Consider the following 57,671-nt stretch of genomic DNA (forward strand, 5'->3'; position numbering starts at 1 on the left):
GAGAACGTGTTCAGGTTGGAGAAGCAAAACCATTCAAAGATATTCATGTGGTTTTTTCTCTGGAAGGAAACATCAAAGAAGACAAAGCAGCAAAAGCGGCACAATTATCTTTTGATAAATATTGCTCGGTTTCTAAAACAGTAGAGCCAACTGCTACGATTCATTACAAAGTGGTTTTGAACGGAGTGGAATTGGCAAAAATCTAAGATGAAAATCAAAGGCAGATCTTATTTTAAAGAAAGTAATGCAGATTTGGAGATTTTTGAAAATTGGGTTGATCAATTAGAAAATCACAACGAAAGAGTTTACGAAAGGATTGAGGTAACGACTTCACTTGGAAAAACTCATATTTGGGGATTAAATACCAAAGAAGAAAATCTAGAAACACTGGTTGTTTTTCCAGGAGCACGTACAACTTCTTTTTTTTGGGACTTTGACAAAGGTTTGGATAATTTAAATCACAAGATGAAAATCTATTTGGTTGAAACCAATGGATTACCAAATTTAAGCGACGGATTAACACCAGATATTAAATCATTGGATTATGGATTATGGGCTGTCGAAGTTTTTGATAAACTGAAAATTGAAAAAGCATTTATTGCGGGGGCTTCATTTGGAGGTTTAATCTGCATGAAACTGGCAATTGTTAAGCCAGAGTTGGTTAAAGCTGCTTTTTTACTGAATGCTGGTTGTTTACAGCCTTTTTCGCTTTCGGTTAAAAATCTTTATTATAATCTTTTGCCAATAATAAGTCCGAGTATAAAGAATGTTTCAAAGTTTTTGGATAAAGCGATTTTTTGCAAGCCGAACCATACATTATCTGCGGTTTCTGAAAAACTGATTATCGATTATGAAGTTTTAGCCTTGACCAAATATAAAGATAATACGCAAAAGCCTTATTATATGGATGAGGAATTGGCAGATGTTGCGGTAGATACTTACTTGCTTCAGGGAGATAATGATATGTTATTTCCGCATCAAAAATCGATTGACAATGCAAAAAAACATATTAAAACTTTAAAAGAGATTGAAATATTTGAAAATGTAGGTCATGGTATAGAAACTTATGCCAAAGCAATGAATTACATTGGATTAAAAATAAAAAATTATAGCTAAGATATACCAAACAGTATATTTAATAAATTAGAAAACATGAGCGAACAAGAATTTGGTTTTGAAACCCAAGCCATACGTACCCATTTAGACAGAACACAATACCAAGAACATTCCACACCATTATATTTGTCTTCAAGTTTTGTTTTTGAAGACGCTGAGGACATGAGGGCTTCTTTTACGGAAGAAAAAGTGCGAAATATTTACAGCCGTTTTAGCAATCCAAATACAACTGAATTTGTTGATAAGGTTTGTGCAATGGAAGGTGCCGAGGCTGGTTATGCCTTTGCAACAGGGATGGCAGCGATTTATTCGTCCTTTGCTGCATTGTTAGATTCTGGTGATCATATTGTATCTGCGGGCAGTGTTTTTGGTTCTACACATGCGCTTTTTATGACTTATTTCCCAAAATGGAAAATCGAAACCAGTTATTTTGATATCAATAAACCAGAAACAGTTGAAAGTTTTATAAAACCAAATTCAAAAATTTTATATGTAGAAACGCCAACTAATCCTGGTGTTGATGTAATTGATTTGGAATTATTAGGTGGTATTGCCAAAAAGCATAACCTGATTTTGATTGTAGATAATTGTTTTGCTACGCCTTATATTCAGCAGCCTATTAAATATGGTGCTCATATAGTTGTGCATTCGGCTACAAAGTTGATGGATGGTCAAGGACGAGTTTTAGGAGGAGTTGCTGTTGGCGATGCCGATTTGATTCGCAAGATATATTTGTTTTCAAGAAATACAGGACCGGCAATGTCGCCGTTTAATGCTTGGGTTTTGTCAAAAAGTTTAGAAACTTTGGCTGTTCGTGTCGACAGACATTGCGAAAATGCATTGAAAGTGGCTGAGTTTTTAGAAAGTCATCCAAATGTAAATAGCGTGAAATATCCTTTCTTAAAATCGCATCCAAAATATGAAATAGCCAAAAAGCAGATGCTTTTGGGAGGTAATATTATTGCGTTCGAGATTAAAGGCGGAATTGATGCAGGCCGACAATTTTTGGATAAAATAAAATTATGTTCTTTGTCAGCAAACATTGGTGATGTAAAAACAATTGTGACGCATCCAGCTTCGACAACCCACAGTAAATTATCTGTTGATGAAAAATTAGCAGTTGGTATTACCGAAGGATTGGTACGTGTTTCCGTTGGTTTGGAAAACGTAAAAGACGTAATTGCCGATTTGGATCAGGCACTTTCTAAATAAAGCTTGTAATATATAATAAAACCCACGGTTAGAGCCGTGGGTTTTACTTTTTTAATGATTTGTTCCTTGTTATTTTATAAATAGAGAAATCCCTATATTGGCGCCTAGTACACCAGATTTGGTTTTGACCCCATCTTTTTTATAAGTGAATTTGGTATAGTCTATGCCTAAATCGAAACTAAATGATTTTGTGATAAAATAGGCCAGTCCGCCGCCTGCATTCCAAGTCAATCCATTACCGCTGTTTTTTTCATAATAATAAGCAGACCCATCTGATGTAGAACTTACGCTAGTACTTTCTAGTTTAAAATTAGCAAAACCAATTCCTGTATTTAAATATGGTCTAACTTTAGTTTTAGAAAAAAAATAAGTAACATTTGGCATTATACTAAATATATTTTGAATCTCTTTTGCATCATACATTACGCTGTAGTCATCATAATATTTATCAAAATGTGATTTTGTTTTCTTGTTGCTATAGTCTAATTCTAAACCTAACTCTAAATTGTCTATTATGAAATAGCCAACACTAGGAGAAATAGTAAAAGAGCTGGTTTTTGGACCATTCGTAGTTTGTCCTTCATAATTATATTTTACGGTTGTTGAATTGAATCCTAATCCACTTTTTCCGCTAATTACAAAAGTACCTTTCTCTGTTTGTGCAATTATTGCACTAAAATAAATTAAGGCAGCTATTAAAAATATTTTTTTCATTTTCTTGTAATTTATTATTTTAAAAATATCGAGATCCCAATATTGGCACCCAATATTCCAGATTTGGTTTTAATATCTTTTTCTTCATAAGTGAATTGACTGTAGCTTATTCCTAAATCAAAACAAATAGTTTGTGAGATAAAATAAGCAATTCCACCGCCACCTCCCCAAACTAATCCATTACCATCGCTTTCATTAGTCGAAATTACACCCGATGATTCCAAAGTTTTTGTTTCATTTTTAATAGTGGCATATCCCATTCCTGCCTCTATGAAGGGTCTAAATTTTTCTTTGGAAAAAAAATAGGTTGCGGTTGGTATAATTGCAAAAGTATTTTGCGTATTTTCGAAGTCAATTGCAGGATTATAACCAGTTGACAGCGGTGGAATATAACTGACTTCTTGTTTTATTTTTGTTGCTGTATAATCAAACTCCAAGCCTATAGATAGATTATCAATTATGAAATAGCCAGCGCTTGGTGAAATACTAAAAGAGGTTGTTTTTGGACCATCGGTTGTTTTTCCCTCATATTCATATTCTACAGTTGCTGAAGTAAAGCCCAATCCAGTTTTTCCACTAATCATAAAAGAGCCTTTCTCAGTTTGTGCTGTTATTGCACCAAAAGAAATTAATGCAATAAGTAAAGAAATTTTTTTCATTTGTTTTTTTTAGTGGGGCTAAAGTAATATTTTAATTGATTTATTTGTGAGATAAATAGGTGTTTTTTGTTAAATTTGAAGTGTAAAAAGTATTTTTGAATAATGTTTAAAAAAGGCAGTATGATTCTGAAAATCATTGTATTATTTTTATCATAAGTGATTTTTGTTATTATTTAGTTAATGTTAATCAAGAATATCAAATATTTTTTGGATATGAAACCAAGACTAGTAATTTTATCAGATTTATGGGGAAAGGAAAAATCCGACTGGGTTTCATTTTATATTGAATTATTACAGGACAAGTTCGAAATTCAATGTTATGATTGTTGCGAATTAGGTAAAATTGACACAAGCGATTATGCCGAAGAAAATCTCCACAACCAGTTTATCAATGGCGGAATAGAAAAGGCTGTCAAGAATCTTTTGAAAGGAGAAAAGAATCAGATTGATGTTCTTGCCTTTAGCATTGGCGGAACAATTGCATGGAAAGCCGCTTTGAAAGGACTGAATGTTAGAAATTTTTTTGCTGTTTCATCAACGCGTCTGCGTTATGAGAATGAAACTCCGACGGGAAGAATAAAACTTTATTATGGAGAAAATGACCGCAATAAGCCAAACTATGATTGGTTTCAAAAACATTCAATAAGTTTTGAAATTGTAAAAAAGAAGGAGCATAATTTTTATACCGATAAAGATTCTGCAATTGTAATCTGTAATGAAATTTTAAAATAATTTCATACAATTAACTTACAAAAGAATAAAGTTTGTAGCTTCGCAAATATATTTTAAGAGCGATTATTTTTGTTTAAAATAAAATCAAAAATCTATAATCGTTAATCTGCAATCTTAGATCATTTATGCTTTCAAAGAAAACAAAATACGGAATAAAAGCACTGACTTTTTTGGCGCGCCAAGAAGATAATAAGCCTGTTCAAATTGCTGAAATTGCAAAAAATGAGCATATTTCGATTAAATTTCTTGAAAGTATTCTATTGTTGCTTAGAAACTCTGGTTTTCTTGGAGCCAAAAAAGGAAAAGGCGGCGGTTATTATTTGATAAAGGATCCAAAAGACATCAGTATGGCCAAAGTGTACCGCATTCTTGAAGGACCGATAGCACTGCTTCCGTGTGCAAGTCATAATTTTTATGAAAAATGTGATGATTGTGATGATGAAACTACTTGTGCTGCACGACGCTTAATGACTCAGGTTAGGGACAATACACTTAAGGTTCTCGAAAGTAACACTCTGGCAGACATTGCATTCTAAATTATAAAATTTATTTAAAAATAATTTCCAATTTAAAAAAAAGTAGTACTTTTGCAAAGTAATCTAGTAAGCCGATAGGGTAATAGATTTAAAATTAAAAGAAGAATTAAAAATGAGTGCAGCGATAGTGAATACTTTATTAGAAAAAACAGCCGGTTTCTCGATTGAGGAAACGCTGGCTTTTTTGGCTGATGAGTACAAAGGGAAAGTGATTTTTTCGACTTCATTTGGACAAGAAGATCAGGTTATAACGGCTTTGATTGCCAAAAACGAATTGCCGATTAGTATCTTTACATTGGATACCGGCAGATTATTTCAGGAAACCTATGATGTTTTTCATAGAACGGTTAAAAAATACAAGGTTGCGATTCAAACTTATTTTCCAGAAGCAAGTGCTGTAGAAAATCTGCTGAATACAAAAGGACCAAACAGTTTTTACGAATCAGTTGAGAATAGAAAAGAATGTTGTTTTATTCGAAAAGTAGCTCCATTGACTAAGGCTTTGAAAGGAAATGAAATTTGGATTACTGGTTTGCGCGCCGAGCAATCAGAAAATAGAAATGATCTGAAAGCTTTTGAATACGATGCGCATTTCAATATCATAAAATTCAATCCGTTGTTGAAATGGACTTTGGAAGATGTTCAAAAATATATTGATGAGAATAATGTGCCACAAAACGCTTTGCATAAAAAAGGGTTTGTAAGTATTGGTTGTGCACCTTGTACGAGAGCCATTTCCGAAGGAGAAGATATCAGAGCAGGAAGATGGTCATGGGAGTCAAGTCATAAAGAATGCGGATTGCACCAGAAATAAAAGTTTAATCGTTTATAGGTTTAATCGTTTAGTCGGATAAACAAATAAACAAATTACCAAATAAACAAAAAAATGAGTTCAGTATTAAAAACAAATGCTTTAGAAAGCGAAGCAATTTACATATTCAGAGAAGTAATTTCTCAATTTGATAAACCCGTTTTGCTTTTTTCAGGCGGTAAAGATTCAATTACATTAGTGCGTTTGGCACAAAAAGCATTTTTTCCAGCAAAAATTCCTTTTCCATTATTACATGTGGATACAGGTCACAATTTTCCTGAAACAATTGAGTTCAGAGATAAATTGGTGGCTGAATTAGGATTGGAATTAATTGTTCGTAATGTTCAGGATGCTATCGACCAAGGTAAAGTAGTTGAAGAGTCTGGAAAATACTCTAGTAGAAACAGTTTGCAAACGACTACACTTTTAGATGCTATCGATGAATTTAAATTCGATGCTTGTATTGGTGGTGCGCGTCGTGATGAGGAAAAAGCAAGAGCTAAAGAACGTATTTTTTCTGTTCGTGATGATTTCGGTCAATGGGATGAAAAAAACCAACGTCCGGAATTATTCGATTTATTAAACGGAAAAATTGAAAATGGTCAAAACGTTCGTGTTTTCCCAATTTCAAACTGGACTGAATTGGATGTTTGGAGTTATATAGAACAAGAGCAAATCGAAATTCCTTCAATTTACTTTTCACACAAACGTAAAGTATTCTTGAGAGACGGTATGATTTGGTCACATTCTCCTTTTGTTTACCAAGAAGAAGATGAAGAAATCGAAGAAAGAATTGTTCGTTTTAGAACCGTTGGAGATATGAGCTGTACAGCTGCGGTTGATTCGTATGCTGCAACAATCGCCGAAGTGGTTGGTGAAATCAGACAATCTACAATTTCTGAAAGAGGTGCCAGAATCGATGATAAGCGTTCTGAGGCTGCAATGGAAAAAAGAAAACAACAAGGATACTTTTAGAAAACAATTATAAATTATGAATTATAAATTATGAATTGTTCTGAAACATTTAAAATTTAAAATTCAACATTTAAAATAAAAAATCAAATTTAAAAGTTTGTAAAGAGGATTGAGGAAACTTGAAACCTTAAACTTTTAAACTTTAAACAAAAAATTAAGAATGGAAGTTTTAAAAATAGCAACAGCAGGAAGTGTAGATGACGGGAAAAGTACTTTGATTGGAAGATTATTGTATGATACTCAATCTTTGACTACAGATAAATTAGAAGCAATAGAAAAAAGCAGTAAACAAAAAGGATACGATTATTTGGATTTTTCGTTAGCAACTGATGGTTTGGTTGCCGAGAGAGAACAAGGAATTACAATTGATGTTGCTCATATTTATTTTTCGACTGCAAAAAAAAGCTACATAATCGCCGATACTCCGGGTCACGTAGAATATACGCGTAACATGGTTACTGGAGCTTCAACTTCACAAGTGTCTATCATTTTGATTGATGCTCGTAAAGGAGTTATCGAGCAGACATACCGTCACTTTTTTATCAATAATTTATTGAGAGTAAAAGATGTGATTGTTGCGATTAATAAAATGGATTTAGTTGATTATTCAGAAGAAGTTTTCAATAAAATCAAAGCTGATTTCCAAGCATTAAATGCAAAAAGTGCCTACAAAGAACAAAACGTAAGTTATATTCCGTTGAGTGCTTTGACTGGAGATAATGTTGTTGAAACATTAGGAAAAATGCCTTGGTATACAGGACAAACTATCCTTCAGCATTTAGAAGGTTTAGAGCCAAAAGATATTTACGATAACGGACAAGCACGTTTTCCAGTTCAGACAGTAATTCGTCCAAAAACGGAAGAATATCATGATTTTAGAGGATATGCTGGAAAATTATATGGTAACAATATTAAAGTTGGAGATGCCGTAACGGTTCTTCCTTCTTTAACAGAATCTACAGTGACTAATATTCACTTCTTTGATCAGCAGTTTCATGAGGCGAGCGTTGGTTCTTCGGTTACTATTGAATTAGAAAATGATATCAATGTGACCAGAGGCGATATGATTGTAAAATCAGGAGAGCTTCCTAAAGTAGAAAAAGATATTACAACAACAGTTTGCTGGATGGACAGCAAAAAGTTAGTTGCAGGTGCTAAATATTTTGTACAACACAATACAAATAGAGTTTTGGCGAAAATTGACAGCGTGAAAAATGTAATCGCAACCGATTATTCTGGAACTGCACCGGCATCACAATTGTCAATTAATGAAATTGGAGAAGTTACTATTAAGTTAAGCAAAGCCATTTATTTTGATGCCTATAATGACAACAAATCAAATGGAGCTTTTATCTTAATTGATGCAACAACTAACACAACAGCAGGAGTAGGTTTTATTAAATAGTTGATTGTTGATGGTTTTTGTTGATAGTAAAGCAACCAACAACCAACAACTAACAACCAACAACTAAAAAGAAATGGAAAGTTTTAGAACAGAAATAGAAAACCCGATAGTTCAAAAAGAGATTATCGATTTAGAGAAAAAGATTTACTCGTTCCGTAACGGACAAATCGATGATGAGCGTTTTCGCAGTCTTCGTTTAGCGCGTGGAATTTATGGACAGCGTCAGGAAGGTGTTCAAATGATTCGTATCAAATTGCCTTACGGTAAAGTGAACAGCGAACAATTGAAAAGAATCACTGAGGTATCTGATAAATATTCTACAGGACGTCTGCATATCACTACACGTCAGGATATTCAGATTCACTACGTGAGTCTGGACAGAACTCCTGAACTTTGGTCTGAATTGGCCAAAGACGATATTACATTGCGTGAAGCTTGTGGAAACACAGTACGTAACATCACAGGAAGCGAATTGGCGGGTGTAGATGTAAACGAACCATTCGATGTTTCGCCTTATGCACACGGAATGTTTCAATATTTGTTGAGAAATCCTATTTGTCAGGAAATGGGACGTAAATTCAAAATTTCGTTCTCTTCATCTGATGAAGATACTGCTTTGAGTTATTTGCACGATTTAGGATTTATTCCAAAAATTAAAGACGGACAAAAAGGGTTTAAAGTAGTTTTTGGTGGAGGCTTAGGTTCACAGCCAGCTCACGCTGAATTGCTTTCAGAATTTATTCCGGTTAACCAAATCGTTCCAACTGCTGAAGGTATCATCCGTATTTTTGACAGATATGGTGAGCGTGCCAAAAGAATGAAAGCTCGTATGAAGTTTTTGATCAAAGAAATCGGGAAAGATGTTTTCCTTGATTTGGTTGAAAAAGAGAAAAAAGCAATCGCTTTCGAAACATACGAAATAGATACAAATGCTTTTGATGGTGCTATTCCAGAACCATTATTAGAAGTACCGCAAGTTACTATTGATGATACAGAAGCTTATGAAGCTTGGAAACAATCAAATGTGGTTGCTCAAAAACAAGCAGGTTATTTTGCAATTGGAATTAAAGTTCTTTTAGGAGATTTTTATACAGACAAAGCAAGATTATTAGCAGATTTGATTAAAAATTATGGTGCTAATGAACTGCGTTTTTCATTGCGTCAAAATATTGTGCTTCGTCACATAAAAGAGGAAAACTTGCCTTTCTTTTATCAGGAATTAGCCAAATTGGATATGGTAGCTTTAGGTTACAATACAATTGGTGATATTACGGCTTGTCCAGGGACAGATACTTGTAACTTAGGAATCGCAAGCAGTACCGGAATTGCTGATGAATTAGAAAAAGTTATCAAAGCAGAATACCCAAAATATAGCAACAACCAAGAAATTGAAATCAAAATCAGTGGTTGTATGAATGCCTGCGGACAGCATAATATGTCAGCTATTGGTTTCCAGGGAATGTCAATTAACTCAGGAAAATTGGTAGCACCAGCGTTACAGGTTTTATTAGGTGGAGGTCGTTTAGGAAATGGAGAAGGACGTTTTGCTGATAAAGTAATCAAAATCCCAAGCCGTAGAGGACCAGATGCTTTGCGTTATATCTTAAATGATTTTGATGCCAATGGTAACGGTTCGACTTTCTTGGATTATTATGATGCCAAAGGTGAGAAATATTTCTATGAGTTCTTGAAACCGTTATCAGATGTAACCAATTTGACCGAAGCTGATTTCGTAGATTGGGGTAACGCTGATAATTATGTAAAAGCGGTTGGAGTTGGAGAATGTGCTGGTGTTGTTATCGATCTTGTAGCTACTTTATTATTGGAAGCTAAAGATAAATTGACTTTCGCCCAAGAATCTTTCAATGAAGGAAAATGGTCTGATGCTATTTATCATACTTATGCAGGTTTTGTAAATGGTGCAAAAGCATTATTACTTTCTGAAAATGAAAAAACCAATAACCATGCAGGAATTGTAGATTTGTTTGATACTGTTTTTGTAGAAAGCAAAAAAATTGAATTGGCTACTACTTTCAGAGAATTGGTTTACCAAATTAATGCAGTTTCTCCTTCAGAAGCATTCGCAAAACAATACATTCAAGAAGGAATTAACTTTTTTGATATAATCGAAAAATACAGAGCCAAAGATTTAGCTGATGCTTAATACTATTCAACCCAAAGTAACTTTAGTAGGCGCAGGACCTGGGGATCCAGATCTACTTACGGTAAAAGCTGTAAAAGCACTTGCTAAAGCGAACGTGGTATTGTATGATGCTTTGGCCAATGAAGAAATATTGAATCACGCTCCTGAAGACGCCATCAAAATTTTTGTTGGAAAAAGAATAGGAAATCATGCCTATACGCAAGATCAAATCAATCAGTTGATTGTTGATAATGCGCTTACGTATGGTCACGTGGTAAGATTAAAAGGTGGCGATCCTTTTATTTTTGGAAGAGGAAGTGAAGAAATTGAATTTGCAGAAAGTTTTGGGATTCCAACAGTTGTAGTCCCTGGGATATCATCAGCCATTGCAGTTCCTGCTAATTTGGGAATTTCATTGACTAAAAGAGGAACTTCTGAAAGTTTTTGGGTAATTACAGGAACAACTTCTGATAGAAATTTGTCTAATGATGTTTCTCTTGCTTCAAAATCATCAGCAACAGTTGTGATTTTGATGGGTATGAGTAAGCTTTCACAAATAGTTAGTTTATTTCAAAAAGAATCCAAAGGAGAAACTCCCGTAGCGATTATTCAAAATGGAACCATGCCTAACGAAAAAATAGGAGTGGGAACCATCGACATAATTGAAGAAGTGGTTGCCGAAAATAAATTAAGCTCTCCAGCCATTATCGTTATTGGCGAAGTGGTGAAGGAAAGTAATAAATTAAAAGGTTTTTACGAAGAATTTCTATCAAAAGAAATCGTTTCGTAGGGTCGGGTCGTGACCCGACCTCAAGAATATATAGACAAGCATGGACAAAAACGAATTATATCCAATTTTTTTAAAACTGCATAACATCAATGTATTGATTGTTGGCGGTGGGAATGTAGGTCTGGAAAAATTATCGTTTATGTTAAAATCCAGCCCAAATGCCAATGTTGAGGTAGTGGCGACAAAGTTTCTGCCCGAATTGGAAGCATTGGTCGAAAAACATCCTTCGGTAAAATTAACTGAAGCGAAGTTCAAGAAAAAAATGCTAAAAAAACGGCATATGGTTATCGCCTGCACCGATGATTTGAAAATCAACAAAAAGGTATATGATTTGGCTCGAAAGCGTTATTTAATTTGCAATATCGCTGACACACCCGATTTATGCGATTATTATTTGGGCGGAATTGTAACCAAAGGGAACGTAAAAATTGCGATTTCGACCAACGGAAAATCACCAACGACAGCCAAAAGGCTTAGGGAGTTTTTCGAAGAAGTAATCCCTGAGGATGTCAATAAAATGGTCGAAAACCTAAACGAATATAGAAAAACGCTCAAAGGAAATTTCGAAGAAAAAGTACAACGAATGAACGAAATAACCGAAGCGTTGAAAAATAAGGAATGAATAGCGTCGGGTTTTAACCCGATGAAAAAAAATAAAGAGTAACAACAACATTGAAAAGTAAATTATTCGTTTCTTTGTATTATTAAGAATTATTATAAATAACAAAAATAATGGTTAAAACAGACATACTTATAATTGGAGCCGGACCAACAGGTCTATTTGCAGTTTTCGAAGCAGGATTATTAAAATTAAAATGTCATATTTTGGATGCCTTACCACAACCGGGAGGACAATTATCAGAACTATATCCAAAAAAACCAATTTATGATATTCCTGGGTTTCCAGAAGTATTGGCTGGAGATTTGGTTGATGGTTTAATGGAACAAATCAAGCAGTTCGAACCTGGATTTACTCTTGGTGAGCGTGCCGAAACTATCGAAAAACAAGAAGACGGAAGTTTTATCGTTACTTCCAATAAAGGGAAAAAATTCCATGCGCCTGTTATAGCTATTGCAGGAGGATTAGGAAGTTTTGAACCAAGAAAACCACTTATCGAGGACATCGAGTTCTACGAAGACAAAGGAGTGAAATACTTCATCAAAAATCCAGAAAAATTCAGAGACAAAAGAGTTGTAATTTCTGGAGGTGGAGATTCTGCTTTGGACTGGAGTATTTTCTTGGCCAATGTAGCATCAGAGGTAACTTTGATTCACAGAAGAAATGAATTCCGTGGTGCTTTGGATTCTGTTGAAAAAGTACAGGAACTTAAAAACGCTGGAAAAATTAAAATGATTACTCCAGGTGAAGTTGTTGGATTGAACGGAGCCGAGCATTTAGAGTCTGTTGACGTAGATATCGACGGAGCTCACCAAAACATCAAAACCGATTTCTTCATTCCACTTTTCGGATTGACGCCAAAATTAGGTCCAATCGCACACTGGGGATTAGAAATCGAAAAAAATGCTATCAAAGTAAACAATGCTTTAGATTATCAAACAAATATCCCTGGAATTTTCGCCATCGGCGACGTAAACACATACCCAGGAAAATTAAAATTGATTCTTTGCGGATTCCACGAAGCCACTTTAATGTGTCAATCGGCTTACCAAATTATCAATCCAGGTAAAAAATACGTAATGAAATATACCACCGTTTCCGGAGTTGATGGATTCGACGGTACTCGTAAAGAAGCTCCAAAAGCGGTTGTGAAAGCAATCGTATAAGTTGCTGAGTTACTAAGAAGCTATCCCGATAGCTATCGGGACTAAGATTTTAAAAAGCTCAAACTCGAAATAGTTTGAGCTTTTTTATTACGTTCAGAATTCACTTAGAGACTTAGTAACTTAGAATCTTAGCAACTTAAGAAAAAAAACTTGTAAGTCGCAACGCTATTTCATAACTTTGCGCCGTTCCTAATTTTATTGAACGTTATCACGAAAGGCGGAGGGAAAAGACCCAATGAAACCTTAGCAACCTCCCGTCCTTACGAGAAAGGTGCTACATTCTACCACGCATCGCGGGGATAGATAACACAAGATACATCCAGTATTTTTCAAACCTTTTCCAGATAACATTTTGATAATTTTTTAGAGCGAAAGATTAGGGCATTTTTTGCCAACATCGTTCCCGCTATCCGTTGCAATCTTGTATGCCGAACCCCGGCGCACAAGGATTTCCACTGCTATCGGGGCTAAAGAGTAAATAATTGTGATTTCTTGGGACTCAATTTCGATTCAGTCGTCCTGCAAGGTTTTTTGAACCTTGTAGGTATTTTGAGAAATACATACCTACAAGGTCAGGAAAAAGACCTTGCAGGAGAACAAATTGAGAAGTATAAAAACAATAATAAAAGCTTAGCGTCTCAGCGTCTTTGAGAGAAATAAAATATATGTCAAAAATTCAAGAAGAAATAAAAAAGAGAATTCTCGTGCTCGACGGAGCAATGGGAACAATGTTGCAACGATATAATTTCTCCGAAGAAGATTTTCGTGGCGAACGGTTCAAAGATTTCCCGCATCCGCTGAAAGGGAACAACGATTTGTTGTCCATCACACAGCCAAAGGCGATCAAAGAAGTACACGCCGCTTATTTTGAAGCAGGAGCCGATATTGTAGAAACCAATACTTTCTCGGGAACAACCATCGGTATGGCCGATTATTACCTAGAGGATTTAGTTTATGAACTGAACTACGAATCAGCAAAAATCGCCCGCGAAGTAGCCGATGAGTTCACGGCCAAAAATCCAAACCAGCCCCGTTTTGTTGCCGGTTCCATCGGGCCGACAAACCGTACAGCCAGTATGTCGCCGGACGTGAACGATCCAGGCTACAGAGCCGTAACTTTCGATGATTTACGCATTGCCTACAAACAGCAGGTAGAAGCCTTAATGGACGGAGGCTGTGATTTACTTTTGGTAGAAACTATTTTCGATACTTTAAATGCCAAAGCAGCACTTTTCGCAATCGAAGAAGTAAAAGAAGAACGCAATCTTGATATTCCAATCATGGTTTCGGGAACGATTACCGATGCATCAGGAAGAACACTTTCAGGTCAAACGGTAGAAGCTTTCTTAATTTCAGTTTCGCATATTCCGTTGTTGAGTGTAGGATTCAATTGTGCCCTTGGTGCCGATTTGTTAAAACCGTATTTACAGACATTGTCGCATAATACTTCATTCAACGTTTCAGCGCATCCAAATGCAGGATTGCCAAATGCCTTTGGAGAATATGACGAAACGCCAGAAGAAATGCAGGCACAAATTAAAAGTTATTTAGACGATAATTTAATAAACATCATAGGAGGCTGCTGCGGAACAACGCCGGATCACATTAGGTTGATTGCAGATATTGCTAAGGATTATAAGCCTAGGGTTTCGACGGCGGTGTTGTAGTTTTTATAGAGACGTAATTTAATTAGTTGATGGTTGTCTGATTTTATAAAAAAGAAATGAAAAAATTAAAAGCAGTAATAATTGTATTTGCCATTTTTAGTTTGTTCGGTTTTAAGGATAAAAAAGCGTCAGTTAAATTGCAAAAAAATGAAAAACATTTAATTCCAGCTGATTTTAGTTTTGTGATTAATAGTGGTAGAAACGATAGCTACAATTCCCAATATGGTAGTTTTTACAGGTTATATTCAGAAGAAGAAAAAACGGTAAAAGTAGAACTGACAAATGAGGAAAAAGAAAAGATATATTCATTAATAATGAAAATTAACTTTTTTAAAATGCCAATTAAGTTTGAACCCAAGAATGGAATAATTAGTATGAGTAGTCCAGGTTGTGTAAAGAGTATAGTTGTATATGCAGATGGGAAAAAGAAGTTTGTAAGTTATGATTTTGGTTTTACTAATGATTTAAATGATAAGAAAGCAAAACCCTTTTTGGACTTATATAAAATGATTTGGGATATTTTATATAAGAAGAAAGAGATAATAGAATTACAAAAATCAGATGTTCATTATAAATAAAATTTTGGCGTAAAAAATTGTCTTGAATTTTGGAATGCCCCCCCCGCTAGCGCGAGCGTCCCGCTCGTGCCCGCAAGCAAAGTCAGGGAAACTTGTTTGAAGAATAAAAAATAATTTGGAATGGGTACGAGCGTGACGCTCGCGTTAGCGAAGAAGGAAGATGAGATTGAAGAGTTCCGTAGGAACGGTCCATAATTTATAGGCAATTCATTTCATTAATGATGAAAATTAGAATTTCGGCCAGCATAAATTATGTTATGAAAATAAATACCCGCGTGAGGGATAGAAGTGGAAAGCCCGCAGATCAATGAAGCGATAGCGGAATTGATCGAGGACTTGTAACGGATAGCCCGACCCTTGTGGTCACGCCCAAAATAGAAACAGAAATACTTTCAGATTTTTAGAAATCTTGAAGAAAACATAGAATAAAAACTCAGAATCTAAGCATCTTAGAGACTCAGTAACTCAAAAAAGAAATGAAAGAAAAAAGAAGAAACCTTGTATTATCGGGATTGGAGCCATTAATCATTACGCCGGAAAGCGTATTTGTGAATGTTGGGGAACGTACCAATGTGACGGGTTCCAGAAAATTCTTGAGATTAATCAAGGAGGAAAAATATGAGGAAGCACTAGATATTGCGAGACAGCAGGTAGAAGGAGGGGCGCAGATTGTCGATATTAATATGGACGAGGGGATGCTTGACGGTGTGTATGCGATGACCAAATTCCTGAATCTGATTGCTGCCGAGCCCGATATTTCGCGTGTGCCACTTATGATTGATAGTTCGAAATGGGAAATTATTGAGGCTGGTTTGAAAGTTGTGCAGGGGAAATGTGTGGTAAACTCGATTTCGTTAAAAGAAGGTGAGGAAGCTTTTATTCATCATGCACAATTGATTAAACGCTACGGCGCAGCGGCCATTATTATGGCTTTTGATGAGGTTGGACAAGCTGATAATTACGACCGTAGAGTTGAAATCTGTCAGCGTTCGTATGATATTTTGGTAAATAAAGTTGGTTTTCCTCCACAGGATATCATCTTCGATTTGAATATATTTCCAGTTGCAACTGGTATGGAAGAACACCGTTTGAATGCTTTGGATTTCTTTAGAGGAACCAAATGGGTTCGCGAGCATTTGCCTCATGCACACATTAGTGGTGGGGTGAGTAACGTTTCGTTTTCGTTTAGAGGGAATGATGTAGTGAGAGAAGCGATGCACTCGGTTTTTCTGTATCACGCGATTCAAAACGGAATGACGATGGGTATTGTAAATCCGGAGATGCTGACGATTTATGATGATATTCCGAAAGATTTATTGGAGTATGTTGAAGATGTGATTTTGGACAGACGTGACGATGCTACTGAGCGTTTGTTAGATTTTGCCGAAAGTGTAAAAGGTGAAGGAAAAACCAATGAAAAAGCAGTGCAGGAGTGGCGTTCGGGAACTTTTCAGGAACGTATTACTCACGCTTTGGTAAAAGGAATTGATGAATTTATTGAGGTTGACGTTGAGGAAGCAAGATTGGCAGCCACAAAACCTATCGAAGTAATCGAAATCAACCTGATGACGGGAATGAACGTTGTTGGTGATTTGTTTGGTTCTGGAAAAATGTTTTTGCCGCAGGTGGTAAAATCGGCCCGTGTGATGAAAAAAGCCGTGGCTTATTTATTGCCTTTTATTGAAGCTTCAAAACAAGCCGGCGACAAATCAGGAAACGGAAAAATCCTGATGGCGACCGTAAAAGGTGACGTACACGACATTGGAAAAAATATTGTTTCGGTGGTATTGGCTTGTAATAATTATGAGATTGTAGATTTGGGTGTTATGGTGCCTCCGGAAAAAATTGTTGCAGCGGCTATCGAACACAACGTAGATATTATTGGATTGAGCGGATTGATCACGCCGTCTTTGGACGAAATGGTTTATCTCGCGAAAGAATTGGATAAAAGAGATATTACGATTCCGGTGATGATTGGAGGAGCAACGACTTCGCGCGCGCACACTGCCGTAAAAATTGCACCACAATATAAATCGACTGTAATTCACGTAAATGATGCTTCGAGAGCGGTTACAGTTGCTGGAAATTTATTGGATCATAACCGAAAAATATATGCAAGCGACATTCGTGCCGAATACGATGCGTTTAGAGAAACATTTTTGAACCGTTCGCGAGACAAGAATTTCTTGACGATTGAACAGGCGCGTAAAAATAAACTGCAGCTGGACTGGAGACATTTTGAGCCAGTAAAACCAAAGGTTATTGGCGAGCAGATTATCGAAGTAGATTTGGATGTACTGGTTCCTTATATTGACTGGACACCGTTTTTCAGGACTTGGGAATTGTTTGGGAAATACCCTGCGATTTTGACTGATGATGTTGTGGGCGAACAGGCGACTTCTGTTTTTAAAGATGCTCAGGCAATGCTGGAAGTTATTTTGAAAGAAAAGAAATTACAGGCAAAAGGGATCTACGGAATTTTCCCTGCGAACCAAATCAATGATGACGATATTGAGCTAACCGATGAAAACGGAAAGCCTTTACAGACTTTTTTGACTTTGCGTCAGCAGTCACAAAAAACAAAAGGTGCTCCAAATATTGCATTGGCCGATTTTATTGCTCCAAAAGACAGCGGAAAAGTAGATTATATGGGAGCATTCTGTGTAACTACAGGTTTTGGCGTTGACGAATGGGCAGCCGAATTCGAAAAAGATTTGGATGATTATAATTCGATTATGGTTAAAGCTTTGGCGGATCGTTTCGCTGAAGCATTCGCCGAATACCTGCACGAAAAAATCCGTAAAGAAATTTGGGGTTATGCATCGGATGAGGTTTTGAGCAAAGAAGCACTTATTGACGAGGATTATAAAGGAATCCGTCCTGCGCCAGGTTATCCAGCCTGCCCAGATCACTTGGAAAAACCAACCATCTGGAAACTGCTGAATGTAGAAAAAGAAATAGGTGTAACCTTAACCGAAAGTATGGCAATGTGGCCGGCTTCATCGGTTTCGGGATATTATTTTGGAAATCCTGACAGCAGGTATTTTGGCCTTGGAAAAATAAAAGAAGATCAAGTTATTGATTATGCCAAAAGAAGAAATGTCCCAACGGATTACGCAATGAAATGGCTGAATCCTAATATAGCAGATTAATTTAGTTGTTGGTTGATGGTTGTTTGTTGATAGACTAATATTAAAACTGTCAACAACCATCAATTAACAACCGACAACTAAAAAAAATGGAATATAATAAATTAGAGGTTTGGATAGAATCTAGAAAACTGGTTAATTCGTTATACGATTCATCTAAATTATTTCCAAAAGAAGAATTGTTTGGTTTGACTAATCAAATGCGGAGAGCGGCGATCTCAATTCCTTCAAATATTGCTGAAGGATGCGGTAGGCAGACTTCTAAAGACACATTGCATTTTTTGCATATTGCAAGAGGTTCTTTATATGAATTAGAAACTCAATATTATTTAGCTTTAGATCAAAAATATATAGCTGAAAATGAATTTAATAAAGCTTTTGAACAAATGCAGATTTGTAAAAAACTTTTAAATGGATTTATAAACTATTTTAAAAATAAAATTTAGTTAATGGATATTGTTGCCGGCTCAAAACCATCAACCATCAACCATCAACGATCAACTAATAAAGAATGAAAGTAACAGAACATATAGAAAATGCCAAGGGAGAAACACTATTCTCTTTCGAAATTATTCCGCCTCAAAAAGGTAAGAGCATTCAGGAATTGTACGACAATATCGATCCGCTGATGGAATTCAAACCGCCGTTTATTGATGTGACAACTTCGCGTGAGGAGTACATTTACATTGATAAAGGAAACGGTTTGTTGGACAAAAAACTGACTAGAATGCGTCCGGGAACTTTGGGGATTTGTGCTTCGATTAAGCATAAATACCAAGTGGATACCGTACCGCATTTGCTTTGCGGTGGTTTTACCAAAGAGGAAACTGAATATATGCTCGTAGATTGTCATTATCTTGGAATCCATAATGTAATGGCACTTCGTGGCGATGCAATGAAAGATGAACAGTCCTTTGTACCAAAAGCAGGAGGAAATAATTATGCTGTGGATTTAGTTGCTCAAATCAATCAGCTGAATTGCGGAAAATATCTGCACGATGTTATGGACGTTGATAACAAAGCTGATTTTTGCATTGGTGTTGCTGGCTATCCTGAAAAACATTTGGAATCACCTTCGTTGCAGACCGACTTGAAGCGTTTAAAAGAAAAAGTAGATGCAGGTGCCGATTATGTGGTGACTCAAATGTTTTTTGACAATTCTAAATATTTCGAATTTGTAAAAAAAGCAAGAGAAATGGGAATAACCGTTCCTATCATTCCAGGAATCAAGCCTATTGCGGTGCAAAAACATCTGCAGATTTTACCTCAGATTTTTAGAATAGATTTACCAGAAGATTTGATAAATGCTGTTGATAAATGTAAGAACAATGCCGAAATCCGTCAAGTAGGAATCGAATGGGCTATTCAGCAGTCTATCGAACTGAAAGCGGCCGGTGTTCCTTTTTTACATTATTATTCAATGGGGAAATCTGAAAATATCAGACAGATAGCGAGCCAGGTTTTTTAAATAAAGGATATTATTAATTTCAAATTATACTCGATTGGTTATTTTTAACCGATTGAGTATTTTTTTTATATCTTAAAATAAAAGAATACAGACACAACTTTCTATTAAGATTTAAAAAGGTGTCAAAAGAATTATCGAAATAATTAGCATAGAGTAAATTATAAATGTTTTGTAGTATATTTAGGAACTATTATTTTTTAAAAAGTCTTGAATGAAAACAATGCTGAAACTGTATATCTGTTTGTTTTTTTTAACTATCTGTAATAAAGGATCTGCACAGGAAAATGGCGTGAAAATTTTTCTATGGGAAAATGGAGCTCCAGGTTTTGAAAACCGTAAAAATGAGCCGGAACAAGCAAAAGACTGGTGGGTAAGAAACATTCATAATCCATCGATAACGGCTTATTTTCCAGAAAAACCGAATGGCATGGCAGTCCTGATTTGTCCAGGCGGAGGTCATGAAAATCTGGTTTTCAACTCCGAAGGGAAAGATGCTGCAACGTATTTTACTAGTATTGGGATAACAGCTTTTGTCCTTAAATATCGTTTAGCAAGAGAAGCTGGATCGCAATATAAATTAGAAACTCACGTCAAACAGGATGTGGAAAGAGCGATGCGTTTAATAAGAAACAAAGCGGGTGAATTTAAAATAGATCCAGCCCGAATAGGCGCAATGGGATTTTCTGCTGGAGGGGAAGTAGTAGCCATGGTCGCTTATGATTCTAAAAACATTTTAGAAAACGGTTCGGATGCAGTCGACAAACAGGATGCACAGCCCAATTTTCAAATATTGATATATCCCGGTCCATTATTTATTCCTAAAGAAATCAGGTCCGATGCGCCTCCTGCATTCTTGTGTGCGGCGAACGATGATCTCTGCTGTTCTTCACCAATTGTAGAGCTCCTGAATGCCTATCGTAAAGCAAATGTATCTGTAGAAATGCATCTGTATTCCAAAGGAGGACATGCTTTTAACATGGGAAAAAGAGCTAAAACCAATGCTTTGAAAACATGGCCACAACGATTAACAGACTGGTTTGAGGATAATAATTATTTTTTGAAGCTGTAAATAATTGGATATAGAAGTTCTGCTCTTCACTAAATCTTTGCTTAGAAAAAAAGAAAGGCAATCGCGAGAGCAATTGAACGATCATCGCCGGAAGCAGAGAATAGTTTTTTTAGCAGTTATTTGGAATTTAAGAACAGTTCAATGACTAATTTTGGAGCGTCACATTAAAATACTATATTTGATTTTATTATCATAGATTTTCCCCAATGAAACCTATTTACTATACTTTTTTAGCGGCAGCAATTACAATAACATCTTGTAAAAATAATGATGAGGAAAAGGATAAATCTATTCCAAAAGTAATTACGCCATTTACACAGCAAACTGCTGTAGCAGCACAGACTAATCAGCAGACTGCTCCGTCGCAACATAATTTATTTCACGAAAATAACGCTGTTGGAACTTCGTCAGTGGCAGCTGGTGTGAATCCGGCACACGGACAGCCAAATCACCGTTGTGATATTCCAGTGGGAGCTCCATTGAATTCTCCAGTTAACGGGACGGCAGCTCCGCAGACCAATCAGGTACAGGTGCAGCCACAAATGCAGACTATAACACAATCTGTCGCTGCAAAAACACCAAAAGGGATGAATCCTCCTCACGGACAGCCAAATCATCGCTGCGATATTCCGGTGGGAGCACCATTAAATTCAAAACCAGCTACAACAGCAACAACTGCTACGACATCTCCGCCATCTTCGGGTGAGATAAGTAAAAATATTACTGTACAGCAGCCTGTTCCTGCATTATTATCTACAAGTGCAACAAATACTGAAACTCCCGAGGGAATGAATCCGCCACACGGACAAGCAGGACACCGCTGTGATATTGCCGTTGGAGCACCTTTACCGAAAAGTTAATTTTCAGTATTAGGCCTGTTCGAGACTTTGGAATTACATAAATAATTTGATGGTCTTTAGTGAATTATATAACGAATATTTTAAAAAACAGCAGATTTGTAAGAGAGATTTAGTTAAAAAATATATACATTTACAAGTTATCTTTTTTTTGATAAAAGAAAGAGATATTTTAAAAGAAGCCAGTTTTATGGCTTCTTTTTTTGCTGTACACTATTATATTTAAACCAAAACCTCTTATATTGAAAACATTAACTGCAAAACAAATTTTATATTCATTGGTTTCTTTTTGGATATTTTCGAATTCTTATAGTCAAGAACCAAATAAATCAATCGAGAAAAAAATAGATAAAATTATAAAAGGCATGAGCATTGATCAAAAAATTGGTCAAGCTTGCTTAAAAGGAACTTCTAGCCGAAGCAAAGGATTGTCCGAAGAATTGAAAAATGAAGTTAGAAAAGGTTTAGTGGGATCGGTTTTAAATCTTACTGAGCCTAGTCTAGTGCTTGAATTGCAGAAAATTGCTGTTGAGGAAAGCCCGAATCATATTCCGTTATTATTTGGCAGGGATGTTATTCACGGATATAAAACAATTTTCCCGATACCTTTAGGATTAGCAGCTTCCTGGGACATGGAATTAGTTGAGAAAACGTCCAAAATTGCTGCAAATGAATCCTATTCAAGATGTATAAATTGGACTTTCGCTCCAATGGTAGATATTGCCAGAGATGCCCGTTGGGGAAGAATTGCAGAGTCACCAGGTGAAGATCCGTTATTGGCATCAAGATTAGGAGTGGCTTATGTAAAAGGATTTCAAGGAAGTGATCCTTCTGTTCCTGGTCAGATTTTAGCCTGCGTAAAACACTTTGCCGCTTATGGCGCCGCCGAAGGAGGAAGAGATTACAATACCGTAAGTATGTCTGAATCATTACTTCGAAATGTATATTTAAAACCTTTTGAAGCCGCTGCAAAAGCTGGTGCCGCTACTTTTATGAGTTCCTTTAATGATCTTAATGGAGTTCCCGCTTCTGGAAATACTTTTTTGCTAAAAAAAATTCTAAGAGAAGAATGGAAATACGATGGATTTGTAGTTAGTGACTGGAACTCTGCTACAGAAATGATTCCGCATGGCTTTGCAGCTGATGAAAAAGATGCTGCATTTAAATCAGCTTCTGCTGGGCTTGATATGGAAATGACCAGTTTATCATATGCTAATCATTTAAAAAACCTTATTGCAGAAAAGAAAATTTCTGAAAAGCAGTTAGACGACATGGTCCGCAATATTCTTCGAATAAAATTTAGAGCCGGAGTTTTTGAAAATCCATACTTTAAAGACCGTGAAAAATTTTCTTTATTAAATGCTGATGCCTTGCAGACTTCCAGAACGGCAGCCGGTAAAAGCTGTGTCTTATTAAAAAATGAAAATCAGATGCTGCCATTAAAATCTAATCAAAAGATAGCTGTAATCGGACCTTTGGCAGATGCATCACGAGAACAATTAGGGACTTGGATTTTTGACGGAAAGAAAGAAGATTCACAAACACCTTTGAAAGCACTGCAGAATAGTTTTGGTGAAAATAATGTGTATTACGCTGCCGGACTTTCGCACAGCAGATCGCTGTCAGAAGAAGGGTTTGCATCAGCAATAAAAGAAGCCGAAAAATCAGATGTAATTTTATTTTTTGCTGGAGAAGAAGCGATTCTTTCTGGCGAAGCACATTCAAGAGCCAATATTAATCTGCCTGGTTTACAGGAAAAACTAATAACAGAACTGCAAAAAACAGGAAAGCCGATTGTGTTAGTATTAATGTCTGGACGGCCAATAACTTTGGGAGCTGTTTTGCCAAAAGTAAATGCTTTGATTATGGCTTGGCATCCAGGAACTATGGCTGGGTCTGCAATTTCTGATATACTTCTGGGACTTGTAAATCCTTCAGGAAAACTGCCTGTAACCTGGCCAAAAGAAGTAGGGCAGATTCCAATTTATTACAATCATCCTAATACAGGACGACCGGCAGATCCAAAAACTTTTGTAGCCATTCAGGATATTCCTATTGAGGCTTGGCAAAGTTCGTTAGGAAATAATTCTCATTATCTTGATGCTGGTTATGAGCCACAGTTTCCTTTTGGATTTGGGTTAAGCTACACTGCTTTTTCTTATGATAATTTAAAGATTGAAAAAAAGACGCTTAAGAGTGATGAGAAATTAACGGTTTCGGCAGTTATTACCAATACGGGAACCCGCACAGGAACGGAAACGGTACAGCTGTATGTTCGCGATATTACAGGAAGTATTGTCAGACCGATTAGAGAACTTAAAGATTTTCAGCAGATCGAATTAAAACCGCAGGAATCTAAAACAGTACAATTCTCAATTCCTGTATCCGAATTAGCTTTTTATAATGATAAAATGGAGTTAAAAGTAGAAGCGGGTGATTTTAAATTTTGGATTGCTTCTCACGCTGAAAATGGGTTGGAAGGTGATTTTAAGGTGGAGTAAATGATTAGCTAAAAGACATATTTTTTGTAAGTTAAGTTGTGTGATTTTGTTATATTAGCGGATTGAATTTATAACTAAAAATTAAAATGAATCCGACTTTACAGCAAGATTTACGGGATATAGAGAATATACTTGAGCAGGTAAAACTGCACGGTATTGATTTTTTGAATTCTATTGATACTGTTCCAACTTCCACGCAAAATTCTATTGATACAACTGGCAATTTAAATGATTCTGGGATTGGATCATTAGCTGCGCTAGAGGTATTCAAGCAGCGTTTAGCACCGTTGATGGTTTCTCAGGCAGGGCCTCGATATTGGGGTTTTGTTACTGGAGGAGCAACACCTGCATCTATAGCGGGTGATTGGTTAACGACTATTTACGATCCAAATGCACAGGCGACGAAAGCTCAGGGAGGTATTTCGGCTTTGGTAGAATTCGAAACTATTAATTTTTTGCTGCAGTTATTGGATCTGCCAAAATCATTTTTGGGCGGATTTGTAACTGGCGCTACGATGTCAAATTTCACTTCTTTGGCGGTAGCGAGACAATGGTTTGGAAAACAATTAGGTCATGATTTTGCAAAAGAAGGAATCACAGCTCCGCTAAATATTCTAACTGCGACACCTCATTCTTCTTCGATAAAATGTCTGGCTATGCTGGGAATCGGAAGCCAGAATTTCACCAAAATAAAAACAATTGAAGGCAATCGTGAAGCAATTGATATTTCTGATTTAGAGCAGAATATAAAGAACTTAAACGGTCAGCCTTTTATTCTAATATCAAGTGCGGCAACAGTAAATACAGCCGATTTTGATGATTTTATTGCGATTTCAAAACTTAAAGAGAAATATAATTTTTGGTGGCATATTGATGCTGCTTTTGGCGGTTTTGCAGCCTGTTCTCCAAAGTACAAGCATTTAGTAAACGGCTGGGAATATGCAGACAGTATCACGATAGATTGCCACAAATGGCTGAATGTTCCGTATGAAAGTGCTTTTTATTTGATAAAAGAACAGCATAAAAACCTTCAGGTAGAAACGTTTCAAAACTCGAATGCTCCTTATTTGGGAGATCCGCTGGAAAATTTTAATTACCTGAATTTCCTGCCTGAGAATTCAAGACGCTTAAAAGCCTTACCGGTCTGGTTTTCGCTTTTAGCGTATGGGAAACAGGGGTTTCAGGATATTGTAGAAAACAGCATTGAGATGGCACTTCAGTTTGATGCTTTTGTATCACAAAGTGAGGAGTTCGAATTATTAGCGCCAACGCGTCTCAACAATGTATGCTTTACTTTGGCTGGAGACCATAATCAAGAAAAAGTAAATTTATTTTTGACACATCTTAATGATAAAAGCAAAGTGTTTATGACGCCTACTGTTTATCAGAATAGAAAAGGAATCCGCGCTTCGTTTGTGAATTGGCGAACGAATGAAAATGATGTTAAGATTGCAATTGAGTCCCTGCAAGAGACAATTTTGGAGTTAGGAATACAATAATCAGGCAGCATTTTTAAAAGTAAAATGTAATATAAATTTTGATTTTAAAAGAAGATGAAAAAAGTTTGGAGTTTTGTATTACTGTTTTTTTTGTTCAATTTGACATCTGCTCAAACAAATCCTAATGCATTAAATAATCTGGAAAAAGAGAATATAGCAGTAGTAGCCAAATATTATGAATGCCTTTTTAAAACCAGGGATTTTAAAACAATGGCATCGCTTATTGCTGACAAAGCTGTTTACAATCAGGCTGAAGGTTTAGCTTATGGCGGAACTTATATTGGTTTTGAAGAATGGATCAAAATGTTTACAAAAGCAGCATCCTATTATGATCTGGTCATCGAAAAAGAACCAGATTATTTTACTGATATTTCTAAGGAACAAGTTATTATTCGTTTTACAATCAAATGTACATCCAAAAAGACAGGGAAAATAATAAGCATGCCCATTTCGGAGCATTTCGAATTAAAAGCTGGAAAAATTACAGCAATAAGACCTTTTTACTTTGATACAAAGGCTTTTGCTGATTTTTTAAATTAAGCCTAAGAAAAATAGAATTTTAATATGATGAATTTTCCAAACATAATGGGTATTACATCAGGCGCGGCTTTTCTGCTGGGATTTTTGCTTATTGCTCATCCGCGGAAAATTAATGCTGCAGCAAATAAATATCTGGGATTGTTCATCATTACCCTCGGATTGGCAATGCTTGAAATTCCTTTGTTTTACCAAAATTTCCATATAAAACATCCTAAAATATTCGAATTGATTGGTCTGGTGAGGTTTCTGACAGCTCCTTTGCTTTACATCAGTATTTTATATTTTACTTCACTTGAGAAAAAATTTGACAGGAAAATTTTATGGCATTTTCTGCCTTTTGTGATTTTTCTGGTTTTCAGATTTCCTTTTTTTATTACTGGAAAAAATATTGAATTCAGTTATGAAGCAGGCAGGATTGTGTTTTTTATTCTGCGGACAGCATTACCACTGCAGGCTGTAATTTACTGGTATCTGTCTTTTAGAAAACTGCAGCATCATTTGAAAAACATACATCAATTTTCATCAGCAACCGAGCAGATCGACTTGTTCTGGCTGAAGAATTTTTTATTGGTTCTGATTTTAATTGTAGCAGCCTGGATCAATCTTATTTTTTTCAATTTAGACAGTTTAATTGAGTTTACACCTTTCATATATCTGCTGAGTATCTTTTTCCTTGCGTACTTTTCTTTGCAGCAAAAAGAAGTTTTCGATTTTAATACAACAGAACTAAATGAATTGTCCGACATTAAAATTGACAAAAAAGAAAACCCAAAACGAGTTTCAGAAAATCGATTAAATGAATTAGATAAAAAACTGCAGCTACTTATGAATTTGGAAAAACTGTATTTGGAAAATGATTTAAGTCTGCCCAAATTAGCCCAAAGCATGGATGCCAGCTGTAATGAAACTTCGTTTGTAATCAACGAACTGTATGGCGATAATTTTTATAATTTCATAAATAAATTTCGGGTAGAAGAAGCAAAAATACTGTTGCTGTCCGGAAAATACAATCAGTTAAATATTCTGGGAATCGCTTATGAATCGGGATTTAATTCCAAAACTACGTTCAATACCACTTTCAAAAAGCATACTGGTTTTTCTCCAACCGATTTTGTGAAAAAGAACACTATTTTAGAAAAAAACGAAATTTAAATACGTTCGAACGGGTACATCGGAACATTCAATATTTGATTAAGAGCCAAATTTGCTGTCTATTAACTCAAATAAAAATCACGATGTTAGAACAATCAACTTCAGAAGTTTCAGATTCAATTTCAAAAAAAATCGGCACTTCATTAATTCTTGGTGTAGTGTTTTCTGCTTTATTACTAATGCTTGGCAACGGCGGTAATATTCCATTCCTGCCGCCAGCACTTATTTTTCCTTTAGTCGCGCTAACTTTATTGGGTGCTGTTGTATTCCCGCTTATCTGGCATTATCTGGAGAAAAGAGAAAAAATCAATTCTGAAAAAGTATATGGTTTTTTATACAGTGGCATTCGATATGTGATAGCTTTTAATATTGCCAGTTTTGGCTGGAAAAAGTTTTACGGACTTCAATTTGTCGTTCCAGCAGAAATTGCGAGGTTACCAATGAATCAGCAGTCTGGAGAATGGCTGACTTGGTTTTATTTTGGACACTCACATACTTTTGGAATTATAATTGCGGTAATTCAGATAGCTGGCGGTTATTTGTTATTGTTTCGAAGAACATTGCTTATAGGTTCTATAATTTTGTTTGCACTGCTCTCGAATCTGACTCTGATTAATATTTTTTATCAAATGAATGCTGGTGCTTTAATGCAGTCTGTAGTATTAACCATTGGTGTTTTATTTCTGATTCTATTAGATTATAAAAAACTCATTGTCTTTTTCCTGAAAACAAAATCCAATCTGCCGTCATTAAATTTTAATAATGGTTTTGCAAAAAACAGCATCCGTATTTCGGCAATAGTATTATCGTTATTATATACAATTTATATTAGGTCATTGGTGAAATAAAAAAAGAATATGTCTATGTGTGACTAGTACCATTTCAGAGAAAAATTAGTTGCTCAATGTTGCAAACCTTATCCTATGTGCTCTTTGCGTCTCTGCGCCTTTGCGAGCCTAATTTCACGCAAAGGAGCAGAGAAGGAAAGTATATTTTCAGTATTTAGACTTTATTGGTATGAGTTACGGATAGTCATAAAAAAGAAAGCTCGTTTAAAATCAATTAAATGAGCTTTCTTTTATCAGCAAACTAAAATCTGCCAACTGCTTACTATTTAGTGATTTCCCTAAACACAGTTTCTAAATTTTTATTCTTTTGGTTGAGCTGTAAAGTTTTCAATCCATTATCGTAAGCAAAATCAAAAACGGTTGGGCGCATGTCTTTGTCGGAAATAAAAGTCAGTTCCCAAGAAAATCCCTGAGTGTTTTTAAAAGATTTTAAATGCGGAATCTGAGCAATAAGATCCTCTTCTGCTTCTTTGTCAAATTCAACTTCGATCACTTGTTCTTTATCGGCAGAGATTAAATTTTCTAGTTTTTTATCGGCAACAATATGACCTTTGTCAATAATAATCACTCGGTCACAAATCGCTTCCACTTCCTGCATAATATGTGTCGAAAGGAAAACGGTTTTATCTTTACCAACGTTTTTAATCACACTTCTGATTTCGGCCAATTGGTTTGGATCCAATCCGGTAGTAGGTTCGTCAAGAATCAAAACATCAGGATTATGTAACAACGCGTTGGCTAATCCCACACGCTGACGGTAACCTTTAGACAATTGTCCTATTTTTTTATGGCTTTCGGTTTGTAAACCTGTAAGCTGAATCACTTCTTCAATTCTTGATTTTTCTACCTTATAAACATCGGCGTTAAAAGCAAGATATTCTCTCACATACAAATCCAAATATAACGGATTGTGTTCTGGCAGATAACCAATAGAAAGCTGTACCGATTTTTCCTGAGTGTTTACATCAAATCCATTGACAAGTGCTTCGCCAGAATCGGCTTGAAGATAAGTTGTCAAAATTTTCATCAAAGTCGATTTACCGGCACCATTCGGCCCAAGAAAACCAACAATTTCTCCTTTTTTTACAGAAAAAGAAATATTGTCTAATGCTTTTTGAGTATCATAACTTTTCGAAATGTTTTTTACTTCTATTGACATAAAATTTTATTTACTGCAAAAGTAATTAGAAAATAGATAGTTCTCCATTAATCGCAAAAAATTATGTTTTAATTGGTATTCTAATTACACTGGCATAGTTCTTGTTAATGGATTACTAATTTTTAACAAATCAAAAAAATAAACTATGAAAAAAATGTTGCTTGTTCTTGCTTTGGCTGTCGTAAGCTTTGCAAATGCTCAGAAGGGAACGTATTTGGTATCGGGAAACATGAGTTTTTGGTCCGATAAAAATTCTTATCAAGATGGTGACTCCAAGGTCAAAAATTTCAATTTTTCTCCAAAAGTAGGATATCAGTTCAAGGATAATTGGACAGTAGGGGCTGAGGCGGGATTTTCATCTTCTAAAAATGAACACACTTATTCAGAAAATGCAATGAATAATCTGGAAAGTATAACTAAAAACTACTCAGTTGGAGCTTTTGTTAGGTATTCAAAATCACTTAGTCAAATGTTTTTGTTGTATGCTGATTTAGGCGCAGGTTACAAGAACAGTAAAGAAACCTACACTAATTATCTTTCTGATCCAGCTACTTTTAAAAATACGTTTGATGGTATATATGCAAGTTTTGCACCCGGTTTATTTTTAAATATTAAAAACAATTTTGGATTAAATTTTGGTATTGGCGGAATAACATATTCAAACACAAAGAGTGATCAAAATAATGAAGGTAATAGTAATTTTTATTTCAATTTTGGGCAGTCATTCAATATAGGACTTTCAAAAAACTTCTAATCTATATTCTGTTTAGTTTTAAAAAAGCATTCGTTTTTACGGATGCTTTTTATTTTAAAATTGTCCCGCTAAAGATTTATATATTTACGGTTCAATTGAATAAATATGGAAAATCAATCAAGCAGTTTCTTAAAAAATTACAGCAGTATACTGCTGCTTCTCGGCGGAATAACCGCTGGAAGCATTTTAGGTTTGGTTTTTGGGAATGGAGTGGAAGTCATAAAACCATTAGGAGATATATTCCTTAATTTACTTTTTACAGCAATTATTCCGTTGGTGTTTTTTACAATTTCGTCATCAATTGCCAATTTGCAAAAAACCGAAAAACTTGGAAAACTTTTCATCATAGTAATTGGAGTGTTTCTCTCAACCGTAATTATTTCTGCAATAGTAATGATTATTGGTGTTTTAATTTTTCCCATTCATCAGGATATAGTACTTTCAAAAACAGCAATAGAAACCATACAGGAAAGCAGTACAGGTTCACAAATCACACAGCTGCTGACAGTAAATGATTTCTACGAGATTTTGTCCCGAAAAAATATGCTGGCGCTGATATTATTTTCTTTTCTTATTGGTTTTTCAGCCTTACGAGCAGGCGAAAAAGGAAAAGATTTTGCTAAGTTCCTAAACTCTGGCAACGAAGTGATGAAACAATTGCTGCATTTCATTATGAAAACAGCTCCAGTAGGTTTGGGCGCTTATTTTGCTTACCAAGTTGGAGTTTTTGGACCGCAATTATTTGGCGCTTATGCGAAACCTTTGGCTCTTTATTACGCCGTCTGCACTTTCTATTTTATTGTATTTTTCAGTCTGTATGCTTTTTTTGCAGGAGGAAGTTTGGGATTCAAGATATTCTGGAAAAACAATATCACGCCTGCATTAACAGCCGTAGGAACTTGCAGCAGTATTGCAACTATTCCCGCCAATCTTGAAGGAGCGGAACAAATGAACGTCCCAAGCCACATTCGGAATCTGGTAATTCCGCTCGGAGCACCATTGCACAAAGACGGTTCGAGCATGTCATCGATTGTGAAAATCGCGGTTCTTTTTGCCTTATTCGGAAAAGATTTTACCGATCCCTATACCTTATTAACCGCAATCGGAATCACAATAATAGTATCTGTAGTCGAAGGCGGCATTCCAAACGGTGGTTATATAGGAGAAATTCTCGCCATTACCGTTTACGGCTTTCCAATGGAACAAGCCCTGCCGGCAGCAATGATTATCGGAACCTTAGTAGATCCAATCGCAACACTGCTGAATGCCAATGGCGATTTGGTCTGTTCGATGATGGTCGCCCGAATCTCCGAAGGGAAGAAATGGATTTCACAGAGCATTTCATAGTAACAATATATAAATTCAATTTGGGCGTGACCCCGTTGAGTAAAGGGGCTTAATGCTGAGTGCCGCGTATTCGCCCCTTTACTCAACGGCGTCGTGCTATCCGCGCTACTTCGGTAGCCAGCTTCTATCACTCACGCGGTCAGAAGCAGCTTTAGGCTAAACGAGAAGCAATTTTTAATGAATTTTTGAAAAGAATATGCCAAAAAGTAAAGCTTTTGATTAAACATGAAATTCAAAATTCCTTTTTTTGTTTTGAAATCATTAATTTTAATCCCTTAAAAAGCTTCTTTTTTATCAAATAGTAATTTTAAAAGTAGTTTCACAAAGAAATCTTTTTTTGTTATACAAAATATTATTTTTATTTTGGGCGAGCCAAAATATGTTATACATTTGCATAAAATAATTGAAACACAACAATAATGTCTAGTAACCGTTTTTATTTTAGCAACTCTTTTTATTTCTTCTTTAGGAAGTAAGGGATTGTGCTATGGTTATTTGAAGAATAAGAAACAAATAAAAATAATATACAATCCTGATGAAAATCAGGATTTTTTTTTGACCTAATGAAAACGAAAATTGCAATACAAGGAATTAAAGGATCTTTCCACCATCAAGTGGTTAAGGAATATTATGACAGTAAAGTAAGTGTTGACGAATGCATGTCTTTTGAGGAATTGGTTGCCAGTTTGTTATCTGGAAAATCAGATCAGGCGGTAATGGCCATTGAGAATTCCATTGCTGGACCGATAATTCCAAATTACGCATTGATTGATAAAAATAATCTGCACATCATTGGCGAGCATTATTTAAGTATTCATCAAAATTTAATGGCACTAAAAGGCCAGAAAATAGAAGATATTCAGGAAGTGCATTCACATCCGATGGCTTTATTGCAATGTATGGAGTTTTTGAAAAAATACCCAAACATAAAACTGGTTGAAGACAAAGATACTGCTGAAACAGCAAGAAGAATACACGAAAATCAGCTGAAAGGAATTGCGGCAATCGCAAGTAAAACAGCTGCCGAAATGTATGATTTAGAAATTCTGGCTCCCGAAATTCAGACGATAAATAATAACATGACCCGTTTTGTGATTATCAACAGAGAAAATCATTTTGTTGCTGAAAATGAAATAAACAGGGCTTCGATAAAATTTGAACTGGATCACAAACGTGGCAGTCTGGCAGCAGTTTTGAATGTAATGAGTGACTGCAAATTGAATCTGACTAAAATCCAGTCGCTGCCAAAAATTGAAACACCTTGGAAATATTCGTTTTTCGTAGATGTAACTTTTGAAAAGTATGAAGATTTTGCCAAAGCCAAATCGTTATTAGAAATTATGGCGGAGTATTTAAAAGTTTTGGGAGAATACAAAAATACCAAACCGTAATTAAGTCGAAAGTAAAAAGTTTAAAAGTAAAAAAGAGTAAAAGCTTAAAGCATACAGCTTAAAGCCTAAAGCCTAAAAATATGATTACACTAGCAAAACGTTTAAATGTAGTTGAAGAATATTACTTCTCATCAAAATTGAGAGAAGTGAGACAATTAGCCTCAGAAGGAAAACCAATTATCAATATGGGAATTGGAAGTCCGGATTTAAAACCATCACAGGCGGTTATTGACGCTGTTGTAAATGCAATGCAGGACGAAAATGCGCATCAGTATCAAAGTTATCAGGGACTGCCGGAACTTAGAAAAGGAATGGCCGATTTTTACCAGAATAATTATGGAGTTGCCTTAGATCCAGCTGTTGAGATTTTGCCATTGATTGGTTCCAAAGAAGGAATAATGCATATTTCTATGGCTTTTCTAAACGAAGGAGACCATGTTTTGATTCCAAATCCGGGTTATCCTACTTATACTTCGGTGACAAATCTTGTTGGAGCTGTGCCGGTTTATTATGATTTGAAAGAAGCTAATAATTGGGAACCTGATTTTGACGCTTTAGAGAAATTAGATTTGTCAAAAGTAAAAATCATGTGGCTTGGATATCCTCACATGCCAACAGGTGCTAGAGGCAGTCTGGAATTGTTTGCAAAACTAGTAGCATTTGCCAAAAAGCACAACATATTATTGATTAATGACAATCCGTACAGTTTTGTTTTGAATGATAAACCAATGAGTTTACTGCAGGTTGAAGGAGCCAAAGATGTAGCATTAGAGCTGAACTCTTTGAGTAAAACTTTCAATATGGCAGGCTGGAGAGTCGGAATGGTTTTAGGAAGTGCAGCATTGATAGATGCCGTTCTAAAAGTAAAAAGCAACATGGACAGCGGTATGTTCTACGGAATTCAAAAAGGAGCTGTTACAGCATTGAATAGTGACAAATCTTGGTTTGAAGATATGAATAAAATCTATCGCAAACGAAGAGTTCTGACAGAACAATTGGCCGAAAAATTAGGCTGCAAAGTTTATAAAGAAGGTGTTGGATTGTTTGTCTGGGCAAAACTGCCGGAAGGAATCGAATCTTCTGAGGATTTTATTGATAAAATATTATATGAGAAATCTATTTTTATCACGCCGGGAACTATTTTCGGAAATAATGGAGAAGGATATATTCGATTTGCACTTTGTGTGAAAGAAGAGAAAGTTCAGGAAGCGATAGATAGATTTTAGGATTAGAGTATTAAGATTTTTGTCACAGTTTGTCATTCCGACGAAGGAGGAATCTCCGCAACGTGAATAACCAACGAAGATTCCTCCTTCGTCGGAATGACATAATCAAACTTGAAAATATAAAGTTGTTGAGAAAACAGGAACCCTAGCCCTGATAGCAGCGGCATCCTTTTATGGTGGGGTTCACCATAAAAGATACAGCGGATAGCAGGAAATAGCTCCAAAAAATTAAAAAAATGAATGTACACGTAATAGGAATAGGATTGATTGGAGGTTCGATGGTGCTGGACATCAAGGGACTGTATCCTGAAGCGGTTATTCACGGTATTGATACAAACGAGAATCACGTTCAGGAGGCAATTGCTTTGGGAGTGATTGATAAAGAATCCAATTTTGAGGATTTGAAAACTGCTGATTTTGTGATTGTTTCGGTGCCTGTAGATGTTGCGATGACAGTTTTGCCAAAAGTACTGGATGCTGCGGGAGAACAAACTATTGTTTTTGATGTAGGTTCGACCAAAATGCCGATTTGTGAAGCGGTTGCCAATCATCCGAAAAGAAGAAATTTTGTTGCGGCACATCCAATTGCGGGAACGGAGTTTTCAGGGCCTTCGGCAGCGATCAAAGGCTTGTTTGAAGGGAAAACGAATATCATCTGCGAAGTAGAGAAAACGACATTCAAACTGCAGGAAAAAGCATTGGAGTTGTTTAAAAGTATCGGAATGAGAATCCGTTATATGGATCCGAAATCGCATGATAAACATATTGCTTATGTGTCACATTTATCACACATCAGTTCGTTTATGCTCGGGAAAACGGTAATCAATAAAGAAAAGGACGAGCAGGATATTTTTGACATGGCAGGTTCCGGTTTTGAAAGCACCGTTCGATTGGCCAAAAGTTCGCCGGCTATGTGGACACCAATTTTTAAGCAGAATAAAAAGCAGGTAGTCAAGACATTAGAAGAATATATCGCAAATTTGTCTAATTTTAAAGAGCTTTTGGTAAATGATGAGTACGAAGCGATTTTTGATGAAATGCAGAGTGTAAATAAAATAAGAGAAATATTAAACGGGATGAATGCTAAGAAATAGCACCGCATTACGGAGGGAATAAAAGATAAAAAAGAAAAACTAATAATTAAATTAAAAGAATAAAACTAGAAAAGATGGAAAACAAGAAAGAAATGAGAGATTGGTTGAACGAATTCAAATTGTCTCATCCATTCGTAATTGCAGGACCTTGTAGTGCTGAAACTGAAGAGCAGGTTTTGAAAATTGCTCATGAATTGAAAAACTCAGATGTTAGTGTTTTTAGAGCTGGTATCTGGAAACCAAGAACTCGTCCAGGAGGATTTGAAGGTGTTGGAGAAATTGGATTGAAATGGCTTAAAAAAGCTAAAGCTGAAACAGGTTTACTTATGGGAACTGAGGTTGCTACTGCAGCTCACTGTAAATTAGCTTTAGAAAATGATATTGATGTTTTATGGGTTGGTGCTCGTACAACTGCAAATCCATTTGCGGTTCAGGAGATTGCTGATACATTGGCAGGAACTGATAAAATTGTATTGATTAAAAACCCTGTAAATCCAGATATGGCTTTATGGTTAGGTGGTGTTGAGCGTTTATATGCTGCTGGAATCAAAAAATTAGGAGTTATCCACAGAGGTTTTTCTACTTACGAAAAAACAAAATACAGAAACATTCCAGAATGGCAGATTGCTATCGAATTGCAAAATAAATTCCCTGATTTACCATTAATCATCGATCCATCACACATCACAGGAAACCGTGAGATGATCCTTGAAGTAACGCAGGAAGCTTTGGATTTGAATTATGATGGTATGATTATCGAAACGCATAATGATCCAGATAATGCTTGGTCGGATGCTGCGCAGCAAGTAACTCCAGATGCTTTGAAACAAATTTTCAAAGATTTGAAAGTGAGAAAAGTGAGCGGTGACAATGATTTTAATCAGCAAATGACAAAATTGAGAGCTAATATCGACGTTTTAGATGCTAATTTGTTAGACTTATTAGGAAAAAGAATGAAAGTTGCTGACGAAATTGGTCAAGTGAAAAAAGACAATAACGTAGCGATTCTTCAAAACAACCGCTGGAACGAAATCCAGGAAAAAATGATTGCTGAAGGTGCTAAAAAAGGATTGACTGAAGAATTTATCGTAAGATTATTCAAAGATATTCACCAAGAAAGTATTGGTCACCAAGAAAAAGTATTGAATTCATAATCGGTATTTTTAGAAAAGAACAATAGTTAATTTTGAATTACTCCCAATTGGTAACCTACTAATTGGGAGTTTTTTTTATGAGAAGGTTAAAAACTTTAAACTTTTAAACTTTAAACATAAAACAAAGAATTACCTTTGCAAAAGAATTGGTTTATGCTGAATGAGTTATCATAAATCAAATTTCTACTATCGTAAATATAAAAAATGACAGGACTCGTTTACAAATCTACAGGAAGCTGGTACACCGTAAAATCTGAAGCAGGTGATTTTATAGAATGCCGTATGAAAGGGAAATTCCGCATAAAAGGAATTAAAAGTACCAATCCAATAGCTGTGGGCGATATTGTTGATTATGAACTTGAAGAAACATCTGATGCTGTTACAGGAACGATTCATCACATTCACGAAAGAAAAAATTACATCGTTCGTAAAGCAGTGAATTTATCGCATCAAATGCACATTATTGCTTCCAATATTGACCGCGTATTTTTGTTAGTAACAGTAAACAATCCTCCAACTACTTTTAATTTTATTGATCGTTTTTTGGTAACTGCCGAAGCTTATGGTATCGAGGCTATTTTAGTTTTCAATAAAATTGATACTTTGGATGAGGTAACACTTGATGAGCAATTGTACATGCAGCATGTGTATCAGGAAATAGGATACCAATGTTTGAGAGTTTCGGCTGCAGAGAGGAAGGGAATCGATGCATTGAAGGAATTAATGAAAGGAAAAGTTAGCATGTTTTCGGGACATTCAGGTGTGGGGAAATCTACTTTGGTGAATGCAATGGAACCGTCTCTGCATTTAAAGACCAAAACAATTTCCGAAGCCAGCAAACAGGGACAGCATACAACGACTTTTGCCGAGATGTATGATTTGTCTTTTGGAGCGAGAATTATAGATACTCCTGGAATCAAAGGTTTTGGTATGGTCGATATGGATCCGTCAGAAATCAGCGGTTATTTTCCAGAGTTTTTTAGGCTCAAAGACCAATGTAAATTTAATAACTGCCTTCACAAAGAAGAACCGCACTGCGCCATAAAAGCAGCTCTGGATAATGACGAAATCGCTTGGTCGCGTTACAACAGCTATCTTAAAATCCTTGAAGGTGATGATGAACATTACCGTACTGATACTTATGACGAAGACCGAAAAGCAAGTGATAAAACCAGGGAGTAATTGTTGATGGTTAATTGTTTATTGTTGACGATTGATTGTGATTATTCGCATAAAAATATGATAATCGTAGAGATGCACTGCAGTGCATCTTTTTGTTATAGTTGAAATTATGAAGACAGTTATTCAAAGAGTTTCCTCAGCCTCTGTGACTGTAGAAGGAAATAAAATCGCCGATATTCAAAAAGGACTGCTCGTTCTGGTAGGAATTGAAGATGCCGATGCACAGGAAGATACCAATTGGCTCTGCCAAAAAATAACCAATCTCCGTATTTTTGGTGATGAAAATGATGTCATGAACCTTTCGGTAAAAGATATAAAAGGGGATATAATTGTGGTTTCACAATTTACGCTTCATGCTTCGACCAAAAAAGGAAACCGCCCATCGTACTTAAAAGCATCAAAACCAGAAATTGCCATTCCGATGTATGAGAATTTTGTTGTTCAAATGGAAAAGGAACTGGGCAAAAAAGTACAAACCGGTATTTTTGGTGCCGATATGAAAGTAGCATTACTCAATGACGGTCCCGTTACCATTGTAATTGACAGTAAAAATAAAGAATAGCAGATAATTATTTATTCTTTTTTTAGATTACTGATTATTTTATTAGCAATTAACCAACTTTTGCAGGCAGCTGGCCAATCAGTATTTGTTCCTTGTACGCCTAATCCAAAACCGTGGCCTCCATTTTGATACAAATGCATTTCGGACGCAACTTTATTTTTTTTCAAAGCCAAATAATAATTTATGCTGTTTTCTACAGGAACTGCCTGATCATCGGTGGCGTGGATTAAAAAAGCAGGAGGTGTGTTTTCGTTCACTCTCTTTTCATTCGAATATTTTGCAATTAAATCGGCAGAAGCATTTTTCCCTAAAAGATTCTCTTTGGAACCATTATGGGTGATTCCATCTTCCATGGAGATTACAGGATAGATAAGCAGGGAAAAATCTGGACGTGCACTAACATCATCTTTGCTGTCATATACTTTATCTAAATAATGAGTTGACGCAGTTGATGCCAAATGACCTCCTGCCGAAAATCCCATGATTCCAATTTTATTACTGTCTAAATTCCATTTGGAGGCATTTCGGCGTAATGTTCTAATTGCTTCCTGCGCATCTTGGAGCGGACCAACGGTTTTGTCTGTCATTATATCATCCGAAGGCAGACGGTATTTGAGTACAAAAGCCGAAATCCCTATTGAATTAAACCATTTTGCAATATTGATTCCTTCTTTGTCAATAGCCAAAACACCGTAGCCGCCACCAGGGCAAATTACAACTGCAGCATTTTTGTCTGAAGTATTTGGGACCAAAAAAGGCATCAGAGTTGGTTTTATGACTTTCAGAATTCCTGTACGGTTCCCTTGACTGTCCAGTCTGGGTTCTTCTTTATAAGAATCGTTTTTAATAGATCCCGGAATCTGAGTCCACAATAGGAATGCTACACTTTCCTGAGAAAAACAATTGATGGACAAGCCTAAAAAAAGGATTGTTCCAAAAAGCGGTGTCTTGATAATTCTATTCATCATTCTTTTTATATACTCCTAAAGTAGTAAAATAATGTTTCTATTGTTTAGATCTTAAGCAGTTTTATTTTAAGGATAGCTGATGGATTTAATAAATGTTGTATTTACAATTATTAGCCTTCAAATAATTAAATTAGCGCTATATTTACTATAAATGGGAGGTAATCTCCCTATTTATAGCAGTAGTGCTACTCAAAACAGATAGTATTGCTCCCTAAAAGAGGGGTATTAGGGGGTGTTTTTAGGAGCTGTCTTATCTTTTTAGGGAGGTCTAGGGGGTATAAAAGGGAGTATTAGGGGGTTTTTTCAGGGGCTGTCTTACCTTTTTGGGTAGGTGTAGGGGGTATAATGGTAATACTTGGGGGTATAATAGGTAGGTCTGTTACTATTTTACAGGTGTACAGCTTCTGTTTGGCTGTCTGTGTCTGCTCATTAATCATCGTTTTATCAAAAAATAAATTTACATGTTTGATTATTTAATAAAGAAGCTTAGTAGGAAAGGGATCGTTTCTCAAAGTTATGTAGGGCTGATGGTTTTATTTTCAGTTTATTCGACGGCACAGCTGCGGACGAATGAAAGTGAGATTGGTTTAGGCTGGAGCAGCAATTCTGTCAATACAGTTATTTTTAGGAACAGTGCTTTGACCACAGTTAGAAATTGGCAGTATGCCTCATATTATAATCCTGATGGGAAGATGGTTTTGGCAAAGCGAAAACTGGATTCCAATGATTGGCAAAAAGTAATTACTCCTTACAGCGGTAATGTAAAGGACGCACACAATAGTATCAGTATCGCCATAGATAGTGATGGATACCTGCATGTAAGCTGGGATCAGCATGATACCCGGCTGCGTTATGCTAAAAGTAAAAAGCCTTTTAGTTTAGAATTAGGAGAGGAACAATCGATGACCGGTAATGACGAAACAAAAGTGACTTACCCTGAATTCCATAATCTGCCTAATGGGAAATTGCTGTTTTGTTATCGATCGGGTGCTTCAGGAAGAGGAAATATGATTATGAAATTGTATAATGTGAAGACTCAAAAATGGACTTCTCTGCAGCATAATCTGATTGACGGCGAAAACCAGCGAAGTGCCTATTGGCAAATCTGTGTAGATAAAAAAGGAATTTATATGTCATGGGTTTGGCGGGAGAGCTGGGATGTATCGACTAATAATGATATTTGCTATGCTTTTTCGGCAGACGGCGGACAAACGTGGCAAAAATCAACAGGAGAGAAATACCGTCTGCCGATAACCAAATCTACTGCCGAAATTGCCTGGAAAGTTCCTCAAAAGAGCAGTTTAATCAATCAAACGGCTATGACTGTCGATACGGAAGGAAATCCGTATATTGCAAGTTATTGGGATGACAGCGACGTGCCACAATATAAGGTGGTGTATCTGGGGAAGGGAAAATGGAATAAAATTGATACTGATTTTCATAACAAACCATTTAATTTAGGTGGCGGAGGAACAAAAAAAATTCCGATTTCCCGCCCTGAAATTCTGGTAAGCAGATCAATGCTCTATCTGCTTTTTAGAGATGAGGAAAGAGCTGACAAGATTACTTTGGCTAGTGCCAATTTGGATAAAAAACAATGGAAACTTGCTGATATTACAGATTATTCGGTAGGCCAATGGGAACCTAACTTGGATAAACAATTGTGGAAAGATAAAGGAGAACTGCATATATTTTCTCAAAATGTAAGTCAGGCAGATGGGGAAGGATTAGCAGAGGCAGAACCTCAAGCTGTGCGAGTTATTGAATTAAAAAAATTACCTAAAATTAAATAACCTTATGAAAAAGTATTATTTGTTATTATTGGCCGCTGTGTTTTTTGTCGCAGCAGGTTTTCGAAAACAAAATTTAGAAGAAAAAATAAATGCCGCTTTGCAAACGGCAGTACAGCAATATGCTTATTTGAGCAAACAAGTTAGTGTTGGGAAATATCCTAAAACTTATTTTGCAGATAAAAACGAATTGGAAACATCTGATTCTGGCTGGTGGTGCAGCGGTTTTTATCCTGGAACTCTGCTGTATCTGGACGAAGCGAAAGGATCTCCCGAATTAAAAAAAGAAGCGTTTAAAGTATTAGAAGACTTGAAAAAAGAACAATTCAATACTACTACGCACGATTTAGGTTTTATGATGTTCTGCAGTTTTGGAAACGCACAGCGATTAAATCCGAGTAAAGAATACGAAACGATTTTAATGAACAGTGCCAAATCATTGGCAAGCCGTTTTAATCCGATAACAGGCTGTATCAAATCATGGGATCCTGCACCTTGGAATCACGCTGCCAAAGATGAATCTCCTGTAATTATTGATAATATGATGAACTTGGAGCTTTTATTCTGGGCGACAAAGCACAGCGGAGACAGTACGTATTATAAAATTGCCGTTCAGCATGCCGATAAAACGATGGTAAATCATTTCAGAAAAGATTATAGTTCCTATCATGAGGTAGTTTACAATAATGAAACGGGTAAAGTAACGAAACAAATCACTAATCAAGGAGCTGCCGATGATTCATCTTGGGCGAGAGGCCAAGCCTGGGGATTGTACGGGTATGTTGTAATGTACCGAGAAACAAAGGATGTCAAGTATTTAAATCATGCCAAACATATTGCTGACTATATTTTAAATCACCCAAATTTACCTGCTGACAAAATTCCGTATTGGGATTTTAATGCACCTAATATTCCTAATGCACTGCGTGATTCTTCTGCTGCTTCATTGATTGCTTCTGCTTTATTGGAGTTAGGCGGCTACGCAGATAAAAAAGAAGGAATCCGTTATTATGATACTGCCAAAACGATTTTGTCAAATCTGCTGACACCAGAATATATTGCAGCTGTGGGTACAAATGGCGGTTTTTTGCTAAAACACGGAGTAGGGAATATGCCTAATAAAACTGAAATAGATACGCCGCTTTCATACGGTGATTATTATTTGGTAGAGGCTATGATGCGCTATAAAACGCTGGCAAAAACAAATCCGAATTTTAAATAAAAGTTTTTTTTTAACCATTAAGGAATTAAGCATCATTAAGCTTAATAGACTTAATTTCTTGATGGTTCATTTTAGTTTAGTGAGTATCTCCTCGGATTATTATTTCGTTTGATTTCTTGATGTTTTCTTCCGATTTACTGATTACTTTTATGACGGTCAGGTTAGGGTTTTCAAGTTTATTGATAGTTATTTTCAAAATATAATTTTTGTCTATTACGTACTTATTGTAGTCACCATCAGCTATTTCGTTATCAATTTGAAAAATTACCGAGCTTTCTTCTAAGGTTGTGTATCTTTTTCTTAATTCATTTAAGGAGATTAAGTTAGGCTTGTAGTTGTTTTTTGTTTCAATTGTAATTTTGCCGGAATATTTAGTGTTTTCGATTACAATATCTTCTTTTTCAACGTTGATGCTTTCAATTTTATTTGGATCTAAAAATTTTGAAACACTTTGATTAACAAGTTCTCCATTTATAAAGTAAGCAGGTTTTTTGGCACCTTTAAATTTAATTATATTAACGACGCTGATAATGGTATCCTGTTCGGAAATTGTCTGTGAATTTTCAGTTTTCTTTTGGCTAAAAGCATTAGCGGACAAAACTGAAACGGCTATGATAATAAAATTTTTCATTTTTACTTTGTTTTACAGATTGCTCTTAACTGCTGTTTTTCAATTTTTTGCAAAAACTTTCTCAGCAATAAGAACAATAATAATTCCCGCAATATAGCATACTAAATCAATCCAGGCAAATGAGGTGCCGATAACAGTTCTGGCAAGTTTTGAATTTTGAAGCCCCAGCTTTCCAACAATATTCACGTACTGCAGAAATTCTATTGTAAAGGAAAACAGCAGTACAAATATCGCAACAGGCAGAACCGGCAGTTTCAAAAAAGATTTTATAAAACAATAAATTAGAATCACAACCAATACATCGCCAATATAGGGGCGAACAATTTTATCATGAACAAATAATGCAATTAAAACCTCTATAACAAATATTAGAATTGTTAATAGGAAGTATTTTTTGTTGAATGACTGCATAACCTGATTGAGTAAATAAATGTTAGACAGTATATTTATTTGCTAATATATGGATATATAGCAGCGAAACAATTTTTTCTATATTAGAAAAGCACATCAGGTTTATAATCGTTTTTTTAAATGGGGTACTTTCCTTTTCTCATAAATTCAGTATCTTTCCTAACTGGAATTAAAATACTAATTAAAAATAACCAAAATTGAAAATGGATTTCTTATTAAACGATAAAGTAATAGTTGTGACTGGGGCTACCGGGATTTTAGGCGGTGCATTTGTAGATGGAATTGCCGAGGCTGGAGCAGCAGTTGGTATCTTAGGAAGAAATGAAAAAATAGCAAATGAACGTGTAAAAGCTATTAATGATAAAGGCGGGAAAGCAATTGCTCTAATTGCGGATGTTACCAAGGAATCCGATTTGATTGCCGCCCGGGATTTAGTCCTTTCAAAATATGGAAAAATAGACGGTTTGGTAAATGCTGCAGGAGGAAATATGCCTGATGCAGTAGTACAGCCCAATGAGGATATTTTTAAATTGAATATGGATGCATTACAGCAGGTAATGAATTTGAACTTGTTTGGGACACTTTTGCCCACACAGATATTTGGAGAGGCCATAAAAGATACGGCTGGCAGAGGAAGCATAGTAAATATTTCATCAGTATCTACAACAGCAGCGATGACAAAAGTTTTAGGGTATAGTCTGGCAAAATCTGCAATCGATTCGTATACCAAATGGTTTGCCGTAGAGCTTGCTAAACGTTATGGTGATAGAATCCGCATGAATTCAATTGCGCCGGGCTTTTTTTTGACAGAACAAAACCGGACATTATTAACTAATGAAGATGGCAGTTTGACAGAAAGAGGAAATTTGGTAATTCAAAATACTCCTTATGGTCGCTTCGGAAATCCAGATGAATTAATTGGAGGATTGGTTTGGCTTTTAAGTGATGCTTCTAAATTTGCTACAGGATCCAAAGTTACTTTAGACGGCGGTTTTACGATTTTTAGCGGCGTTTAATAATCTCCAAGAAAAACATAATAATATGTATTAAAGACTGTTCAGAAAAAGAGCAGTCTTTTTAATTTTTGGGCGATTTTGTGTTTATTATTTTGTCTCAAAAAACTTAAAAAATCATCTTTAATTAAGTTTTTTTTAAACGAATTTTTCCTATATTTCGCAACTAAAACTTTATTATGTATCAGAGATTTTTTTCCTTTATTACGATCATTTTTATATTTACCACGGCCTTACTATCAGCTCAAAAGAGTAATTATAGTTATTTAACTATTTCGGATAGTCTTAAAGAAAATGCTAATGCTGTTGTCCGACTGAATCAAATTGATATTGTAATTGCATCACAGAGGAGTATGAATATCAAGAAAACAAGAATAGTTACAGTGCTTAATGAAAATGGCCTTGGAGCCATAGGGGCAATCGCTGGCTATGATAAAAGATCGAAGGTTAAAAATATAGAAGGAACGGTTTACGATTCTTTTGGGAATGAAATTAAAAAAATAAAAAGAAAAGATTTCATCGATCGAAGCGCTGCCGATGGATACTCTATTTTTTCTGATGACCGAATCATTTTTATAGATTATACACCAGTGCAATATCCGTTTACTTTTGTTTATGAAAGTGAATTTGAAACTTCTACTACGGCTCATATTCCCACTTGGATGCCAATTTCTAATTATTTTATAAGCATAGAAAAAAGTGTCATAAATGTAATCTACCCGTCAATTCTTGGTTTTAAAAAGAAAGAATTTAATTTTTCTGATTATAAAATAAAAAAGATTATAGATAACGAAATGCAGCTCTCTTATTTGCTGACAAATGTCTCAGCTCAAAAATATGAAGCTAACAGTCCAGATTCAAAGGTTTTTCCGAAAGTTATGATGGGTTTAGAAAGTTTTAATCTTGAAGGGGTTGATGGAACAGCTAAAAACTGGAAGGAATACGGGCAATGGTTTGCCGCAAATATTTTGAAAGGAACAGATAATCTGACTGATGAAACCAAAGTCAAAATTAAATCGTTAGTAGGGGATGAAACCGATCCAATAAAAAAAGCAAGAATTGTATATAAATACATGCAGGAAAAATCAAGATATGTTAGTATACAAGTCGGTATTGGCGGGTTTAAACCGATGTTTGCCAGTGATGTTGATAGATTAGGATATGGTGACTGTAAAGCATTGTCAAATTATACTAGAGCAATGCTGGAAGTAGTGGGTGTTCCATCATACTATACAGAGTTGTATGGAGATGAAGATATAATAAATATTGAATCTGATTTTTCTAGTCTTCAAGGGAACCACGTTATTTTATGTATTCCGGATGGTAAGGATTATACCTTTTTAGAATGTACAAATCAAAATGCTCCTTTTGGTTATCAAGCTAATTTTACTGATGATAGAGATGTATTAATTATAAAGCCGGATGGAGGTGAAATTGTTCATACAAAGATATATGAAGATAAATTTAATACTCAAATTAGTAAAGGAAACTATGAGATTTCCGAAAAAGGAGATTTTGGAGGAAAAATTGTGATAGTCTCTGAAGGTTCACAATATGAGAAAGCAAAAATGGAAAATTGGCAGCCGGAAGATAAAGATAAACATTATAAAAATTATTGGAATAATATAAATAATTTAAAAATTGGAAAAATGTCATTTTTAAATGACAAAGAAAATATCAGATTTACTGAAAGTGTTACAATAAGCGCAGTAAATTACGGAAATATAACTTCTAACAAAATGATGTTTGCCCTAAATGCTTTCAATCAATCAACTACAAATGTAAAACGTATTCGAAACAGAAAAAATCCTCTGGAAATTCAAAGAGGATATGTAGATATTGATGAAATTGAAATTGCTTTGCCAGCTAATTTTTCAATAGAATTTCTTCCTAGCAATGCCGAAATTAATGGAAAATTTGGGGAATATAAAACAGAGATTATAAAAAAAGACGGTAATAATATCATTTACAAACGAAGGTTCTTATTGAAAAAAGGACTATATACCAACAAGGAATACAATGAATATCGTCTTTTTAGGGAACAGGTCTCTAAAAACGATAATGCCAAAATAATTTTAACTAAAAGCTAATAACCAAATGAAAATTAAAAACTTAACTCTGCTGTTTTTTATAGCATTATTTTGCTGCAATGTAAGTGCTCAGGAATTTAAATTGGGCAAAGTCTCAATTGCTGAATTAGAGCAAAAAGTCCATCCTAAAGATTCTTCGGCTGTCGCAGCAATATTATTTAAAAAAGGAGAATGTCGTTTTGAGTTTTCACAAAATGAAGGATTTAAAGTGGTCACTGATGTGAGTATGCGTATTAAAATTTATAAAAAAGACGGTTATGATTGGGCAAACCAATCGGTGAGATTTAGTTCAGGAAGTAACAGTTTTAATGAAAAAGTAGTTTTTACTGATGCGGTTACCTATAATTTGGTGGGCAGAAATATTGAAAAAACGAAGTTAAAAAGCGAAGGCGAATTTATTGAAAAGGTAAATAAATATTCCAACAGAAAAAAAATTACTTTGCCTAATATAAAAGAAGGTTCGGTAGTAGAGTTTAGATATGTTATACATACAGACAATATTGGAATGCTTAGAGAGTTTGATTTTCAAACGGATATTCCTGTAGATTATGCTGAATATAAAACTTTAATACCAGAATATTATACGTATAACACTAAATTGAAAGGTTTTATTTCACCAAAAATTGTTGTCGAAAAATCTACGCAATCATTAATTCTTACCAGTAAAGAAAGAACTGGAACTCACGTTTCGTCAACTAGCTTTTCAACAGATAAAATTGATTACATGGAAACAAGAACTACTTATGCCATTCATGACATGCCAGCCATGAAAGAGGAAGCATTTGTAAGCAATATTGATAATTACACTACAAGTTTAGAACAGGAACTGTCAATGACAAAATATCCAAATGAGCCTATTAAACCTTATTCCACAGATTGGAATTCTGTTGTGAAAACCATTTATGAATATGAGGATTTTGGTCCCGAATTAAACAAAACAGGCTATTTTGAGAACGATTTGAAATCAATTTTAGCAGGTTTAACAACTCAAGATGAAATTATTATCACGATTTTAAATTATGTAAAATCTACAGTAAAATGGAGTGAAGATTATGGCTATTTCTGTGATAAAGGAGTTAAAACAGCATATAAAGAAAAAATTGGAAATGTAGCTGATATTAATTTAATGCTCACAGCTATGCTTCGAAATGCGGGTTTAAAGGCGAATCCTGTGCTGGTGAGTACCAGATCAAACGGAATTTCGATTTTTCCTAATAGAACCGCTTTTAATTATGTAATTGCTGCGGTGGAATCACCAGAAGGATTAATACTCTTGGATGCAACCAGTAAATATTCGAGTCCTAATGTATTACCTTTTAGAGACCTTAATTGGTCCGGCAGATTAATTAGAAAAGATGGTTCCTCAGAAGATGTTGATTTAATGCCTAAAACGGCATCAAATGACAGTGTAACTATGATGTATACAGTTGATGCTACAGGTAAAATAGCAGGAAAATTAAGAAGACAAAGAACGGATCATAATGCAATGTTTTTTAGATCGGAGATTGCAAATTTAAAGGAAGAAGAGTATTTGGAAAAATTAGAAAATGAAAATCAAAAAATTGAAATAGCAGATTATTCCAGAACAAATGAGAAAGATGTGAAATTACCAATTATGGAGACTTGTTCTTTTACTGGAACCGATCTGTGTGAAGTTATTGGTGAAAAAATATACATTAATCCATTGCTGTTCTTTACCAAAGAGCACAATCCTTTTAAACAGGAAACAAGAGAATATCCTGTTGATTATGGTTTTCCTTTCGTAGAAAAATACAACGTTAATATTGATATTCCAAATGGATATGTAGTAGAGACAATGCCAAAATCAGCTCAAATGAATATGGAAGACAATATAGGTGGATTTAAATTTATTGTTAATTCATCGGGAAATAAAATACAGTTAATGATTTCCCATCAAATAAATACTCCTATTGTGTCTTCAGAATATTATTCCATGTTAAAAGATTATTATCAGGGAATGATTACAAAGCAAACAGAAAAGATTGTTTTGAAAAAAGTATAAATAATGAGAAAATTTAAAACTGTTATAAGTCTATTTATTTTGTTTTCATTTATCGAAGTAAAAGCTCAAAACTTTGAATTAGGAAAAGTATCCATGGACGAATTGGAACAAAAAGTTCATCCAAAAGATTCATCGGCAGCTGCAGCAATATTATTCAAGAAAGGCAAGACTAGTTTTGAATATCACAGAGAGAGAGGATTTACAGTTATCAGCGAAGTTTCTATGCGGATTAAGATTTATAAGAAAGAAGGGTATGACTGGGCTAATTTTACTGTGCCATATTACGTGGGATATGAAAATTATAATGATGATGTTGTTGCATTTTCCAATGCTGTAACCTATAATGTAGTCAATGGTACTATAGTAAAAACTAAGCTTAACAGCGAAGGGACTTTTAAGAAAAATGTAAATGAGTATTGGAATGAAGCTACAATTACATTGCCAAATATAAAAGAGGGATCTGTTATTGAGTTTAAATATATTTTAAAAACGGAGAATATAGTTAAATTCCCTGTTTTCTATTTTCAGGAGAGAATACCAATAAATGCAGCCGAGTACACTACAAACATCCCCTATTTTTTTACATATAAACCTATTCAAATTGGATATGTGGATCTAAAGGTAGATTCAAAAGTGACAGATGGAAGCTTGCATTATGACAATGAACATGGTCAGACGGTTAATTTGAATTTCAATCAATTGAAAAGTAAATATAGCGCAGAAAATATTCCGGCCTTAAAGGAAGAAAGTTTTGTGGATAATATTCAAAATTATCAATCTTCATTGCATCATGAACTAGAAAAAACAAATTTTCCTGATGAAAAGGAAAAAAATTATTCGAAAGATTGGGATGGCGTAGCTAAAACTATTTATGCAGATAAAGAATTTGGGAAAGAGCTAGGAGAGAGTTCCTATTTTCTAGATGATCTTAAATTGATTTTAAAAGGGATTGATTCTAAGGAGGAAAAGCTTGCAGTAATTTTTAAATTTATTCAAGAGCGAATGCATTGGAATAATGAAAATGGCTATTACACAGATAAAGGCGTAAAGCAAGCCTACATGGATAAGACTGGAAATGTAGCCGAAATAAATTTTATACTTATTTCAATGTTAAAATTAGCAGGATTTGATGCGAGTCCAGTATTGGTTAGTACAAAGGAGCATGGAATGCCCGTTTTTCCTAATAGAACTGGTTTTAATTATGTGATCGCCGGAGTAAATATTGATGGAAACCAACTTTTATTTGATGCTACTCACAAATACACAGCGCAAAATATTTTGCCTTTGAATGTTTTAAACTGGAAAGGACGCCTTATTAAAAAAGAAGGAACTTCTCAGGAAATAGAGTTGGAGCCCAAACAGAGTTCAAATAAGTTTTATACACTGATGGTAAAGCTTGACAAAGCTGGCGGGATAGAGGGAAAGTATAGGTCACAGCTAACGCAATATGAAGCATACAATTTTAGATATAGATATGCAGAAATGAATACTGACAGCTATCTTGAAAAAGTCGAAAATGATTTCAACGGTATTAAAATTCAGGGATTTACTATTGATAATAAGAAGACTAATTTTGCTGATCCTGTGGTGCAGACTTTTACTTTTATGACTACGAATCAGTGTGATATTATAGGCGATAAAATATACATGAACCCAATGCTGTTTTTTACAGAATCTAAAAATCCTTTTGTTCAGGAAAAAAGAGAAATGCCAATATATTTTGGTTATCCCAAATCAGAAAGATATAATATTAGTTATGAAATTCCTGAAGGCTATACAGTAGAATCACTTCCGAAGCCAATAAAGATAGCAACAGAAGGGAAAGAGTTGTCGTTTTCTATTAAGGCAGTTTTTGATCAGAATAAGATACAGATTTTAGTGACTAAAGAAATAAATATGACTATGGTTTCTGCTGATTTTTACGAGTCGATTAAAGATTTTTATCAAAAAGCTATCGACAAGCAAAACGAAAAAATAGTTCTCAAAAGAATATAGCAAAACTTTGTGCATTTGTCTATTTGTCCCAAAAAACAAAACGATGTATCTAAAAAATGCACAATTAGACGTAGATACTTGGATAAAAGAACACGGAGTCCGTTACTTTAACGAGCTGACAAATATGGCACAGCTTACAGGGGAAGTAGGCGAAGCTGCCCGAATCATTGCCTGCCGCTTTGGGAATCCAGATGAATTAATTGGAGGATTGGTTTGGCTCTTGAGTGACACCTCTAAATTTGCGACAGGATCCAAGGTTACTTTAGACGGCGGTTTTACGATTTTTAGAGGCGTTTAGCATTGGCAAAGAAAATATTTGTATTAAAAAGTTTTGTAATAAAAATCAATTAAAAAAGCTGTTCAGTACAAACAGCTTTTTTTTATAATAATTTTTTAAATTAAGATTATTCTTTCCTTGTTGTTTATTGATTTTCTTATATATTTGGATTTTAAATAGTTATTAACTTAAAAACCAAAACACTATGAGTAACATCACCGAGAACAAACTTAATGCTGTTATTGCAGCTGCAGACATTACAATCATAAACAGCAGCATTACAGCTATTGGGAGCAAATTACCCACAGCGAGCCTTACAGATGACCAAAGAACATCACTAAAATCCATCGATGTAAACAATAAGGTTTTTGTTGAAGATGTGCTTACCGAAATGGGTGTTAGCGGATCAGGTATAATTCCGGCTTTTATCAATAAAACTTTCATTAATAATGACTTAGCATTGTTTGAGCAGCTAGATGTTTTGGAGGCTGGTGTTCTAAATTTGACCCAAAAAATTGCTGATCTTAAGCGTATTGCCGGCGACGAAGCATACACTGGAGCATTGGCAGTATATCGAATTTATGATGCGGCCAATCAGGCAGGTGTTCCGGGCGCAAAACAGGCATACGAGAAGTTGAAAATGCGTTTCAATTCGCAGACCACAGGAGCAGGCAGAAAAGCCGATCCCGTCCTTTAAAAATTAAAAAATGAATGTAAACCGGATCTCTAGGCTCCGGTTTTTTTATACCCTATATGTAGTAAAAATGGTATATAATTGTATTAAAAAGCATATAAAATTAATTATATAGTATATAAAGTTAACTAAAAAACATATTATATAAACCAAATTGATCATATTTGTACTGAAAAACAGAATTTATGGCATCTAAATTTTACAATAACATTGGAGATTTTCATATTGGCAGTATTATTAAATCCTATATTGACCGCAATAAAATATCCAAGGCCGCACTGGCCAGAAAAGTGGGACGTACAGATAGTGCTGTAATCCAGCTGCAAAAGAGAGCCTCATTACAATTGGGGATTGTGATGGAACTGAGCCATGCCCTGAAACATAATTTCTTTGCCGATATTGCGGCACAAATGCCGGAGACCTATACTACCGATGCCCCAGTGGATACTACAGATAAGGAAAAGATTGCCCAGCTCGAACAGGAAATCATTATCCTCAAAGCCGAAAAAGCCGTGCTTTTGCTGAGATAAAAACCCAACCCTAACAGGGTTTTAAACCCTGTTAGGGTTAAATAGTAAAATGGAATAAAACAATCCAACCCTAATAGGATTCAAAATCCTATTAGGGCTGATTAACTAAGAAAATTGGAAAACCGAAAAACTGCTTATAGAGGAACTGGAAACCTGGAACAGTTAAAGATTGAACTGAATGTATGGAGAAAAATTTATAAAATGGAGTAACTATTTGGTCTAAATTTCAAGAAACAAAAAAAGGACAAGTCATATTGTATAAATTAAGTTTTTTTAAAATGTAAATTATGAAATACAGAGAAGAACTCATAGAATTTCTTGAAAACGGAGATTTAGACAAAATCATGGATTGGATGGGTACAAAACCTAGTCTGGACCACACCGATATTTTTAGAGAATTGCAGCAGATATTCTGGGAAATATATGACGAGACTGGTAATCCAAATATTCTGAAACAAATTCAATATTACGATACCTTTATACCTGCTTATGAAGAGAATGTATTAAACCATAAGCTAGCCGAGGCCAACTATGTAATGGCAGTGCAAGAACAGGAAAAAGTAATGCAGAGAATAATAGAAGCCACTGTAGGGATAAGGCGATACATCATGGATTGCATCATAAACCAAGAAGATAATGCCGAAGAAATGAAAGAATTGGCACAAAAAATAATGGCATCCGAAAAGGAAAGCGGCATTTATGATGAAAACAATTGGATCGAGATTTTATAACACAACCCTAACAGGGTTTTGAACCCTGTTAGGGTTAATTAGTATAAGTAACATGGAAAAAAAAGAGCCAATTCTCCACGGAAATTACTACCACATTTACAACCGTGGTAATAACGGAATTGACATATTTCTTGAAAACGAAAACTACTATCATTTTCTTCGGCTATATGCAAAATACATAGAGCCTATTGCCGAAACGTATGCTTGGTGCTTGTTAAAAAATCATTTTCATATCTTGGTACGAATCAAAGAAAAAGTCGAAATAGAACAGAATGAGTTGACCTACACCACTACCGAAAAACCAAAAATTATTGATCCGTCCCGACAGTTTTCGCATTTGTTCAATGCTTATACGCAAGCAGTCAACAAACGATATAATAGGACTGGAAGTCTATTTGAAACTACTTTTGAAAGGAAATTGGTTTCTTCTGATAGATATTTTCAACAATTGGTTTTTTATATTCATAACAATCCAGTACATCATGGTTTTGTAAAACAAATGAGTTTGTATGCTTGGTCATCTTATGAAACGGTAATTTCGAATAAACCAACAAAACTAAAAAGGAAAGAAGTAGTTGAATTATTCGGAGATAGGGAAAATTTTATTTTTTATCACAATCAACAACAAGAATTAGACGAAATAAATAATTTAATAATCGAATAATTTAGTCTTTTATTTAACCCTGACAGGGTTTAAAACCCTGTCAGGGTTAAATAAAAGGTATAAAAATTAAAAAAAATGAACATAAAAAACGCACAGTTAGACGTAGATACTTGGATAAAAGAACACGGAGTCCGTTACTTTAACGAGCTGACAAATATGGCACAGCTTACCGAAGAAGTAGGCGAAGTTGCCAGAATCATTGCCCGTCGTTACGGAGAACAGTCCGAAAAAGAAAGTGATAAAAATAAGGATCTTGGCGAAGAACTTGCTGATGTAGTTTTTGTAGTACTATGTTTGGCGAACCAGACAGGAATCGATCTGCAGGCCGCTTTCGATAAGAAAATGGATTTGAAATCAGTTCGTGACAAAGACCGCCACAAAAACAACGATAAATTAAAATAATGTTATAAGTTACGGCAAAACTTTGGTTCTTACTTTTTTTAAAATAAATTTGCCAAAAGACCAATTTCAACGTATTCAAAAATGAATTTACTAGTTCAAACTTCCCAACACGATTTACAAGACCAAATTGCAATAACAGGTTCCAAAAGTGAAACCAATAGACTTTTGCTGCTTCAAGCGCTTTTTCCAAATATTACTTTAGCCAATACATCAAATTCTGATGACAGTGAGGTAATGCAGAAAGCACTAAAAGGCAATGATGAAATTGTTGATATTCATCATGCAGGAACAGCAATGCGTTTCTTGACAGCTTATTTTGCAGTGAACGAAGGCCGTGAAGTGGTTTTGACTGGATCTCAGAGAATGACTGAGCGCCCTATTAAAGTTTTGGTAGAAGCTTTGGTGCAGTTAGGAGCAAAAATAACGTATGAAAAAGAAGAAGGTTATCCGCCTATTCGAATTATAGGACAAAAAATAACTGCGAATAAAGTAAGCATTCCAGCGAATGTAAGCAGTCAGTATATATCGGCATTACTTTTGGTAGCGCCAAAATTAGAGAATGGAATTGAACTGACTTTGGTTGGTGAAATAACTTCTGTTCCATATATCAAAATGACTTTAGCTTTGCTAAATGATTTAAATATTGAAACTAGTTTTGTTGGAAACGTTATAACAGTAAAACCTAAAAAAGAAGTTGAAACAAAAGTAATGACTGTTGAATCCGATTGGAGTTCGGCTTCTTATTTTTTCAGTTTAGCTGCATTGGCAAAAACAGCTTCTGTTTCGTTGACAAGTTACAAAGAAACAAGTTTACAAGGGGATTCAGCTTTAGTCGAAATCTACAAGCAAATGGGGGTTTCTTCAAAATTTGAAGGAGATAAAATTACTTTGACAAAACAAGAAGGTTTTGAATACAAAGACATTACTTTCGACTTGAATAATACGCCGGATATTGCACAGACTATTGTAGTAACTTGTTTAGGATTAGGAATTGGCTGTCACTTAACAGGTCTGCATACCTTAAAAATTAAAGAAACGGACAGGCTGGAAGCACTTCGAATTGAATTAACAAAACTAGGAGCAAACATTTCCGTAACCAATGATAGTTTGACATTGGTGGCAACAAAAGATATTAAAGAAGAAATAAGAATTGATACTTATAACGACCACAGAATGGCAATGGCATTTGCACCATTAGCATTAAAAGTACCAATTGTAATCAATAATGCCGATGTGGTGTCAAAATCATACCCTGATTTTTGGGATGATTTAAAAAAGTTAGGCTTTTTGGTTGTTCAAAAATGGTCATTTACCTAGAGTATTGTTGAGTTTTAACTTTTTCTATTGTGGAGAGGGCCGAAGTGAGGTAAAAAATAAACACCTAAACACTTGACAACGCCTATCTCACAATCGTATATTTGCACCCGAAAGATTTTTATGTTCAGGCTAAATAGTCTGTGACTTGAATTTTTAAACTTTTAAACAAACAGCAAATGAAATTATCGCACTTTAACTTCAATTTACCAAAAGAACTTCTTGCAGAATATCCAGCCGAAAACAGAGATGAGTCTCGTTTGATGATTGTAGACCGCAAGAATCAGACGATAACACATAAAATGTTCAAAGACGTTATCGATTATTTTGATGATGGTGATGTTTTAATTTTGAATAATACTAAAGTTTTTCCAGCTCGTTTATACGGAAATAAGGAAAAAACAGGTGCAAGAATTGAAGTGTTTTTATTGAGAGAACTAAATGCAGAACAAAGACTTTGGGATGTATTAGTTGATCCGGCTAGAAAAATCAGAATTGGAAATAAATTATATTTTGGTGACGACGATTCATTAGTTGCTGAGGTAATTGATAATACAACTTCCCGCGGAAGAACTTTGCGTTTTCTTTATGACGGTTCTTACGAAGAATTCAGAAATAAATTGACTGAACTAGGAGAAACTCCTATCCCAAAATACATTAACCGTGACGTAACTCCTGAAGATGCTGAGCGTTACCAAACAATTTATGCTAAAGAAGAGGGAGCTGTTGCGGCGCCAACTGCAGGTTTGCACTTCTCTAAGCATTTATTGAAAAGACTAGAAATTAAAGGTGTTAAATTTGCCGAAGTAACACTTCACGTTGGTTTAGGAACTTTCAATCCAGTTGAGGTTGAAGATTTATCTAAGCATAAAATGGATTCCGAAGAGCTAAAAATTACTCAGGAAGCTTGTGATATTGTAAACACCGCAAAGGCTGCTAAGAAAAGAATCTGTACTGTAGGAACTACTTCTATGCGTGCTGTAGAAAGTTCTGTTTCTTCACAAAACACACTGAATCCTTACGATGGATGGACAAACAAATTTGTTTTTCCTCCTCACGATTTCAGTATTCCAACTTGTATGATTACTAATTTTCATACGCCAAAATCTACTTTATTAATGATGGTTTCAGCTTTCTGCGGACATGATTTAATGAAAAGAGCTTACGAAGAAGCAATCAAAGAAGAATACAAATTTTATTCTTACGGAGACGCAATGCTGATTATCTAATCACATTCAAAACTAAATATAAAGTCTCGTCAGCAATGGCGAGATTTTTTTTGTGCTAAATTGAGCGAAGCGAACGCACAGCTTACACTGAATATTGCTATCTAATTCCTGTCATCAAAAATAAATCTGCGAATCTGCGGTAATTTTATAGATAGTGATTTTAAATATTAATTCATGAATTCGTGGCATTTCTTTTGTTTTCTGGGTTAAATGTAAAATTTCGCTCAAAATAGATTGATTTGTTATTGAATTATCTTTTTTAATGACTGATTCGTTTTATTTTTTCTATTTTTACAATATAAATAATAAAAAAATGGATTTCAAAAACACTCTGGAATTTGCTCAAAAACTCGATGCTGAAGATCATTTGCATAAATATCAAGACGAATTTATTTTTCCAAAAGTCAACAATAAAAAAGTAATTTATTTTACAGGTAACTCTTTAGGCTTACAGCCAAAAAGAACCAAAAAATATGTTGATGAGGTAATGAATGACTGGGCGAATTTAGCTGTTGAAGGACATTTTTACGCCGAAAAACCTTGGTGGGACTATCAAGAGCGTTTTGCAGATCCATTGAGCAGATTAGTAGGCGCATTGCCTTCAGAAGTTACGGTAATGAATACCTTGACAGTGAATCTTCATTTACTGATGGTATCATTCTACAGACCAACAGCAAAACGATACAAAATCATTTGCGAAGAAAAAGCATTCCCTTCGGATCAGTATATGTTTCATAGTCAGGTTCATTTTCACGGTTATAAACCAGAAGATGTAATCGTAGAAATCAAGCGCAGAGAAGGAGAACATAACATTCGATTAGAAGATGTTTTATCAAAAATCGAAGAAATCGGAGAGGAGTTGGCTCTAGTTTTAATAGGCGGAGTAAATTATTATACAGGTCAGGTTTTTGACATGAAAACAATTACCGAAGCGGGTCACAAACAAGGCGCTTATGTGGGCTGGGATTTGGCTCACGCTGCCGGAAATATTAAATTAGAACTGCACGATTGGAATGTTGATTTTGCTTCTTGGTGCAGTTATAAATACATGAACTCAGGGCCAGGAAATGCATCGGGTTGTTTTGTTCATGAAAAACATCACAATAATAAAGAACTGCCTCGTTTTGCGGGTTGGTGGGGACATAACAAAGAACGTCGCTTCAAGATGGAACCCGTTTTCGATCCTGTTCAGGGAGCTGGAGGCTGGCAGGTAAGTAATCTGCCTATTTTATCTTTAGCACCATATTTAGCTTCTGTAGAAATGTTTGACGAAATTGGAATGGATCAATTAATCTTAAAAAGAGATAAAATAACATCTTATTTGGAGTTTATTCTAAATGAAATCAGCAAAGAAGTTCATGGTTCTTTTGAAATTATCACTCCTGTTAATCCTTCCGAAAGAGCATGTCAATTATCAGTTTTTCTTCATGGAGAAGGCCGCAGATTATTTGATTATTTAATGAAAAACGGCGTGATTACAGATTGGCGTGAACCCAATGTAATTCGGTTAGCACCAGTTCCATTATACACTTCCTATGAAGATATGTTTCACTTTGGGCAGATTCTGAAAAGGGGAATAATAGAGAAATAAAAAACGGGAATAGTTCTAAAT

General features: G+C 35.2%; 52 protein-coding genes, 1 pseudogene and 1 riboswitch (1 of these 54 cut by a window edge). Of the genes and pseudogenes, 47 read left to right on the top strand and 6 right to left on the bottom strand.

The window, feature by feature from the left end; translation table 11 throughout:
- The 3 genes in view from C8P67_RS16095 to C8P67_RS16105 are tightly spaced (at most 36 nt apart) and all read left to right on the top strand, a layout consistent with a single transcriptional unit that may run on beyond the window.
- Positions 1-206 carry the 3' end of an OsmC family protein gene (locus C8P67_RS16095; RefSeq protein WP_115814200.1) on the top strand. The gene continues 229 nt to the left of window position 1, outside the view, so only the last 206 of its 435 coding nucleotides appear in the window; the start codon falls outside the window, past its left edge; the stop codon is at positions 204-206.
- A 1-nt stretch (position 207) separates the two neighbouring features.
- Positions 208-1,116, top strand: a complete 909-nt coding sequence (locus tag C8P67_RS16100) for an alpha/beta fold hydrolase (protein ID WP_115814201.1) — start codon at positions 208-210, stop codon at positions 1,114-1,116.
- 36 nt (positions 1,117-1,152) lie between these two features.
- Positions 1,153-2,328: a trans-sulfuration enzyme family protein gene (locus C8P67_RS16105; protein ID WP_115814202.1), complete on the top strand. Its 1,176-nt coding sequence runs from the start codon at positions 1,153-1,155 to the stop codon at positions 2,326-2,328.
- Between the two features lie 69 nt (positions 2,329-2,397).
- Here the strand turns inward: C8P67_RS16105 and C8P67_RS16110 are convergent, their stop codons facing one another.
- The gene (locus tag C8P67_RS16110; protein WP_115814203.1) at positions 2,398-3,042 is read right to left on the bottom strand and encodes an outer membrane protein; all 645 of its coding nucleotides are present in this window, start codon (positions 3,040-3,042) and stop codon (positions 2,398-2,400) included.
- A gap of 14 nt (positions 3,043-3,056) precedes the next feature.
- Positions 3,057-3,701, bottom strand: coding sequence for an outer membrane beta-barrel protein (locus tag C8P67_RS16115; protein ID WP_115814204.1), 645 nt, complete (start codon positions 3,699-3,701; stop codon positions 3,057-3,059).
- Between the two features lie 213 nt (positions 3,702-3,914).
- On the opposite strand from C8P67_RS16115, the gene C8P67_RS16120 reads away from it, so the two are divergent.
- The 21 genes from C8P67_RS16120 to C8P67_RS16220 all read left to right on the top strand — a co-directional run bounded on the left by C8P67_RS16120 (position 3,915) and on the right by C8P67_RS16220 (position 28,206).
- Positions 3,915-4,433: an alpha/beta hydrolase gene (locus tag C8P67_RS16120; protein WP_147298247.1), complete on the top strand. Its 519-nt coding sequence runs from the start codon at positions 3,915-3,917 to the stop codon at positions 4,431-4,433.
- A gap of 125 nt (positions 4,434-4,558) precedes the next feature.
- The gene (locus tag C8P67_RS16125) at positions 4,559-4,969 is read left to right on the top strand and encodes an RrF2 family transcriptional regulator (RefSeq protein WP_115814206.1); all 411 of its coding nucleotides are present in this window, start codon (positions 4,559-4,561) and stop codon (positions 4,967-4,969) included.
- A gap of 112 nt (positions 4,970-5,081) precedes the next feature.
- A complete protein-coding gene (locus C8P67_RS16130) occupies positions 5,082-5,783 on the top strand; it encodes a phosphoadenylyl-sulfate reductase (RefSeq protein ID WP_115814207.1) in 702 nt (233 codons plus the stop codon).
- 72 nt (positions 5,784-5,855) lie between these two features.
- Positions 5,856-6,755 (top strand): sulfate adenylyltransferase subunit CysD, encoded by a 900-nt coding sequence (cysD, locus tag C8P67_RS16135; RefSeq protein WP_115814208.1) that lies wholly within the window; start codon positions 5,856-5,858, stop codon positions 6,753-6,755.
- Positions 6,756-6,915: 160 nt separating this feature from the next.
- Positions 6,916-8,160, top strand: coding sequence for a sulfate adenylyltransferase subunit 1 (locus tag C8P67_RS16140; RefSeq protein WP_115814209.1), 1,245 nt, complete (start codon positions 6,916-6,918; stop codon positions 8,158-8,160).
- 73 nt (positions 8,161-8,233) lie between these two features.
- Positions 8,234-10,324, top strand: a complete 2,091-nt coding sequence (locus tag C8P67_RS16145; RefSeq protein WP_115814210.1) for a HEPN domain-containing protein — start codon at positions 8,234-8,236, stop codon at positions 10,322-10,324.
- Positions 10,317-11,093 (top strand): uroporphyrinogen-III C-methyltransferase, encoded by a 777-nt coding sequence (cobA, locus tag C8P67_RS16150; protein WP_115814211.1) that lies wholly within the window; start codon positions 10,317-10,319, stop codon positions 11,091-11,093. The genes C8P67_RS16145 and cobA overlap by 8 nt, the downstream gene beginning before the upstream one ends.
- Positions 11,094-11,133: 40 nt before the next feature.
- The gene (locus tag C8P67_RS16155; RefSeq protein WP_115814212.1) at positions 11,134-11,715 is read left to right on the top strand and encodes a precorrin-2 dehydrogenase/sirohydrochlorin ferrochelatase family protein; all 582 of its coding nucleotides are present in this window, start codon (positions 11,134-11,136) and stop codon (positions 11,713-11,715) included.
- 110 nt (positions 11,716-11,825) lie between these two features.
- Positions 11,826-12,878, top strand: a complete 1,053-nt coding sequence (locus tag C8P67_RS16160) for an NAD(P)/FAD-dependent oxidoreductase (protein WP_115814213.1) — start codon at positions 11,826-11,828, stop codon at positions 12,876-12,878.
- 202 nt (positions 12,879-13,080) lie between these two features.
- Positions 13,081-13,188: riboswitch (SAM riboswitch) on the top strand.
- 355 nt (positions 13,189-13,543) lie between these two features.
- Complete coding sequence (locus C8P67_RS16165) at positions 13,544-14,545, top strand: homocysteine S-methyltransferase family protein (RefSeq protein ID WP_115814214.1); 1,002 nt, start codon at positions 13,544-13,546, stop codon at positions 14,543-14,545.
- Between the two features lie 56 nt (positions 14,546-14,601).
- A complete protein-coding gene (locus tag C8P67_RS16170; protein ID WP_115814215.1) occupies positions 14,602-15,123 on the top strand; it encodes a hypothetical protein in 522 nt (173 codons plus the stop codon).
- 476 nt (positions 15,124-15,599) lie between these two features.
- Positions 15,600-18,275, top strand: a complete 2,676-nt coding sequence (gene metH, locus C8P67_RS16175; RefSeq protein WP_115814216.1) for a methionine synthase — start codon at positions 15,600-15,602, stop codon at positions 18,273-18,275.
- 86 nt (positions 18,276-18,361) lie between these two features.
- Positions 18,362-18,718 (top strand): four helix bundle protein, encoded by a 357-nt coding sequence (locus C8P67_RS16180; protein WP_115814217.1) that lies wholly within the window; start codon positions 18,362-18,364, stop codon positions 18,716-18,718.
- Positions 18,719-18,783: 65 nt separating this feature from the next.
- Positions 18,784-19,740: a methylenetetrahydrofolate reductase [NAD(P)H] gene (gene metF / locus C8P67_RS16185; protein WP_115814218.1), complete on the top strand. Its 957-nt coding sequence runs from the start codon at positions 18,784-18,786 to the stop codon at positions 19,738-19,740.
- Positions 19,741-19,951: 211 nt separating this feature from the next.
- Positions 19,952-20,809 carry an alpha/beta hydrolase gene (locus C8P67_RS16190; RefSeq protein WP_115814219.1) on the top strand — a complete coding sequence of 286 codons (858 nt, stop codon included), beginning with the start codon at positions 19,952-19,954 and terminating at the stop codon, positions 20,807-20,809.
- Positions 20,810-21,015: 206 nt separating this feature from the next.
- A complete protein-coding gene (locus C8P67_RS16195; protein WP_115814220.1) occupies positions 21,016-21,669 on the top strand; it encodes a hypothetical protein in 654 nt (217 codons plus the stop codon).
- 239 nt (positions 21,670-21,908) lie between these two features.
- Positions 21,909-24,167: a glycoside hydrolase family 3 N-terminal domain-containing protein gene (locus C8P67_RS16200; RefSeq protein WP_115814221.1), complete on the top strand. Its 2,259-nt coding sequence runs from the start codon at positions 21,909-21,911 to the stop codon at positions 24,165-24,167.
- A gap of 86 nt (positions 24,168-24,253) precedes the next feature.
- Positions 24,254-25,666, top strand: coding sequence for a pyridoxal phosphate-dependent decarboxylase family protein (locus C8P67_RS16205; RefSeq protein ID WP_115814222.1), 1,413 nt, complete (start codon positions 24,254-24,256; stop codon positions 25,664-25,666).
- Positions 25,667-25,720: 54 nt separating this feature from the next.
- On the top strand, positions 25,721-26,206 hold the full coding sequence (locus C8P67_RS16210) for a nuclear transport factor 2 family protein (protein ID WP_115814223.1): 486 nt from the start codon (positions 25,721-25,723) through the stop codon (positions 26,204-26,206).
- Positions 26,207-26,230: 24 nt separating this feature from the next.
- A complete protein-coding gene (locus tag C8P67_RS16215; RefSeq protein ID WP_115814224.1) occupies positions 26,231-27,358 on the top strand; it encodes a helix-turn-helix domain-containing protein in 1,128 nt (375 codons plus the stop codon).
- Positions 27,359-27,441: 83 nt separating this feature from the next.
- The gene (locus C8P67_RS16220) at positions 27,442-28,206 is read left to right on the top strand and encodes a hypothetical protein (protein WP_115814225.1); all 765 of its coding nucleotides are present in this window, start codon (positions 27,442-27,444) and stop codon (positions 28,204-28,206) included.
- A 262-nt stretch (positions 28,207-28,468) separates the two neighbouring features.
- On the opposite strand, the gene gldA is transcribed toward C8P67_RS16220, so the two are convergent.
- Positions 28,469-29,365: a gliding motility-associated ABC transporter ATP-binding subunit GldA gene (gene gldA / locus C8P67_RS16225; RefSeq protein ID WP_115814226.1), complete on the bottom strand. Its 897-nt coding sequence runs from the start codon at positions 29,363-29,365 to the stop codon at positions 28,469-28,471.
- 145 nt (positions 29,366-29,510) lie between these two features.
- On the opposite strand from gldA, the gene C8P67_RS16230 reads away from it, so the two are divergent.
- The 8 genes from C8P67_RS16230 (at position 29,511) to dtd (ending at position 38,075) form a co-directional block, all read left to right on the top strand.
- The gene (locus tag C8P67_RS16230; RefSeq protein ID WP_115814227.1) at positions 29,511-30,119 is read left to right on the top strand and encodes an outer membrane beta-barrel protein; all 609 of its coding nucleotides are present in this window, start codon (positions 29,511-29,513) and stop codon (positions 30,117-30,119) included.
- Positions 30,120-30,224: 105 nt separating this feature from the next.
- Positions 30,225-31,466, top strand: coding sequence for a dicarboxylate/amino acid:cation symporter (locus C8P67_RS16235; RefSeq protein ID WP_115814228.1), 1,242 nt, complete (start codon positions 30,225-30,227; stop codon positions 31,464-31,466).
- A 563-nt stretch (positions 31,467-32,029) separates the two neighbouring features.
- On the top strand, positions 32,030-32,857 hold the full coding sequence (locus tag C8P67_RS16240) for a prephenate dehydratase (protein WP_115814229.1): 828 nt from the start codon (positions 32,030-32,032) through the stop codon (positions 32,855-32,857).
- A gap of 80 nt (positions 32,858-32,937) precedes the next feature.
- Complete coding sequence (locus tag C8P67_RS16245; protein WP_115814230.1) at positions 32,938-34,083, top strand: pyridoxal phosphate-dependent aminotransferase; 1,146 nt, start codon at positions 32,938-32,940, stop codon at positions 34,081-34,083.
- A 236-nt stretch (positions 34,084-34,319) separates the two neighbouring features.
- Positions 34,320-35,177: a prephenate dehydrogenase gene (locus C8P67_RS16250; RefSeq protein WP_115814231.1), complete on the top strand. Its 858-nt coding sequence runs from the start codon at positions 34,320-34,322 to the stop codon at positions 35,175-35,177.
- 74 nt (positions 35,178-35,251) lie between these two features.
- Positions 35,252-36,331, top strand: coding sequence for a bifunctional 3-deoxy-7-phosphoheptulonate synthase/chorismate mutase type II (locus tag C8P67_RS16255; protein WP_115814232.1), 1,080 nt, complete (start codon positions 35,252-35,254; stop codon positions 36,329-36,331).
- 204 nt (positions 36,332-36,535) lie between these two features.
- A complete protein-coding gene (gene rsgA / locus C8P67_RS16260; protein ID WP_115814233.1) occupies positions 36,536-37,513 on the top strand; it encodes a ribosome small subunit-dependent GTPase A in 978 nt (325 codons plus the stop codon).
- A gap of 109 nt (positions 37,514-37,622) precedes the next feature.
- Positions 37,623-38,075 carry a D-aminoacyl-tRNA deacylase gene (gene dtd / locus C8P67_RS16265; protein ID WP_115814234.1) on the top strand — a complete coding sequence of 151 codons (453 nt, stop codon included), beginning with the start codon at positions 37,623-37,625 and terminating at the stop codon, positions 38,073-38,075.
- A gap of 11 nt (positions 38,076-38,086) precedes the next feature.
- On the opposite strand, the gene C8P67_RS16270 is transcribed toward dtd, so the two are convergent.
- A complete protein-coding gene (locus tag C8P67_RS16270) occupies positions 38,087-39,043 on the bottom strand; it encodes an alpha/beta hydrolase (RefSeq protein ID WP_245980481.1) in 957 nt (318 codons plus the stop codon).
- A gap of 461 nt (positions 39,044-39,504) precedes the next feature.
- Between C8P67_RS16270 and C8P67_RS16275 the strand changes: the two genes are divergently transcribed.
- Both C8P67_RS16275 and C8P67_RS16280 read left to right on the top strand, forming a co-directional pair.
- On the top strand, positions 39,505-40,836 hold the full coding sequence (locus C8P67_RS16275) for a BNR repeat-containing protein (protein WP_115814236.1): 1,332 nt from the start codon (positions 39,505-39,507) through the stop codon (positions 40,834-40,836).
- A 4-nt stretch (positions 40,837-40,840) separates the two neighbouring features.
- A complete protein-coding gene (locus C8P67_RS16280) occupies positions 40,841-42,055 on the top strand; it encodes a glycoside hydrolase family 88 protein (protein WP_115814237.1) in 1,215 nt (404 codons plus the stop codon).
- A 76-nt stretch (positions 42,056-42,131) separates the two neighbouring features.
- Here C8P67_RS16280 and C8P67_RS16285 read toward each other — a convergent pair whose 3' ends face one another.
- Positions 42,132-42,686 (bottom strand): hypothetical protein, encoded by a 555-nt coding sequence (locus tag C8P67_RS16285; protein ID WP_115814238.1) that lies wholly within the window; start codon positions 42,684-42,686, stop codon positions 42,132-42,134.
- Positions 42,687-42,725: 39 nt separating this feature from the next.
- Positions 42,726-43,097 (bottom strand): ribosomal maturation YjgA family protein, encoded by a 372-nt coding sequence (locus C8P67_RS16290; protein WP_115814239.1) that lies wholly within the window; start codon positions 43,095-43,097, stop codon positions 42,726-42,728.
- A gap of 203 nt (positions 43,098-43,300) precedes the next feature.
- On the opposite strand from C8P67_RS16290, the gene C8P67_RS16295 reads away from it, so the two are divergent.
- The 13 genes and pseudogenes from C8P67_RS16295 (at position 43,301) to kynU (ending at position 57,650) form a co-directional block, all read left to right on the top strand.
- Positions 43,301-44,113 (top strand): SDR family oxidoreductase, encoded by an 813-nt coding sequence (locus C8P67_RS16295; protein ID WP_170141478.1) that lies wholly within the window; start codon positions 43,301-43,303, stop codon positions 44,111-44,113.
- 176 nt (positions 44,114-44,289) lie between these two features.
- Entirely contained in the window at positions 44,290-46,200 is a 1,911-nt protein-coding gene (locus tag C8P67_RS16300) for a DUF3857 domain-containing protein (RefSeq protein ID WP_115814241.1), read from the top strand.
- Positions 46,201-46,207: 7 nt separating this feature from the next.
- The gene (locus C8P67_RS16305; RefSeq protein WP_115814242.1) at positions 46,208-48,223 is read left to right on the top strand and encodes a DUF3857 domain-containing protein; all 2,016 of its coding nucleotides are present in this window, start codon (positions 46,208-46,210) and stop codon (positions 48,221-48,223) included.
- A gap of 3 nt (positions 48,224-48,226) precedes the next feature.
- Positions 48,227-50,218, top strand: coding sequence for a DUF3857 domain-containing protein (locus C8P67_RS16310; RefSeq protein WP_115814243.1), 1,992 nt, complete (start codon positions 48,227-48,229; stop codon positions 50,216-50,218).
- 43 nt (positions 50,219-50,261) lie between these two features.
- A pseudogene (locus C8P67_RS22285) lies at positions 50,262-50,414 on the top strand (pyrophosphatase); the annotation flags it as partial.
- A 286-nt stretch (positions 50,415-50,700) separates the two neighbouring features.
- Positions 50,701-51,192: a hypothetical protein gene (locus tag C8P67_RS16320; protein ID WP_115814245.1), complete on the top strand. Its 492-nt coding sequence runs from the start codon at positions 50,701-50,703 to the stop codon at positions 51,190-51,192.
- 182 nt (positions 51,193-51,374) lie between these two features.
- Positions 51,375-51,719: a hypothetical protein gene (locus C8P67_RS16325; RefSeq protein ID WP_115814246.1), complete on the top strand. Its 345-nt coding sequence runs from the start codon at positions 51,375-51,377 to the stop codon at positions 51,717-51,719.
- A gap of 287 nt (positions 51,720-52,006) precedes the next feature.
- Positions 52,007-52,450 carry a hypothetical protein gene (locus C8P67_RS16330; RefSeq protein ID WP_115814247.1) on the top strand — a complete coding sequence of 148 codons (444 nt, stop codon included), beginning with the start codon at positions 52,007-52,009 and terminating at the stop codon, positions 52,448-52,450.
- Positions 52,451-52,502: 52 nt separating this feature from the next.
- Positions 52,503-53,114, top strand: coding sequence for a hypothetical protein (locus C8P67_RS16335; protein ID WP_115814248.1), 612 nt, complete (start codon positions 52,503-52,505; stop codon positions 53,112-53,114).
- Between the two features lie 75 nt (positions 53,115-53,189).
- Entirely contained in the window at positions 53,190-53,516 is a 327-nt protein-coding gene (locus C8P67_RS16340; RefSeq protein WP_115814249.1) for a nucleotide pyrophosphohydrolase, read from the top strand.
- Positions 53,517-53,597: 81 nt separating this feature from the next.
- Complete coding sequence (aroA, locus tag C8P67_RS16345; RefSeq protein WP_115814250.1) at positions 53,598-54,833, top strand: 3-phosphoshikimate 1-carboxyvinyltransferase; 1,236 nt, start codon at positions 53,598-53,600, stop codon at positions 54,831-54,833.
- A gap of 176 nt (positions 54,834-55,009) precedes the next feature.
- A complete protein-coding gene (gene queA / locus C8P67_RS16350; protein ID WP_115814251.1) occupies positions 55,010-56,059 on the top strand; it encodes a tRNA preQ1(34) S-adenosylmethionine ribosyltransferase-isomerase QueA in 1,050 nt (349 codons plus the stop codon).
- Positions 56,060-56,372: 313 nt separating this feature from the next.
- On the top strand, positions 56,373-57,650 hold the full coding sequence (kynU, locus tag C8P67_RS16355) for a kynureninase (RefSeq protein ID WP_115814275.1): 1,278 nt from the start codon (positions 56,373-56,375) through the stop codon (positions 57,648-57,650).
- Positions 57,651-57,671 lie beyond the last annotated feature (21 nt).

It is taken from the genome of Flavobacterium aquicola (assembly GCF_003385115.1).
Taxonomy (GTDB): domain Bacteria; phylum Bacteroidota; class Bacteroidia; order Flavobacteriales; family Flavobacteriaceae; genus Flavobacterium; species Flavobacterium aquicola.

Excerpts from the sequence above, each read along its gene's own strand:
- C8P67_RS16100 (WP_115814201.1), top strand. The coding sequence starts at position 208 with ATGAAAATCAAAGGCAGATCTTATTTTAAAGAAAGTAATGCAGATTTG.
- C8P67_RS16105 (WP_115814202.1), top strand. The coding sequence starts at position 1,153 with ATGAGCGAACAAGAATTTGGTTTTGAAACCCAAGCCATACGTACCCAT.
- C8P67_RS16110 (WP_115814203.1), bottom strand. The coding sequence starts at position 3,042 with ATGAAAAAAATATTTTTAATAGCTGCCTTAATTTATTTTAGTGCAATA.
- C8P67_RS16115 (WP_115814204.1), bottom strand. The coding sequence starts at position 3,701 with ATGAAAAAAATTTCTTTACTTATTGCATTAATTTCTTTTGGTGCAATA.
- C8P67_RS16120 (WP_147298247.1), top strand. The coding sequence starts at position 3,915 with ATGAAACCAAGACTAGTAATTTTATCAGATTTATGGGGAAAGGAAAAA.
- C8P67_RS16125 (WP_115814206.1), top strand. The coding sequence starts at position 4,559 with ATGCTTTCAAAGAAAACAAAATACGGAATAAAAGCACTGACTTTTTTG.
- C8P67_RS16130 (WP_115814207.1), top strand. The coding sequence starts at position 5,082 with ATGAGTGCAGCGATAGTGAATACTTTATTAGAAAAAACAGCCGGTTTC.
- cysD (WP_115814208.1), top strand. The coding sequence starts at position 5,856 with ATGAGTTCAGTATTAAAAACAAATGCTTTAGAAAGCGAAGCAATTTAC.
- C8P67_RS16140 (WP_115814209.1), top strand. The coding sequence starts at position 6,916 with ATGGAAGTTTTAAAAATAGCAACAGCAGGAAGTGTAGATGACGGGAAA.
- C8P67_RS16145 (WP_115814210.1), top strand. The coding sequence starts at position 8,234 with ATGGAAAGTTTTAGAACAGAAATAGAAAACCCGATAGTTCAAAAAGAG.
- cobA (WP_115814211.1), top strand. The coding sequence starts at position 10,317 with ATGCTTAATACTATTCAACCCAAAGTAACTTTAGTAGGCGCAGGACCT.
- C8P67_RS16155 (WP_115814212.1), top strand. The coding sequence starts at position 11,134 with ATGGACAAAAACGAATTATATCCAATTTTTTTAAAACTGCATAACATC.
- C8P67_RS16160 (WP_115814213.1), top strand. The coding sequence starts at position 11,826 with ATGGTTAAAACAGACATACTTATAATTGGAGCCGGACCAACAGGTCTA.
- C8P67_RS16165 (WP_115814214.1), top strand. The coding sequence starts at position 13,544 with ATGTCAAAAATTCAAGAAGAAATAAAAAAGAGAATTCTCGTGCTCGAC.
- C8P67_RS16170 (WP_115814215.1), top strand. The coding sequence starts at position 14,602 with ATGAAAAAATTAAAAGCAGTAATAATTGTATTTGCCATTTTTAGTTTG.
- metH (WP_115814216.1), top strand. The coding sequence starts at position 15,600 with ATGAAAGAAAAAAGAAGAAACCTTGTATTATCGGGATTGGAGCCATTA.
- C8P67_RS16180 (WP_115814217.1), top strand. The coding sequence starts at position 18,362 with ATGGAATATAATAAATTAGAGGTTTGGATAGAATCTAGAAAACTGGTT.
- metF (WP_115814218.1), top strand. The coding sequence starts at position 18,784 with ATGAAAGTAACAGAACATATAGAAAATGCCAAGGGAGAAACACTATTC.
- C8P67_RS16190 (WP_115814219.1), top strand. The coding sequence starts at position 19,952 with ATGAAAACAATGCTGAAACTGTATATCTGTTTGTTTTTTTTAACTATC.
- C8P67_RS16195 (WP_115814220.1), top strand. The coding sequence starts at position 21,016 with ATGAAACCTATTTACTATACTTTTTTAGCGGCAGCAATTACAATAACA.
- C8P67_RS16205 (WP_115814222.1), top strand. The coding sequence starts at position 24,254 with ATGAATCCGACTTTACAGCAAGATTTACGGGATATAGAGAATATACTT.
- C8P67_RS16210 (WP_115814223.1), top strand. The coding sequence starts at position 25,721 with ATGAAAAAAGTTTGGAGTTTTGTATTACTGTTTTTTTTGTTCAATTTG.
- C8P67_RS16215 (WP_115814224.1), top strand. The coding sequence starts at position 26,231 with ATGATGAATTTTCCAAACATAATGGGTATTACATCAGGCGCGGCTTTT.
- C8P67_RS16220 (WP_115814225.1), top strand. The coding sequence starts at position 27,442 with ATGTTAGAACAATCAACTTCAGAAGTTTCAGATTCAATTTCAAAAAAA.
- gldA (WP_115814226.1), bottom strand. The coding sequence starts at position 29,365 with ATGTCAATAGAAGTAAAAAACATTTCGAAAAGTTATGATACTCAAAAA.
- C8P67_RS16230 (WP_115814227.1), top strand. The coding sequence starts at position 29,511 with ATGAAAAAAATGTTGCTTGTTCTTGCTTTGGCTGTCGTAAGCTTTGCA.
- C8P67_RS16235 (WP_115814228.1), top strand. The coding sequence starts at position 30,225 with ATGGAAAATCAATCAAGCAGTTTCTTAAAAAATTACAGCAGTATACTG.
- C8P67_RS16240 (WP_115814229.1), top strand. The coding sequence starts at position 32,030 with ATGAAAACGAAAATTGCAATACAAGGAATTAAAGGATCTTTCCACCAT.
- C8P67_RS16245 (WP_115814230.1), top strand. The coding sequence starts at position 32,938 with ATGATTACACTAGCAAAACGTTTAAATGTAGTTGAAGAATATTACTTC.
- C8P67_RS16250 (WP_115814231.1), top strand. The coding sequence starts at position 34,320 with ATGAATGTACACGTAATAGGAATAGGATTGATTGGAGGTTCGATGGTG.
- C8P67_RS16255 (WP_115814232.1), top strand. The coding sequence starts at position 35,252 with ATGGAAAACAAGAAAGAAATGAGAGATTGGTTGAACGAATTCAAATTG.
- rsgA (WP_115814233.1), top strand. The coding sequence starts at position 36,536 with ATGACAGGACTCGTTTACAAATCTACAGGAAGCTGGTACACCGTAAAA.
- dtd (WP_115814234.1), top strand. The coding sequence starts at position 37,623 with ATGAAGACAGTTATTCAAAGAGTTTCCTCAGCCTCTGTGACTGTAGAA.
- C8P67_RS16270 (WP_245980481.1), bottom strand. The coding sequence starts at position 39,043 with ATGATGAATAGAATTATCAAGACACCGCTTTTTGGAACAATCCTTTTT.
- C8P67_RS16275 (WP_115814236.1), top strand. The coding sequence starts at position 39,505 with ATGTTTGATTATTTAATAAAGAAGCTTAGTAGGAAAGGGATCGTTTCT.
- C8P67_RS16280 (WP_115814237.1), top strand. The coding sequence starts at position 40,841 with ATGAAAAAGTATTATTTGTTATTATTGGCCGCTGTGTTTTTTGTCGCA.
- C8P67_RS16285 (WP_115814238.1), bottom strand. The coding sequence starts at position 42,686 with ATGAAAAATTTTATTATCATAGCCGTTTCAGTTTTGTCCGCTAATGCT.
- C8P67_RS16290 (WP_115814239.1), bottom strand. The coding sequence starts at position 43,097 with ATGCAGTCATTCAACAAAAAATACTTCCTATTAACAATTCTAATATTT.
- C8P67_RS16295 (WP_170141478.1), top strand. The coding sequence starts at position 43,301 with ATGGATTTCTTATTAAACGATAAAGTAATAGTTGTGACTGGGGCTACC.
- C8P67_RS16300 (WP_115814241.1), top strand. The coding sequence starts at position 44,290 with ATGTATCAGAGATTTTTTTCCTTTATTACGATCATTTTTATATTTACC.
- C8P67_RS16305 (WP_115814242.1), top strand. The coding sequence starts at position 46,208 with ATGAAAATTAAAAACTTAACTCTGCTGTTTTTTATAGCATTATTTTGC.
- C8P67_RS16310 (WP_115814243.1), top strand. The coding sequence starts at position 48,227 with ATGAGAAAATTTAAAACTGTTATAAGTCTATTTATTTTGTTTTCATTT.
- C8P67_RS16320 (WP_115814245.1), top strand. The coding sequence starts at position 50,701 with ATGAGTAACATCACCGAGAACAAACTTAATGCTGTTATTGCAGCTGCA.
- C8P67_RS16325 (WP_115814246.1), top strand. The coding sequence starts at position 51,375 with ATGGCATCTAAATTTTACAATAACATTGGAGATTTTCATATTGGCAGT.
- C8P67_RS16330 (WP_115814247.1), top strand. The coding sequence starts at position 52,007 with ATGAAATACAGAGAAGAACTCATAGAATTTCTTGAAAACGGAGATTTA.
- C8P67_RS16335 (WP_115814248.1), top strand. The coding sequence starts at position 52,503 with ATGGAAAAAAAAGAGCCAATTCTCCACGGAAATTACTACCACATTTAC.
- C8P67_RS16340 (WP_115814249.1), top strand. The coding sequence starts at position 53,190 with ATGAACATAAAAAACGCACAGTTAGACGTAGATACTTGGATAAAAGAA.
- aroA (WP_115814250.1), top strand. The coding sequence starts at position 53,598 with ATGAATTTACTAGTTCAAACTTCCCAACACGATTTACAAGACCAAATT.
- queA (WP_115814251.1), top strand. The coding sequence starts at position 55,010 with ATGAAATTATCGCACTTTAACTTCAATTTACCAAAAGAACTTCTTGCA.
- kynU (WP_115814275.1), top strand. The coding sequence starts at position 56,373 with ATGGATTTCAAAAACACTCTGGAATTTGCTCAAAAACTCGATGCTGAA.